Source organism: Streptomyces anthophorae (assembly GCF_049310305.1).
Classification (GTDB): domain Bacteria; phylum Actinomycetota; class Actinomycetes; order Streptomycetales; family Streptomycetaceae; genus Streptomyces.
In genome coordinates this window covers 165,759-219,279 of the sequence record NZ_JBLWQQ010000002.1, presented here as the reverse complement: position 1 = coordinate 219,279, position 53,521 = coordinate 165,759, and the positions used below count along the sequence as shown (strand labels likewise).

The following is a 53,521-nucleotide window of genomic DNA, read 5'->3' as shown; positions in this document are numbered from 1 at the left end:
TGGGGCAGCCGTCCCAGTTGCCGTCGTCGCGTGGGCAGGGGTAGCGGCCGGAGTCGCAGGTGAGGCACGCGGTCATCGCGTGGCCTCGGCCGGGGCCGGGATGGTCTCGTACACGTCGCGGTCGATGAGCGTGGCGGGCACGGGTCCGTCGAACGCGGCGAGGATCTGTCCGGTCTGGTCGAAGAACGTGGCGGGGGTCTCGTAGAGGGCCACGTCTGGGCAGTGTGCCAACACGGCTGTTGCGGCCGCGTGTTCGGCCTTCTTGCGGGTGTCGGCGTGGACCGTGACCACGAACGGCGCGCCGACGAGCATGTTGACCGGGCTCTTCCAGTCACACAGGAACGTGAAGGTGTGCATGGGTCGCTTCCTGTCTCCTCGGTGGCCGGGGCCCCTGTCTGGGGCCCCGGCGGGCGGCTCGGTCAGGCGGTGCGCTGGGCGGGGATGGTCCCGGCCGTCAGGTACATCTCGACGAGGCTGGCCGCCTCCAGCTCGGTGAGGCCGAGGGTGTTGCCCTGGGCGTCGGCGCCGCCGGTGAACAGGGCGTGCCCGTAGTAGCTCTGGTGGGAGGGGCGGTGGAGCGCGTGGAGGAGTGTGGCGCCCCAGTTGACGCCGGAGCCGTTGAGCGTGACTTCCTCGTCGACCCACATGGTCAGGTGGTCGGTGATCTGCACGGGCTCGATGTGGTCGCAGTCGCAGGCCGCGTAGAGGATCTTCTGGCGCTGGTCGATGTTGGCGGGCCAGTCGAGGAGCCGGAATTGTCCGTCGGTGCGGACGAGCAGCGCGAAGCCCGTGGTGGTTCGGGTGGGCATAGTTCTCCCTCAAATGCGGTGTGTGATCTTCGTGTTGGGGTCCTGGCCACAGGACCAACCAACAAGACAAGGTTACCGCACTTGAGTCCTTCGGGGTGGGGTTTTGCGGATCTTTCTCGCCGTGTTTTCCGAGGTCAGCGGGGTTTTTGCCGGGGTGGTGGGGGCACGGCGCGGGGTGTGTCGGGGTCCCATGGCGCGCAGCGCCGTGGGCAAGGAGTCCGGGAGCGCGTAGCGAGCGAGCAGGGCGCGGAGCGGCCTGGGAGCGGCTCCCGGTCTCCGCAGCGCGTGAGAGCGCGGAGCGCTCGGTCCGGGCGGGCGCGGAGCGTCCGGACGGCACGCGGCCAGGCTGGTGCAGCGCGGAGCGCTGCACCAGCCGTCCGGCACGGCCCGTGCTGCGCCCCCACCACCCCGGCAAAAGGGTGCTGCGCCCCTTCGGATCCGCCGCCGATCGGCGGTGCTGCGCCCGGGCATGGGTCGGCCCGCTGGTACGGGGGAATCCAGCGGGCCGAGGTCTTCATGCTTGCACGCCGTTGCGGTCTCGGGGCGGTGCTTGGCGCACGTAGCCGTGTTCCGTCCGTTCTCATACAGAGAGCCGCTGCGCCGTTCCCTGACCGTCGGGGCCGTTCAGGTGGCCGGCCTCTGGGGCGGTGCCTGTTCGGCCAGGTCCGAGATGAATCTCAGGGCGGCTTCGCCCCAGTCGGCGCGGGCTTCGTCGTAGGCCGGGAAGTGGGTGGGGTCGATGTCGGTGTCGTCCGGGTCCTGGCCGTCCTCGGCGGGCAGCCGGTAGGCGCGGATGTGTGCCCGGTATCCGGCGATCAACTCGGCTGCCTCACTGCTGATGCGCTCGCTGTGGAGCGGAGCCTGTGGGAGTGCCTGGTGCGCGCCGGTCGCGGCCGCGAGGCGTGCGGCGAAGGCTCGCAGTTTGTCGGGGGTGCCGATGACGGCGTGTGCCGCTGCGGCCGGGGATCCGATGATCAGGGCGTGGGTTCCTTGGGGAAGGTCCTCCAGGCCGTGTGTGTCCGGGTCCGTGTCCGGGGTGATGACGTCGATGGCCGTGTGGTCGGCGGCGGTTGTCTCGTAGCGCAGGCTCACCGCTCCTCCCCGGCCGGGCGGGGGCGTGTCGTGCACGTTGGTGTCGCCTGCTCGGTTCCGGTGCCGTCGGGGTCCAGGTCGACGAGGTGTACGTCGCGTTCGTCGGTGACGGTGACGACGGTCGCCCAGGAGGAGGGCTTGTGGTGCGGGTGCACGGCCAGGGCGCGGCGGGCGGCTTCGATGGGGTCGTCGGCTTCCACGTCGATCGTCCAGGTGATGTCGTACTCGGGCATGGGGGCCTCTCGCTGAAGGCGCGGCCGGGGGGCGGGCCGTTGAGCGCGCCCGCCCTGGTCGCGGCTGGCGGGGTGGTGATGGTCTTCGACAGAGCCCGGCGCCGGGCTCGGGCAGCCCGGGTCCAGGGCGGTGGGCGCCTGGTGGCGCTCGGCTGCGCGCGCCGAGCGCCACCGTGGGGCGCTAGTGCGGGTGGCTCAGGTGCCGGTGGCCTGGTCGGCGCAGTCGGGGCACTGGTGGTGGGCGTTGCCGCACTCGTCGTGCTCGGCGTGCTCGCTCAGGACGCACTCGGCCGTCTCCGCGTAGCCGTAAGTGCGGGTGAGTCCGGCGAGGGATTCGGCTTCCTCGCAGGTGAGGGTGCAGTTGTAGTGCGGCACCAGCTCGCTGGCCAGTCCGGTGCCGACCCACGTGCCGACGAACGCGTCGACGGCCTGGGCGAGCTCGTGCAGCTGGTCCAGCGCGGTCTGCATCGTGCCGATCAGCTGGACCGCGCGGTTCTCGTCGAAGAGGTTGCCGGGCTTGTTCATGCCGTGGCCTTCCGCCGCACGATCCGGGCGCCGGTGAGGGCCTGGTCGTTGACGAGGCCCGTGCCGCTCTCGATCACGGCGTCGAAGTCCGTCCATCGGTCGGCGAGATGGGCCAGCAGGGCGGCGTCATCGGCGGTCGCGGAGGCGGGAACGGAGAGCGTGAGGGTCTGCTCGTAGATGACCTCCTCGGTCACCTCGACACTGACGCGCACCTCGACCTCCGGGTCGGGAGCGGGCAGCTCGTCGGCGCGCAGCCCGTCGGCGGGGCGCACGGATAGGACGGTGTCGGACGCGATGAGGGCAGCGCCGTCGCCGGAGGCGTCGAGGAGGACCGACATCCACCCGTCCTCGGCCGGACGGGCGTCGAGGACGGTCGCGAGCGCGGCTCCGTCCAGGACGGGGATACGGTCGCCGGGCTTCAATTCCGCTGCGGTGCGGCAGGTTTCGCCGTTGTGGTGGTAGCCGGGGCGGTGGGTGCAGATGGACATAGGTGTCCCCTTCATGCGGTGGGGTTGGTCTTCGATGTCGGGGTCGGCCACGAACCCGAACAAGACAAGGTTACCGCATTTAGGACCCAATCGGAGTGGGGATCCGGCGTTTCGGAGCATCAATTCCCGCAGGTCACAGGCCGTTTGGTCGCGGTGCGGGGGGCACGACGATGGCGTCGCTGGGCCCCACTGCCGCGCTCTGCGCGGCAGTGGGCAAGGGGGCGTCGGCGCGTAGCGCGGGCACGGGCGCGCAGCGCCAGGGCCCGTCCGACGTCCCCGCAGCGCGTGAGGACGCGCAGCGTCCGTGCAGACCGGCGCGGAGCGCTGGTCTGACACGCGGCCAGGTGCTTGGCGGTGCGCAGCGCCGCCAAGCACCGCCGGCGGCGGGATCGTCGTGCCCCCCGCACCGCGACCAAATGCTGCGCCCCAGTCCAACCGCCACCGGGCGGACTCCCTGGCCGCGGTGAGCCAGCCGGTCGTCGGCGTTCGCATCGGCACGAGATGGTGCCCGGTCGGCTTTCACCTCGGGCCGCTTCCGTCGGCTTTGCTGGCCAATGCCACGCACAGGCGAAACCGAAGAAGGGCGGGCACCCGGATTTTCGGGTGCCCGCCCTTCTGGCCGTGCCGGTGGGTACTAGCCCTTGGCGGCTTCCTTGAGCTTGGAGCCGGCGGCCACCTTCACGCTGTACGCGGCGGGGATCACGATGGCGGCGCCGGTGGACGGGTTGCGGCCCGCGCGCTCGGCGCGGTGGGTGCGCTCGAAGGTCAGGAAGCCGGGCAGGGTGACCTTCTCGTCGCCCTTGGCGACGACGTCGCCGACCGCGGCGGCGAACGCCCCGAGAACAGCGTCGGCGTCCTTCTGGGTCACGTTGGCTCGGTTCGCCAGCTCGGCAACCAGCTCGCTGCGGTTCATCTTGCGCTCCGTATCACGTTCGGTGGCCCCGCGTTGTGCGGCGCAGGGATGATCAAGCGGCCCATGGTGCCACTCCTCACTGACAACGGACGCGATCCCCTTGGGGGCGTACTCCGAACGGCCCCCGCACAGCGATCAGTGACAGTCAGAGTCTTCATCATCGTGCGAACTGACACGTCGCCCACGGCTTCTAGCCGCGCTCCCCCGTGATTGCAGGGCCGGCGTCTGCCTCCCACATCTGCACGACGTGTCGGGCGGCTTGCGCGTACGCCTGGGCCGGCGACGCGGGATCCTCGAGGACGTCGTCGTCGCGTGTGCACTCCCACTCCACCTGGGCCGCCAGGTTGACCAGTTCACTCGCCTTGTGTGGCGGGAGCTGGTCGACGGAGGTTGTTCTCATCACCCACTCCAGATCGTCCCAGCGCTCAGGGGCGATCTGCCTGACCGCTTCGATGAACGCCATGGGGATTCTGCGCGGAGCACGGACCTCGGGGGTGTACAGCACGGTGCCGGAGTCCTGGTCGGTGACCGTGAATTGGCCTACAGGGCGAAGTAGTTGGGTGCGTCCGTCGTAGCGGGTCAGGGTCAGCTCGATCGCGCCGGCGCCACTGGTCTTGATGTCGCTGACTGCTCCCTGGTGACGAGTCGTGCGGCCGGGCCGGTCCTCCTCGCTCATCCATCCGTCGTCGAGGACGACCCGGCGGCCGCGCAGCGCGGCCCAGTCGATCGTGTCCGGGGCTTCGGGGGTGGTACGGCTCACGGGGCTCCCCACGGTGGTCGGTTTGCGCACACGGTGCACGCCAGCCTCGGCTCCGTCCAGTTCCGGCACGCCGTCATCACCCGCTCGCCCGATGGGTTGCAGACGGACGACGCGTCCCGCGTTGTCCGTCGTGGAGAACGGCAAGAAGGTCGCGAACGGGCGGCTGCTGCAGAGGGCTCAAATACCGGACGCCGTCCCCCTCTGGAGGCGCCCCTTCATTCAGGCCGATCGGGTGCCGACGGTTCGTCGCGGTGCGCCAGCCCCACCGCTCGTCCCACACCAGGGCCGGCACCGGGGCGCCGTCCGTGAGGACCACGACGGCGGCCACCACATCGCCGGCCAGATGCACCATCTCGACGTCCTGGTGCTCCGCCAGGCCCTCGGCGACGAGCGCGTCCGCAACGTCCTGGACGTACGCGCGCAGCTGGCGGCCGCGCAGCACGGTCCGCGCGTAGGCGACCGCGGCCTGGCGCACAGCGACCGGATACCCCAGGCGCTCTGCGGCCTGCTCCGGCGCCAGGTCCCCCTCGCCGCCACACAAGTCGGCGATCCGCTCTCCACGGACGCGGGGCAGGGCCCGGGTGGCCGTCGAGTTGGCGATGCCCAGCGTGGCGGTCAGCGTCGCAAGCGTCAGCGCGGGGTCGTCGTCCAGGAGCTCGGAGATCCGGGCGTGCAGCTGGTCGCGGGGCACCATGTCGCCGCTCCCCTTGGGCCGGTGCGCGGCCGGCTCCGAGGAGGCCGGCTTCTCCCGGTAGGCGCGCAGGACGACGCGCGGGCAGTGCTCGACCCCGCTGACCTTCTCCAGGTGCGGCGCGATCCGCGGGTCCTTCTTGTAGGAGTCCCAGGTCTTCGGAGACACGTTCAGGTACGCGGCCGCCTCGGTGCGCTCGAGGAGGTCCTCGTCGTCATCCGTTTCGGGGAGCTCCGGCACCGGGGCGCCGGCGAGGTAGGCCGCGGTCTGCTCGCCGTCCCACAGCTTCCCCTTCGCCTCCGGCGGGCTGATCGGGGCCGGGAACCCCTCGGCCTCGTACGGCTTCTGGTTGCGGAACGTCTTCAACCCGACGCCCACGGCTTCCGCCAGATCAGCACTGTTCTGCACAACGTCGCGCCGGCCCGCCCGGATCATCTCGAACTCCCCTTCAGCAGTCGCCCCGCAAGGAAGCTCTCCAGGGTTCCGCGCACGGCGGCAACGCCGGGGCAGGAGCATGGACTTCACAGCGGCCGGCGCCCGCGGCACCGCGAGACAAGGGTATGGGACTTACGTCACAGCGGGCAAGGATCCGATCCCGCACGCCTCCCCGCCGCTACACTCGTCAGCATCACGCCCTGCAGGTTCTCCCTTCAGGTGTGGTCTTCGAAGGCCGGCGCCCTGGCCACCCCGCTCCGGCGGGTTGGGCGCCGGCCACCTGCCTTCCCTCAGCGTCTGATTGAGGTTGTGCGCCGCGCCGTGCAGGTCCGCCCTTCTGGAGGGGACCGCGCGGTGAGCCTGCGCCCGCGCCGATTGCCCAGGACGCCCGCAGCCGGGCATGCTGCGCGTTCGAGAGAAGGGGGTGGGCGTGTCCGACCACAATGACGTCCCGGCGGCACCAGCATCGCTCAGGAAGGCCGTGGAGCGGCTGAGCGACAACAGGTCGGACGACGGCGGCAGGGACGTGCAAGAGGCCGTCCAGGCCCTTGCTGGCGGCACTGGACAGACGTGGACGTCCGCGCAGGAGACGCAGATCCAGGCCCTGGTAGAGCAGATCCGCAAGGTTCGGCATCTGAAACGGCCGGGCGGCGGCTGGTGGCGCCGGCGCCGGGAGTGGCGGGCCCGGGAGCGGCTGGTGGACCTGATGATGGCCGGCGGTCCGGAGCTCGTGAACGAGGCGGAGCTGCGGCACTGGAAGAGCCACGCCATGGTGGAGCTGCTGCTGGAGTTTTCCGGCAGCGCGATGACTCCGGACGACACCGCGAAGGCCCTCGCCCGGATGCAGACGCTGGATGCCGTGACGTACGAAGATTTCCAGCAGGCCAAGAAGGTGCTGGCCGGCCGGGAGGCCTCCGCCGGTTGATCCGGATCCGTCTCGGCGGACCTCCGCAGCCAGAGTCGTGCCGTGTGCAGTTTCTGCGCGGATCAGATCGTGTGACGCCTGGTCCTGCGTCAGGCAGTGGCTCCAGGCGTCGCGTTGCGGTTGTGAGTGGAGAGCCAGGAGCCATCTGACTTGGCTCCTGGCGGACTTTGAACTCGCTACTCGCCGCGCAGGCCGAGCCTGGCGACTGTCTGAGTGCCGCAGGCGGAGGGTGCCCTCAACCATCTGACTTGGTTTTCGTGGCGTACTTCAAAGGTCTTGCTGGAGTGCCGGGCAAGATGTGGCGCGGGCAGGAATCATCTGACTTGGCTTCGTGACTGACATTAAATATGTGGCCCAAGACGGAGACCGGTCGTAGTGGCTACCTTGAGGCTCCAGTAGCGCCGAGCTCCCTCAACCATCTGACTTGGCTTCACGGCGTACTTTAAAGAGTCGGCCCGCGGGTCTGGCTCTCCCCGGCAAAGCCCAGGAGCCCCTCAACCATCTGACTTGGCTTCGTGGCTTACTTTGAAGGCTGCGGCGTGTCTGAGTCCCCTGCTCGACCTGGTCCGGGATGATCTGCGGATGAGTACGCAGATGCCCCTGGTGCAGTGGGATGAGTTGTGGCTGCCGTTGCGGCCGTATGCGACGAACCGGCTGCAGGAGGGGATCCGGCGGGAGCGGCGGCCGGTGGCGATGACGCGTCGGTATGTGGAGGCGAACCCGTCCGCGGTCAGCAATCTCCTCGTCGTGGATGTGGACCACTCGGATGCGGTGCTGCGGGCAGTGTCGTCGGTGGACTCGCATCCGCTGCCGAACGCGGTCGTGGAAAACCCGGTGAACGGGCATGCGCATGCAGTGTGGGCTCTGGCGGAGGCGGTGACGCGGACTGAGTACGCCCGGCGCAAGCCACTGGCCTACGCCGCCGCCGTCACCGAAGGTCTGCGGCGGGCACTGGACGGGGACGCGGCGTACTCGGGGCTGATGACGAAGAACCCGCTGCATACGGACTGGAGCACTGAGTGGCTCCATGGCGGACTCCACACGCTCGGCGGGCTGGAGGAGGCGCTGGGCGGCCATATGCCGTCGGCGCGCTGGCGGGAGACCAAGCGTTTCCGCACCAACATTACGGGGCTGGGGCGCAACTGCTCGATCTTCGAGACGGCCCGGACCTGGGCGTATCGCGAGGTGCGACACCACTTCGGTAGCCCTGACACCCTGCACACGGCTATCCACGCGCAAGTGCACACCCGGAAAGCCGAGTTCACGGAGCCACTGCCGGCATCTGAGGCCCGTGCGATCGCCAACAGCATCCACCGGTGGATCACAACGCGATCGAGGATGTGGAAGGACGGCGCGGCCGTCTATGAGGCCACCTTCGTCGCCATCCAATCCGCCCGCGGCAAGAAGGGCGGGAGGGCTTCAGGGGCGGTGCGGGCAGAGCGCCGGGAGGAGCGCACCGCAGCAATGCTCGAATACATGAGGGGGAAGTCGTGACACAGGAGCCCAGGCGTGAGCGCCGCACCGTGACGGCCCGTGAGCTCGCGGACCAGTTCGGAGTTTCCCCTCGGACGGTGCTGCGGATGGTCGCCGAGGAACGCGCGGAGTACGAAGGCCGCTCCCGGCAGAGGCGGGACCAGATCGTCGAGCTGCACCGGCAGGGGCTGAAGGGATACGAGATCGCACGTGAGCTGTCTGTCTCCGCCGGCCTGGTGTCCATCCGGCTCAAGGAAGCCCGCTCGGCTGGTGTCGATCTCACCCCTTACGCCGCTGCCGGTGAAGGGGACGCGATACCCCGACGCAAGAGGGAAACCCGCAGGTAAAACAGCACCGTGGCCGCCATCGACTGGTGAAACCGCGCTGAGCGCACCCGGATGGCGCATCACCTCACCATGCCGGATCCCGTTGATGCACCTGAAGAGCAGGCCGCAGGCGAGGAGTTGGTGTTGGGCAGGAAGAAGGCGAAGAAGACGCGACGGCTCCGCATGCCGCGTCAGTACACCCTCCAGGACCTCCAGCCGCCGGGCGAGGGGTACGAAGAGTGGCTCCAGGTGACGGCCGGCATGAACCCGGATCAGATCCACGATCCACGGCTCGGCGAGGAGTCCCTCGCCCGGCGGAGGCGTCTGGCCCGTCTCGGCCCGCTGTACGACAACACGGTGCCGAGGGCCGCCTTGCACCTGGACGAGCTCATCGACACCGGCCACCTCCCGATCTTCGAAGACGGCAAGAGCGGCACACTTGTGCCCCTCGCCGAAGCAGCAGCGTGGTGCGGCTCCAGCGGCGACCTCCGCGAGTCGGTCCACCGCCTGCACGCCAACGGCATGCTGCTCGTGGAGACCGACAACGAGCACAACGTTCCCGTGATCCGTCTGGTGGCCCAGAAACCCGCGGAGCCGGGGCAGCCCTGGCGGTTCCAGGGGGATCCCGACGCGGTCACCGCGCAGACCTGCATCCCGGACAACATCTGGGAGGACCTGCCCATCGACGTCGCCGGTGCGGTGGCGTACATGCGGATGTGCCGGTCCCAACTCGAGGAACCCGACCCCGCAGCGTTCGGGCTGCACGAGGGCGTGAACGGCACCGCGCACGCCCGCAAGCTGTTCGCTGCGGCTCTGGCGTCCGGAGCCGTCGACGAGAAAGGGTGTGAAGCATGTCCAACCGGCCACCTGTGCACTCGAACGGAGAACTGATGATGGAACCCCGACCGCTCGTCGTACTGCGTGGCCGCCTGTGGATCAACCCCGGGGGCGACGCCCACATGCTGCAGTGCGTCGCGCGCACCAGGAAGGGAAGCCGCTGCCACAACCCGGTCGAGTACGGGCAGATGCTCGGGTTCCACGAGTTCCACCTCGGCGCGGCCGGATACGTCATGGCCTACGGCCGCCCCGGCGGTGGCGACAGCGTTGATGTCGACCGCTGGCTCGCGCAGCACTGCACACTCCACGACACCCCGGACGTCATCGACTGCGAATCACCGGAGCTGCGCCGCTTCGACATCGTCCGGGACGCCGCCCACGTCCAGGAGTACCCCGTGGACGTCACCTACGCCGGGCAGCCGGCCGATGTGCCCTACGCCCGGGAGGCCGCCGATGGCGCGATCGTCGCAGGAAGCCACGTCGCGGCTGGCCTGCCGAGCGTGCCTTAGCGGGGTGCCGGGCGGCACCGCACCGTGCTGGTGTGCATCCTGTCTTCGACGGGCCCGCGCCTACTTCTTCTCCGGGATTGTGTCGTCGATGACGACTTGAGGCTCCGGGTCGTCGGGCCCGGTCGCCGCCTTGATCCGGTCGATCGCTGGCGCGAGAGCGTCGTACACCCGCTTCGAGGCCGCCGTGTTGTCGAACTCGCCGTTCACCTTGGACGGATGGGCATTCGCATCCAGCTCCTTCAGGTAGGAGACCAGATTCGTGCCTGTCATGGAGATCCGCACCAGGCCGCGGCCGGCCTGCGGACCCGAAGAGATCTTCGACACCGTCGCCTTCACGGTGTTCGCCCCCTTCTGAGGCTTCGTCTCCTCCCACAAATCCTTCGAGCACACGAGCGTGACGCGGGCGACGCCGGCGGCCTTGGACAGACGCTCATCGTGTCCGGCGGGCGACTGGGTGGTGCATCCGGCCAGCGTGAGAGCGGCAAGGAGAGCGCAGACAGCGACGGTGCGTCGCCACGAGGACGTCGAAGGAATTTTCACGACGACATCCTTGAGCAGGCAACGGCGCCGATAAGCACGGTCGTTGAAGGTCGGCCGAAAATACGGTGCTCCGGCTGAGAGTCAGCCCAGCCAGACGATGCTGAGGACCGTGAGGCGGCGCAGGGGCCGGTTGATCCAGTACGTGAGCGAGAGCTGGCCGACGGCGGCGTAACGGACGTCCTCGCCCTCCTGGTCGCCGGTGTCGAACTGGCGGAACCCCCACGGGTCGGCGGCCGCGGCCGCCAGGATGTCCCACACGGTGTCTTCGGCGTGCTCGGGCAGCGCGTCGAGGGCCTTCGCGGCCGGCGCGGAGACGCGGACCGCGTAGGGCTGGTCGCTCACCTGCGCCGCCGGCGGAGCTCCGCCAGGTCGATGGCGTCGCTGTCGTCGTAGCCGGAGGCGACGAACGCGTCGACGGCCGGGGCGTGTGCGATGCGGCCCTGCCAGTCCTGTACGACCTCGTACAGCGCCGCGAGCGAGAACGTGCGGCGGGATTCCTCGAGGGCGGCCGCGTACTCGCGCTCGAAGGCCGGCACCCAGGTCTCGGCACGCCGGTCGGCGCGCAGCTTGGCGAGGAGTTCGGCCGGCGCCCCGGCAGCGGGGGCATGGACGGGGGCGGGTGCGTGGTCGGGCTGCGCGCTCATCAAGTCCTCCCGGCGGCTCGTACCACCACGGTACGCGCGCATCCCGGTGGTGAGGGCGGTCATAGCCCAACGCCCCAGATCTGCCCCATGTCTGTCAGCAGCGCCTCGGGCAACTCGCTGTTGTCCCAGGCGCTCTTGAGGGTGAACCGGGCGTTGGACAGCCTCTCGAAGACGATCAAGCCTTCCGGCTGGCTTGCGAGCCGATAGCGGCCGTGCTTGAGGTAGTGGACGGTGGTGGGCCCGTAGTCGGCCAGGTTCCGCTCAAGGCGCTTGTGGAAGCGGTCGGCGAAGGCCGCGAGCGTCTCGCCGTAGGCGTCGGTGTCGTCGATGAGCGGCGACAGAACGTCGAGGACCTCGTACGACAGGGCGCGGTCGTAAGCATGATCGGTGAGGGTGCGGAAGATGGGCTCGGCCGCCTCCAGGAGCTGCTGCTGGCGGGTGAGTTCGGGATGCGCGGTCATCGGCCGTCTCCTTGCCGGGGCGGTCAGGGTGCGGGGGCGTCTGCAGGGATCTCTGCGGTCGGCTGCTGGGCAAGGAACTGGCCGTAGGCCCGCTCCTCGAACCACCAGGTTTCCGGGGTGTGCTGCTTGGGCCGCCAGGGCCGCGGCCTGGCCAGCGTCTCCAACTCGCCGTCGGGGTACTGCAGGAAGACGCCGATACCGTAGACGCCGAAGTCCAGCAGCTGTTCAGGAAACGCCAGCCGATCCAGGGGCCTGGTGAAGACGACCTGGCGCGCGCAGAACGGCGAGAACTGTGAGGCCGCGTCCAGCGCCACCCTGGTCGGGATGCTGGGGCGGACCGTGGCCAGCGTCACCCGGCAGGGCCGGGTGACGTGGCGGGTGACGTGTCCGTCGTCGACTGTGCAGATCCCGGCCGGGGCGCGCCGTACGTAGGCGCGCTGGTGGTCGGTGAGGTCCGCGACGGGAACGGGCAGGCCGTGCGGGAGCGCCATCAGGACGTCCAGGCCGCCGAAACCGTAGCCGGTGGCGACACCCAGTCCTGCGGTACGACGGCGCTCGTGCTCGGTGTCGTCGATGTCGAGCTGCAGCTCGGCCTGCCCGAAGCCCGCGGAGGCGGGGACGATGGCTATCACCCCTCGCTCCTTCGCAGCATGACAACCCGGGTGAGGGCCGATGCGTTCTCGCGTACCTGGGCGTCCTGGAACTTCCAGGTCGCGGCCACGGAGTTGAGGAGTTCGGCGATCGCGCGGTCCTCAACGCGGGGGGTGCTGCTGAGGATCCGGTCCACGGCGGCGGGGATGTGCACGGGCGGCGCACCCTGCTCCTCCTGGCCCGCGTTTCCCTGTTCGGGGTCGACGCCCAGGACCAAGCGGTGCCGGAGACCGTCGCGGGTCTGGACGGTGAGGGCGTCGTCGTTCGGCGAGTCCGGGGTGGCTTCCACAAAGTGCTGGTGGTTGAGGATCGCCGCAGCGACGGCCTCGATCAGCAGCGGCTCGGGCAGCCGGTCGTCGTCGGTGGGCTCCGCCTCGTTCAGCGTCAGCGTGTACGCCGCGCCGGACGCGGTGGTGAAGTGCACGGTGTCGTAGCCGGCATCCCCGTCTGCGGAGTGGATGTGCGGGCTGCGGCGCAGCGCGTCGGCGCTCGGGGTCGTGGTCCGCATCGAGCAGCGGGCTCTTGTCGCGGTCGATGAGATTCACCGCGGCGGAAAGCGCGATGCCATTTGAGTCGACGGACGGGAATTCAGAGGTCATGATTTCTTGATCCTTCAGTAGTCGAGATCCAGATAATCGATGTTTTTGATTTCGACGTCCGACAGTCCCATAGCGCGGCTTCCACCGTCCTGGAAATAGACCTCTTTCAGTCCTTCGGCGATGATCCCACGCATCTGCTGGTCGTCCGCCCCGGCGTCGCGGGCGTCGAACAGGCGCTGCGCGTAGTCCTCGGGGAGGCGCACGGTGAGTCGCCGGAAGCGCCCGTCGTCAGTCGAGCCGGCCGAGGAGGTGTAGCCGAACTGGGCCCGGGTCTCGACCGTGATCCCGCCGCCAGTGGCGGCGGCCTGGCGCTGGCGGCGCTTGCGGACCTGGGGCTGCCACCGCTGCCGCACCACGTCGTCGATCTTCGCGGCGACGTCGTCACGGGCGTGCTTGCGCGCCCCGCGGCGGTAGCGGTTGACGGAGTCGGCGGTCACCCCGATCTCGGCAGCGACGGCCTTCGCGCTGCCCAGCTGCTTGAGCAGGTAGTTGATCCGGCCCTTGAGCGTCTTGGGCGGTTCACGGGTGAAGGCTTCCCGGTCGGCGCGCTCGATCGCGTCGTCGATCTCTCCCACGGCTCTACTCCCCGTCCTCGAGGACGACGTCGCCGCCCTTGATGTGGCGGGCCGGGTTGAGGCCCTGCTCCATCAGGTCGACCGCCCACAGCATCGACTGGACGCCCTCCAGCTTCGCCAGGCCCGGCGTGGGCCCGAGACGGAAGCCGCCGGGCTGCGGCTTGCCGGACGCCGCGTACGGCAGGAAGTCGAGCGGGCTCTCGCCGGGGCTGGGGTAGACGACGCAGTCGGACAGCACGGCGAGCGGGAACAGCCCGGTCATCTTCGCCATGTTGTTGAGTTTGCGGTGCATGTTGACGCGGGCCTTGGAGATGACGGCGGCGCGGATGTCGGGGCGCCAGGTCGGCCGCTCCAGGGCCGGCCACCGCTCCCCTTCCTTGTAGTGCCGTCCCTGGGGGCGCTCGCGGAGCTTGCCGATGCCACCCTTAACCGTGGCCTTGATCGCGGACAGCACCGCGGCCAGGGCCGGGTCGGTCTGCTTGTGCTGCTCCATCGCGGCCAGGAACTCGGGGTCGGTGAGGTCCTTGGTGACGCCGAGGTCGGCGAGCGTGTCGACGTAGGCGCTCTTGAGGCGGTCGTGCCACGGGTCCAGGTACGCGCCAGTCTCGCGGCGCAGGAACGCCTCGATCGGATGCACGTCGTAGCCGAGCTCCTGGGCGTAGGCGACGGTGTGCGTCTGGTACCAGGCCGGGCCCGTCGGGCGGGATCCGTCCGGGGTGAACGGGCTGGGCAGCCGCTCATCGAGCTCGATGTGGGAGAGGTCGACGAGCCAGCTGCCGGGGATCTTCGGATTGAACGCCGGGGCGTGGAAGTGGTCCGGGGCGCTGAGTCCGACGACCAGTCGGGCCGCGGCCGCCAGAAAGGCGGTGTTCAGGTCGAGGCCGACGGCGAAGGGCTTGTTGTCCTCATCGCCGAGGGTGTCCACGTCCCGCACCCACTGGTAGGCCTCCTCGTTGAGGAACCCGCCCGTCCAGCCGGAGTTCACCACGACGGGATGCTCGGCGGTGGCCTCCGGCGGCGCCGGGTCCATCGGCTGCGTGCCGAGCGAGCCCGGGTTGTGGCTGGAGATCCAGTTCCCGGTCGTCTCGTCGCGCTCGGGCTTCGTCGGCGGGCGCAGCGCCGTCATCAGTTCCAGGCCCGAGACGGCCGTGGAGCCGCGCGGGGTGATGACGCGCTGGGCGTACACGCCCAGGACGCGGGCGATGTCGGCCGGGTGCATCTCGGCGACGCCGGGCCAGGCCCGCTCATCGAGGGCGTCCCACGACAGGATCGCCAACTGCACGCACTGCCGCTCACGGCCCTGCGCCTTGCGGTAGATCCGCGCCCACGGTCCGAAGCCGCGCTGGGTGAGCTGCCACTTCGCCTTCGCCACCTGCTTCACGACCGGATGGTCCTCGGGCAGCCGCAGAGAGCGGCGCTGCTCGTGGCCCTCCAGGCGCTCGGGCAGCCCGAGCTTCACGGCGGCCGCGGCGGTGAGCACGATCAGCGGGTCGGAGTCCTTGCCGTAGCGGTTGAGCTTCGCCGCTCCCAGACCGGACTCGCGCAGCGTCCATTCCACGAGCTCCACCACCGTGGTGGCCGGGCAGTCCAGCACGATCCCGTCGACGCCGTACGCGCAGCCGTCACCGTCCAGGACGGCGAGCGGGCCGTGCGGGAACCGCGGGTCGAGGGCGGGCTTCGCCGCCTTCTTCGCCGCAGGCCGCCGTGACGACGAACCCGGGCGTGCGGCGCGTTCCGGGGCGGGCTGCTCAGCGGCCGGCACGCTGCTTTCCGGGGCGACGGCCGCGGGGGCAGCGGTGGGGCCGGTGAAGGCGGCCGGGGTCGCGGGCTGCGGCACTGCGCTCGGCGGCGGAGTGGGAGCGGCGGGGCCGGTGTGCGCGGGGTACTTCTCGGCCCAGCCCTTCAGCAGCCGCTGATAGGCCTCCAGGCGCGGGGACTTCGGCTCGGAGCGGCCGTTCTCGTAGTTCTTCACCGTCTGCGTCGACGTCTTCAGTGCCGTCGCGAGACGGGCCTGGGTGATGCCGGCGGCCTCGCGCAGCCGGGCACGTTCCGCCGGGGGCGGGAGCTGCGGCTCCTCCTCCAGCAGGGCGTCGATGTTCGCGAACAGCTCTTCCTCAGATGCCATGCGTCTCTACCTCCACCGCAGACACTAGCATCTCTTACCCTGACCTTTAACCCATTCCTTTAACCCGTACGAATTCATTGAGGGGTGCAGGGTGGACGCCCACATCGGGTCTGGAACTCGCGGGAACCCGCAGGTGTGACGCTCTTCCCTCGGCAACGCGGCGAGCGGTGAGCCGATTGGCCATTGGAGGAGCACCCATCCCGCTGTCTGTCCCTCGGAGCGACCGCCGGAAACCGGCACCGCATCCGAGCACGTCGTGACACGCTGGCCGTCACCACGCACTGAGCGCACGGCACCACCAGGGGGCAGGGTGTACCAATTTCCCGATGACATCACCGATCTCGGACCGGTCGATCCCCTGGAATGGGAGACCCTCCAGACCTTGAGCCTGACGTGCACCCTGTCCCAGGCTCAGTGGCAGGCCGCACAGGCAGCGACCCATGTCACCGACGTCCAGATCGAACTCCTCACCAGCCCCGCGGGCGAAGCCGTCCCTCCGCTGTACGCCCACACCGTCAAGGAGCTCGCAACCCTCGCCTCACGCCACGACGACCAGGTCAGCGCCGTCGCATGGCGCCACGCCAGCGCCCGCCTCGTGCTGGGCATCAGCCTCCTGGACCGGCTGCTGCGCGGCGCCCCGCCCCTGACCGTCAAGACCATTGGCGACCTCGCAGCCGGCGACCCCACCCTCGGCCTGCTCCAGGACCTCCTGGGCGAACCCCTCGAGCGGTGCTCCGCCATCCGCACCGACCTGCCGCCGTACGAAGAACGCGCGGAACTGCGCGACAGACTGGCAGCGATCTTTACCTTCGCCACCGAGGACCACGACAAGGTCCGCGAGCGCCGCCTGGGAGACAGGCCGCAGGACACTGCGTGGGATGGGCTGCTGGAGTCGGCCTTCAGCGTGGGCGAGCAGCTCCCGTACGACATCTCCTACTGGCTCGACCACCGCGACGAGTGACGCAGCGCCCATGGGCGTTGACGCCGGCCATGGAAAAGCTGAAGGCCCTCACCCGCTGGTTGAGCCGCCAGCCGGAGCTGTTGCGCAACCGGCCGTGACCAGCGCCCGCGAGCCCGGACGTACTCCTCTTGCTCATCATCAGCGACGGACCGACTCGTGCTCGGTGTCGCCCTCGTAGAGCCCGAGGGGCCCGGTCTCTGCAGGCCGGCTGGCGCCGAGGACGAGGGCTCCCCTCATCCGGTGCGGTGCATAGATCCCGTGTTCCCCCCGGTCGTCTGGGAGGGCAGGCCTGCGGGCGCGACCGGCCGGAACTTGGCCAGACACAGCCCGCACAGCAGCGGCCCCTGTTCGTAGAAGTGCGGGGTGACCTGGTGACGTCGGGGCACAGGGGTGCACTCGCAGACGATCGCGAAGCGGGAACCGGAGCGCCCGCCGCGCGGCGGCGCGACGGCCTGGACGGTGGCCTGGAGCTGGACGGCGGCCGCGCCGTCGAGGGTGGTGATCACCTCAGCCCACTTCTTGGCTTCGATGTCGGGCAGCGGGCAGCGGCCCATGCCGATGACCTTGGCGGCCCTAGCGGGTGGGGTCAGCCCGACCTCGAGGGCGAGGCGGCCGTACCGCTTGTTGTGCCAGCGCCGGTCCCCTCCGCTGACGTCGACGATGCCGCGGGTGAGGGCCAGGCCGTGCGCGGCGTGGTGCAGCAGCCCCTCCATCATGGGACGGCCGCCAAGCCCGAGGGTGCCGGAGGACACCTGCAGTTCCATGGTCAGATGCTCGTCGCGGACGAAGCGTCGACTGGTGCGCAGTGCCGTGCACTTGGTCGGGTCCTGCACGCCGGCGGTGGGCGGGGTGGTGACGGAGATATCCGGGACGCCGTCGAAGCGTCGCTGGATCTCCCGCCACGCGGTCTCGATGGCGCTGATGATGACCGCGCCGTGGACGACGGACGCTGTCGCCGACAGCGCCGGCTCTGCCGCAGGGGCGGCGGGGGCGCCGGCGAAGAGAGTCAGGTCGCTCACGAGTTGCTGCCTTCGAGCTGGGCGGACGCGGGAGGTCCGCAGTTTGAGGTCGGTGATGTGGTCGGCGCGGGCCGAGGCGCCGGGCAGGCCCGCGTGGGTCTGGATGTTGCTCTCTGGGCTGGGGCGCGTGTCGCGGGCAGCGCAGCAGCGTGTCCTTCAGCCTCCGGGATGAGCTTGAACTAGTTGGGGTCCTGGCGCGCAATCTGTTCGACGAGCGGGAGGAGCCGCCCCAGGGCTTGCTGGCAGTTCGCGGCGGTGCGGACGGCCGCCTCCCGCGCATCGATGGGGGCCTGTGCCGGAATCTGGGCGGAGGCGTAAAACCTGAGGTCGCGAAGCACCTCGTGCCGGGCCTGTGGGGGCAGGTCGAGGATGTCCCGCTCCTCGACGGTGAACTGGCCGTACTTCTGCGTCGTCAGGGCTTGGAGCATCTGCCAGGTCTGGTCTCCGTCGTGCATGATGCGGCTCAGCACGACGTTCTTCTTCATGTCCGCCGACACGTTCATCATGTCGACGATGCGCGGGGTCTTGCGCTTGTCGTTGGGCTTGCGGGGCTTGTGGGCCTTGTTGCGTCCCATCTCGCCTACCTTCAGTTGCTGGTCTGTGTCAGTCCAACGACGGAGCGAGGTCCAAGTGACAGGGCCGCCGATCGAGTTCCCCCCTCCCTTTCTGGCACCGACGTCCCGCTACCGGGGGCTCGTTCTCTGTGCGTAGCTTCGCCAGCACGGGCCGTGTAACGTCCCCGTCAGCAGTCGTGGTTCCGAAGTACCGCCCGTGGACCTCACGTTCACGGGCCGTTTGCTGTTCACAGTCTCTGAGGACCAGGACGACCACCTCCGGCTCCCGCACGGTGTGGGAGCCGACTTCGAGTCCCCTTGGAGGACGCATGGCCATCGGAACCGTCAAGTGGTTCAACGCGGAAAAGGGCTTCGGCTTCATCGAGCAGGAGGGTGGCGGCCCGGACGTCTTCGCCCACTACTCGAACATCAACGCCTCCGGCTTCCGTGAGCTCCTCGAAGGCCAGAAGGTGAACTTCGACGTCACCCAGGGCCAGAAGGGCCCGCAGGCGGAGAACATCACCCCCGCCTGAGCCACAGCACGTCGATGCCCGCTCCGGTAAGCCGGGGCGGGCATCTGCATGTGTACGGCGGCCTGCAGAGTCCCGGTGATCGGACCGAAGCAGCGATTCGCTGTGGCCGCTGGAGGTTCCGGAAAGATCGGCGGCGGCGCGTGGATGGGCGACACTGGTCAGGCCCGGCGGGGAAGGGGGACGAACCCGTGACGAGCCCCGCCGGGTCATCGACGCCGGCGGCCGCCGTGGCGGTCACAGGTCGAGGACAGCGCTCAGGGCTGAGCCGATCCGGGCCATCGCGTCGGGGCCGACGTCGCCGTGCAGCGTGGCGTCCTTGAATCGCGTCGCCACGGCGAGTTGCTGAAGATTCATGGCGACGGCCGTGCGGTGCACAGGCTCGGTGATCTCCACGGACATCACGGTGTCCGGGTAGCGGCCCGCCGGGTGCAGCACGATCGCCAGGACCGCGCCGTACGCCTCGTCGAGCCCGGTCAGGGAGACGACCAGGACGTCCCGGCCGTCACCGAGGGTCCACACCTGACCACGCTTGATCTCCTCACTCACAGGCTGTCGCCCTCGCCCGCGAGGTCCTGGCCCACGCCGAGCTCGGCGAGCTGCCGGGCGGCGTCGAGGGTCGCGGCGCGGCGGGCGGCGCGCACCACGTAGGCGTTCACGCTCATGCCGGCCGCGTCGGCGGCCTGCTTGATCGAGGGGGCCAGGTCGTCGGGGACTCGGAGCGTCATCGCGGTAATCGACATGCCACCAGATTAGACACCGCAATGTGGTGGCGTCACGGGCGAGGCGAGAAACGAGGGTCTTCGGCTCGATCTAGAAATCGAACATCTGATCCAATGGGGGTATGGGCACTCAGACGATTCCGGATGATCTCGTGCGTACTCAGGTCGACGCGCTGCGCACCTACGAAGCGCTCGCGCGCACAGCCAACGGGCGCTCGCGTACCGCGCTGCGCCGCCTCCTGGTCCAGCTCACCGCACGCGTGGACGCACACCCGCACTGGCAGGGCCGCACTCCCCCGCCGGGCGCCCGCTTCGAGGTACGGCGCCGCGCCCGCGACCGGATCGCGGGCGCGCGGGAAACGGCCCGGACATGACCTCTCAACAGCGGAAGCAGCGGACGCACGGCGAGGACCCGGCGACATGGCTGGAGGCTCAGGAGCCCACCCAAGCACCGCCGTGGCGGGCGGACATGGGGCCGCAGCCGCAGGTGTTCACGTGGCCGCACGGAGACCGGCCCGCGTTCTACGTCCAGGTCGGCACGGATTGGCGGTACGCGCCCGTGGGAGCGCGCTACGAGTGGCCCGACGGCAGGATCTCGTACGCGGTCGAGGTCTCGGTGGGTGAGCGCGGCAGCAGCCGCGTGTTCCGCACGTACTGGTGGCCGAGCCCGCGGCTGCGTCGCGCGCACGGCAGCCGGGTGCCGGCCTCCACCTCCGGGCGGGGCGGCGCGTACGGGACGATGCCCGCGCTGCACGACTCCCGACCCACACGCGGCCGGACACGGCAGAGGCCCGGTCCGCCGCAGCACGGGGGATGACCGCGACGGACCGAGGATCCGCACCGTACCGCCCGGCTCCGGGCCTCACACCCGGAATCGGGTGGTCCCCAGGGGGAGTTCAACCTGGTCTTGAAGCGCTGCTGTGCGTGGCCGCGCAGGCCTTCGGGGCAGGACTCACACGCCCTGCGCCATCAGGACAGCTCCTCGCGGCAGCGCTGCTTGGGTGCCTCGCGTCAGGACGTGCCGTGCCCGGGTCAGGTCACGACCTGGAGCAGTCGATTTCACGGATCGCCTCCGCCGCCCGGAGGTTGTGGCGAGCATGGACGCATGACGACTCCTGCATACGTACCGGTCATGGAGCTCATCCGCGCGGGCCTGGACCCCGCCAGTCATCAGGAGGGCGTCCACGCCCCCGTGGATCTGCCGACTGGCCGGGTCGTGGCGGCCGCCGCCCGCGCTGATGTGGACGACGATGGCATGCGGAACATCTCCCTGCTCGCGGCCGGCATCGCCATGGCGGCCATCGGGCTCACCGCGGAGCTGGCCGGGCGGCGCGGACAGGAGCCCGAGGAGTTCCTGGACTCGATGGAGGGCGCCGCCCGTTCCGACGACGGGTTCGACGGCAACGGCGAACTGGTCCAGGTGCTGCGCGGCATGCTCAGCGACCAGGGCGCGGCCGCCTCAGAGCTCATGGGGCAGATCTTTGCCCGCGACCAGGCGCAACTTTTTGACCTGTTGGTCGAGTTCGGCGCCTACTGCGGCACCTGCATCAAACTCCTGGAGCGCGTGTTCCAGGTCCCTGTCGACGAGGTCCTCCAGGACCTCGAGGACATGCTGAAAGAGACGAGCCCGTCATCGTAGGACCGGCCGGCGAACGGGCCGGGCCGGAAGTCGCTGATGGATCAACGGGAGGGAACGCAATGACCTACGAGGACCGCACCTACCACGGCATCAGGGTTGGCCCCGAGAGCGAACGGGGCGACGACGAAAAATGGGAACCGGCCCGAATCCTGGTCGAGAAGCCCGAGTTCGGCCCCACCCAGCGTCAGTCGGTGACGCTGCTGCGCGAGCTCGCCGAGCCGGAGGACCGCGGTTTCGGCTGGGGCTACAACGGCGGCGGCACCAGTGTCGCGGCCGCCGCGATCCTCGCCGACGCACTTGACCTCGGCGACCCCGACGTGAGCGGCATCGGCTTCCTGTCTCCCGCCGAGGACGACGTGCTGTCGCAACTGCGGGAGGACTTCTGCGACGACGTCCTGTCCCAGCTCTGCGACCAGTGGCGGCTGCGCCGCGGCGTCATCCTGCGCTGGTCGCGGGCCTGGTACCTGCAGCGCGGCATCACCGACCTGCCCGCCGCCCTGACGGAGCTCCCGCCGCTCCAGAGCCAGACCTCCTGATCATGGGATCGGTGAAAGCCGCGCGGACGCGCCGCTCCTGGTGGGGCCGCCTGGCCGACACCCTCCGCGGTCGGGACACCGCGGCGCCCGCCGCATCGGCTGTCCCGTTCAACAGCCCGGAGTGGAAGGTCGATCCCGACACAGAGGACTGGTGCTATCTGCCACCCAGCTCTCCGGCCGGGCAGCAGGAGATCCAGGTGTGCGCGCCCGACGGCTACGACTTCGCCCGCCTGGTCTGGCAGGCCTGCGAGCAATGCCGCCTCGGGCTGATCCTGAAGATCAGAGTCACCGGGCCGTGGCAGCGTCACGGATACGGCTCGCGCATGGTCTGCCTCGCCCTGCTCGGCTGTGACGGGTACCGGTGGACCACGACGCCGCAGTTCGAGGACGGCCGATCGTTCTTCCCCGCCCTCACCGAGACAACCGGTGTGGCCTTCTCCCCGCACTCCGAACTGTGCGAGCACATGAAGCTGCGAGAGCGACGGCATGCCCACCCCCAGCAGCAGATCGATCCGCCGCCCAGATAGCCGGATGGCTCGCAGAGCGGCTCGACGCGCGAGCCGCTCTGCGCTGGACGATACGAGTTAGACCTGCATATAGCGTCGTTATATGGAGGAAAAGGAAGTCGCGCAGGCGCAGTGGCATGCCCTCACCGAGAAGGTGCAGCAGGAGGGGCTCACACCCGAGAGCGAGACCGCGGTGCACGACACGATCGTGCGACTGGCTGCGGCCCACGGCATTGAGCTGGTCCCCGTCGACCCGATCACCGGCCAACCGCTGCTGGCTTCGTTCACTTCAATCGACAGCGTTTGTCTGTCAGTTCGGGAGTCGTCCGGTGCTCTTCCGTAGCGGAAATGTTCACGGGAATTGAAGTCGCTGCGTGGGGTGTCCCGCTCTCCTGGGGATCTGTTCCGGTAACAGCACTTGCGCGGCGATCTATGAGAACGCGATCCTGGCAAGCTGAGCAGACGCGTGGGTCGCCGGCTGCCGGGGTGGCTCGTTGGGGCTCACCGTGGCGGTCGCAGGCGTACGGTCGAGGAGTGGACTACAAAAGACGGGCGAGGCTGGCCTCTCAACAACGAGTCGATCATGCCGAGCAGTGCGCGACTCGATGCCTTGCTGAGTCCGAGAAGCACACGGCCGCCGCAGAAGTCGGCAATCCGGCCTTCCATACCCGTATGAGCACCCTGTACCTCGACATGGGTGAGGTGCATCGATCATCAGCGAAGCGGCAACGGGCCACCGCCGCTCTCCTGCACAGCCCTCAGGTCTTTGAACGCTACCCATGCCCCTGAGTGCCTGTTTGAGGAGAGGCCGCAGGAGTGGCCCTGCTGAGGGGGGCTCAACAGGGCCACTCCTGGGCTGTGCCCTTATTGCCAAAGGCACCGGAAGGGTGAGATCGCCGTCCTGAGGTCTTGGGACGTCTAGGTGCACGGCTATTGCGGCCAGCCCACGATCTCGTCCTTCTCTTCAACCATCGCATGGCTGCCGGGTGGTTGAGCGGGCGTTGGTGGAACCGGGTCCGCTCAACCGGTGGGCGTGCATACTTGGTCCAACACCCGGGTACACGTGAACAACGACTGGGCGGCCGAGACCCCGCTTGGCCTGGTGGCGGCCACCGCCCAGCCAGATCACTGACGGCAGGGCGGCGGCCGCGGGCGCGATCCCCCAAAGCTCCCCACTTCGGGCTTCGCGCGGGACATTCTCCCCGGGTGGCCGACGGAGTGCGGGAGTACTCCGTCGGCCTGGCCGTTTTCCGGGAGAACGCGGTCGATTGCTGTCCTGTTCGGAGCGTAAGCGCCGGGCTTCTTTACGGACAGAGGCCGGTTGGGCCGGGACGAACCGATCAGGGAGCTTCCAGGGCGGACAAGGGGCTGCAGTCACGCGGGGGGCCGCAAGGTCACCGTGGTACGACGGGCAGGAGTTCGTTGAGGCCGGTGCGGTGGAGAGCTTCACAAACGGGTGCGCTCACGGCGAGGAGAGAGAGGCTGCCGCCGACGTGGTTGGCGGCGTGCCTGATTCCCAGGAGGGTGAACAGGCTTCCATTGTCGCACCAGGTGACGGCGGAGAGGTCGAGACAGAGGTGCCGGCCGCCGCGTTCGAGAGTGCGGACGACGGTACTGATCAACTCGCCAATACTGCTGGTGTCCAGTTCACCGGCGAGGGCGAACACGCAGAAATGGGCGCCGTCGGGCGAGACCTGGTGGGTGGTCAAGCGGTCCATGCCGATGCGATGCCCTCCGCGAGCCCCGCCCAAAGCGGACGGGGAAAGTGTTGCCTTCGGTGTTCAGCGGCGGTCGGCGGGGGAGGCGGTCCGGCCGTCACCGGACGTCGTCAGCCGGACCGGGCGGGTTCCGCGGTCTTCGCCCGCGTGGATGCCAGGCGGTAGGAGTCGGTGCCCGTCTCGATGATCGTGCCGTTGAACGTGAGCCGGTCGACGATGGCCGCGCACAGCCGCGGGTCCGTGAACGTCTTCGTCCAGCCGCCGAAGGACTCGTTCGAGGCGATCGCGACGCTGTTCTTCTCCTCGCGCTCGGTCAGGACCTGGAACAGCAACTCCGCGCCGCGCCGGTCCAGTTCCATGTAGCCCAGCTCATCGATACAGAGCAGGTCGACACGGCCGTAGCGGGCGATGGTCTTGTTGAGCTGCTTCTCATCGGCTGCCTCGACCAGCTCGTTCACCAGCTTCGTGGCGAGCGTGTAGCGGACCCGGAAGCCCTTCATCGCGGCCTCGGTGCCCAGCGCGATCAGCATGTGCGACTTGCCGGTGCCGGAATCGCCGATCAGGCAGAGCGGCTGTCCCTTGTTGACCCACTCGCAGCTGGCGAGGGTGTGGATGGTGGCGGCGTCGATGTTCACGTTCGCGGCGAAGTCGAAGCTGCGCAGGGACTTCTCCCTGGGGAAGTTGGCGGCCTTGATCCGGCGTTCCGAGCGGCGGCGGGCCCGGTCGTCGCACTCGGCCATCAGCAGCTCGGCGAGGAAGCCGCGGTAGCTCATCTGCTCCTTGAGCGCCCGGTCGGCGATCTCGGAGAACTCCTTGCGGATCGAGGGCAGCCGCAGCATGCGGCAGGCGGTGTCGATGGCGGCGTCGGCGGCCTGCTCGGTCAGACCTCGCTGGCGGGGAACGGTCACTGGGCTTCTCCCTCTCGCTGGTCACCACCGCTGTCGCGACGGTGTCGGAGCAACTGGTCATAGGGCGTCACCGACGGCAACGGCCGGGTGTCCGGCGGCAGATGCGCCAGCCTCCACTCATGCAAGAACGTCACGTTCGCCGACGCCCGGCCCACCGATTCGGGCGCCAGGACGGCCGGTGCAGGCGGCTCGTCCTCGCTCTGGGCCGTCTTGCGTGTCTCCAGGGCGACCGCGTCCGCGGTCAGCGCGCCGGCCCGCAGGGCGGTGGCAAGCCCGGCGACCAGGTACTCGTGAGGAATGTGCCGCCCCAGCAGCAGCACCTCGATCAATGCCCGGGTGCCGTCGCGCTCGCCGTGGACCCTGACGGCCTGGGCCCACCAGGCGTCGTGGACCGGGGTGAACTTGCCCGCGGAGCGGGCCTGTTCCAGCGCCGTCGCGCCGGGAAGGGCACCCGGTTTACGGACCAGCGCCTCCAGGTAGTGGTCCAGCTCCAGGCGGCAGCCGCCCTTGGCGATCAGCCGTTCATGCCGGGCAACTTCCATATTCTGGTCGTAAACGACCAGGTGAGAAGCATGCAGCACCACGCGGACCCGCTTGCCGATCAGACGGACCGGAACCGAGTAGCGGTTCGTCCTGACCTCGATCTGGCTGTAGCGATCGACCCGGGGCGTGAACACCCGGCCCGTCTCGAACGGCTCCTCGGGCAGCGGCAGCAGCAGCGGCTGTTCGAGCGCGAAGCACTCATCGATCGTCCGCGGACGGGATCCGATCCGGCGCCGTCCGTCGTGCAGATCCCACTGATCGACCATCTCGTTCAGTTCCGCGAGCGAGGCCACCTCCGGCACCGGGGCGAAGTGATTGCGCCGGAAGTACCCGATCTGCCCCTCGACGCCGCCCTTCTCATGAGCCCCCTCGATGCCCGGGCGGCAATAGAAACTCTCGATGCCGAAGTGCGACTTGAAGGCGATCCACCGGTCGCTCTCCACCCGCGCCCGGCTCAGCCCCAGCACCTGCGCGACGGCCGCCTTGAGATTGTCGTAACGGATCTTGTCCCGCGGGACCCCGCCCAGCGCCCGCAGCGCGTGAACGTGCCCTTCGAAGAAGGCTTCCTGGCCGCAGGACGCGAACACCCGGTGGACGGCCTTGCCCGAATACGACAGGCGCAGGGAGAACAGATAGCAGATCACCAGCTCACCGGCGAGGCGCACGCTCACGTCGCCGAAGTCGACCTCGGCCTCCATACCCGGCTGATGGGTCTGCGGGATGAACGCCTCAAGAGGCGCCTTGCCGGAAGCAGCCAGGACCTCGGGTTTCCGCTCCGCGACGTAGCGCCGGACCATCGGATACGACACGTCAGCGCCGTGCTCCTCGATCAGCCGGTAGAAGATCCGGCTGACCGTGTGCCGCTGCTTACGCGGCGCATCCAGGTCCGCCTGCAAGATCCCGTCAATCACCCCGCGGTACGGATCGACGCCCTTCGCACGCGGCGGAAGCTGCTTGCGCGGCTGCGGCCACGCGGAGTCAACAGCCTTGCGCACCGTCCGCCACGACACGTTGTACTTACGCTCCAGCGCCCGGACCGACATGCCGCCACGGTGGTCACGCCGGATCGCCGCGTACAGCTCGACCTTCGACATCCGCGGCATGACCAGGCCCTTTCACCAGGAACACCTCGATACTGTCCCCGCAAGCACCCAACCGCCTTCAAAACTCGTGAACATCACCCGACCGTGGAACCAGGTGACTCCCAAACCGGTGTACAGCCGTCGCCGCTACTCGTGAACAAAGCCAGTGGCCCAGGTGCGTGGCCTGATTCCGACCAGTGCGGAGGTCTTCCTGCTGGTGGTCGTCTCCGGCCGGCCATTTGCGCTGGAAGCGGAGCGGGTGTCTGTGCCGCCGCTGAGCGACCGGTACGCGGTGCAGCTGGTGCGCAAGGTGGCAGGGCGGGAGAGGTACGCGCTCGCCAAGGAGCGGATGCCGCAGGTGTTGCAGGCGTGTGCGGGTAACGCCTTTGCGCTGAAGGCAGAGGCACTGCGCCTGCTGTCCGAAGGGGGAGAGACGGCAGGCCACGGGCACGCAACCGAGGACACGGCACCCGACCCGCTGCGAGGGGCGGTGCGCGGCGTGTGCGACTGGCTTCGGCCCGGGACGGCGCGGCTCGCGCGGCTGACGGCTCTGGGCGGATGGCCGCTCGTTGATGCCCGGTTGGCTGCTGCGGCGGCCGGCGTCACGCCGCAGGAGGCGGCGGAGATGCTGGCCGAGGCGGCGGAGGCCCAGCTTCTCGAATGCACGGCCGATGACCGGTTCCGGTTTCGGCCTGAAGTGCGGCGCATCCTGGCGGACGCGGCAGGGGCAGAGGACGGCATACCAGCCTGCACCGCAGCCGTGGAGGGCGTACTCGAGCATCTGCTGAACCGCGCCCTAAACGCCGCGCACGCAGCGCTGCCCAGCAGCTGGCGCACCGAACCCGCTCTGGAGAACGGGGAGTTGTGCGATGGCGAGGCACAAGGCATCGCCGTCCTGTCGGCAGAAGCCGCCAACCTGGTTCACGCCGTTGCCGTGGCCGACGAGTACCGGTACGTCGACACGGCGCTGCGTCTGGCCCGTGCCTTGTGGCCGCTCCAACTCAAGGCCGGCCACTGGGACGAGGTACTGCCTGCGCTACGCGTCGCGACCCGCTGCGCCGACCGGCATCGGCCGGACTCACCCATGGCGGGTGCGCTCCATTTCCAGCACGCACACTGCCTCGGAGAGCTGAGGCAGTGGAGCGGCGCCGAGCAGGCTGCGCGTGCCGCCGCTGCGTGCGAGCGAGCAGCCGGGCATCTGCGCGGTGAGGCGTCGGCCGTCGAGCTACTCGGCCTCCTGGAGCTCGCTCAGTGGCGCGATGAGCCTGCCTACGAACATTTCGTCGAGGCGGAAGGCATTCTGGGTCGGATCGGGGCAGGCGAGGAGGGCGCTCAGGACTTGCCGCGGGCGTTGGCCTTGACGGGGCGGCATCGCGGACGGGCATTGCGCGGTATGGGGCGCCTCACGGAATCGAAGGAGCTCCTTGAGGCGGCAGTGGAATTCTTCGCGACGCAGGGAGAGGGCTACAACCAGGCCCGCGCCCTCACGGACCTCGCCGAGACACTCCACTACATGGGCGACGACGACACAGCCCTGAGCCGGATCAGCGAGGCCGAGCGGCTGCTCACTCCTGCCGCGACCCCACACTTGCGCTATCTGGCAAGTCTGCGGCAGCGCTGTGCGGACGTGCAAGGCCCCCAGTGACGTCTACGGCGTGGACGGCCCCGGAGGTGTGAAGTCGAAGGGTGAGGCCATCGGGCGGAACGGAATGGCCTGAAGCCAGCCATGCGTGAAGAGCCGAGGCGCCTGCCGCGGGGTCCACGTCAGCGTCCGGCTGCGAGGCCAAAAGGAACTGCCCGTGCTTCCGAGTGTGCACGCGGCACACGTCATGCTCACTCACGTAGGCGGCGGCCGAACAGTGTGGGTAGAGGTGCAGCGCTTCTGCGGCCCAGGCCGCTGCGCCACCCAGGCGTGCATCGTCTGCGGGGCCGTCCCGAGTGATCACATCGGCCAGTTCCAAGGCGCTGGGGTCGCGGGTCTGTTCGTGCACGGCGAGATGCGTGCTGCCATCCGCGTCGTACGGACTGTACGGCTGAGCGGTCGACCGTGTGATCACGATGTCGGTGCCGCTGATCCGCGTATAGACGTGCAGGGGAACCGTACGGGTCGGCGGGTCGAATGGGGGCAGGGGCAGTGGCTCGAGGAGGGCCGGTGCGGGCGGTTCGGGGAGGTTGAGGAGCGAGTAGAAGTGGCGCCTCAACAGCGGTGCGGACCTGCCTGGGGCTGACGTGATGAACTCGGCGCTGTCCGGCTGCGGGCGATGCCCGGTGATCAGCTGGGTCAGTTGTGCCTCTAGCGGGGCATACGGGTCGAGACGAGGTGCCTGTTCGACGAACGTGGCGAGCGGTGCCTGGGGGTCCAGTCTCCCGTCCCCGGGCGCAGCGATGAGGACGGGTATATCGAGGGCGGAAGCGTAGTAGGACACGGCACCGAAGTCGCCGACGACAGCATCGGCAGCGAGGATGGCCTGCCGCCAGTGGTGCACGGGGTCGATCAGGGCCAGCCCGCTGCGCACGGCCCGGTCGAGCCAGGCGCGTATTTGGCCCGGACCGTGGCCGAACCAAATATTTGGGTGCAGTACGGCGGCGACGCGATAGTCGTCGGCCGGCAGCTCAGTGGCGAGGCGAGGCAGCAGGCTCGGCAGTACGTCGTGCTGCTGGTCGCCGAAGAGGCCCTCGGGGTTCCACGTGGAGTTGATGACGACGAGGCGCTGGCCACGGCGCACCCCAAGCGCGCGCCGGAAACGGGCGCGGTACCGACGAGCGGCGAGCATACGGTCGAAGCAGGGGTCCCCGGCGAGGACGGCGGCGTCTACCGTCGCCGGACACACGCGTCGCAGTCGGTCCAGCTGCTCGGGGTGGGACAGTACGAGTCCGTCCACGAATTGTTCCCCGTTGGGCAGCAGCCATTCCGGGGACAACCCGAAAGTCGGCTCCCGGCTCCCGGCCAGTTTCTTAGTATATCCGACCCCGTGCGAGAGAATGCTCAACTTTCCATTAATCGAGGGGAGTTGGCCGCCAAAGCTTGCAGAGATGGCAAGATCCACTGGGGTGGAGAGGGCTTGTTTCCAGGGCAGTACCGGTAGCCCCAGCGCTGTGAAGAGTTCGCCGATCCCGCCCTGGAAGGCGGAGGACTCGGTCGATGTGGCAAGGAGCTGGATGCGGAAGTCGTCGTGAAACAGCGGCAGGATATCCATCAGTCGGTTGGCAGAGGTGACGTTGTGGACGACGAGGAGGATCCGGTGTTGTGGTGTTCGGCAGGTCCATCGTTCGGCACCGGGCCCGACCGGCACACGTATCGGCGACGAATCGACGGTCCTCACGTGTACCCCTCCCAGGCCTGCGGTTTCGCCATCGAGCGATCACCCTAGCTGTACCGAGCCGCTATCGACGCCAGCTGGGTCCGACCCTGCAGAGGGGGTGGGTGGTGGTGGCTTCTGTTGGCGCTGAGAGAGCGAGCCAGATGAGTGTCTGAGGTTCGCCGAGGAGCCGGATGCGCCAGACCAGTGGCAGCCTGGATAGGTGTTGTCATTTCTGCGGTGCGGGGCAGGACGAAGATGCGGCTGATGTTGCTGAGGCTGACCGGTTGGGTGCAGCGGGTCAGGCCGATGCCAGGGGCGAGCCTATCCATGCTTCCAGCGTTTCTTAGAATGCGTATCTGCCCCCTTGGTCTGTGGGGTTACTGCGGCGTGTGGAGGCTCTGCTGTGGATTGCGGCTCTCCGCGGCGAAGGACTTTGCCCTTGCGGCCGCCGCCTGAAGTAGGGCTCGGCGCCGATGCCGTGCGCAGGAGTAGAGTGGAAGGACCAAGGGCACTTCGTACACCGGCATCCATGCGGGTCTCGTCCTCGGTGAGCAATGACATCGGGGACGGCCGCGCGTCGGCTCCGAAGACGGGTTCGCATCATGCCCGCGACCGCCCTTTCCTCCCTCGGCTCCACCCCGCCGACTCCTGCTGTCGCCGTCCGGATGGCGCTCAAGTCCCCGACGGGCCGGGGCCTGCTCGACGGCGCCTGGTGGCCCGCCTCCCGCGACCTGGCCGCTGAACTGCCGTCCCTGGCGCAAGCACTCGACCCGCTGTGGGGTCGAATCACCCGGGTCGCGGTCAACCCGATGCTGTGGCCCGTCGTGCCGCGCAAGGTGCCCGTCCAGGGCCGCGTACTGAAGGTCGGCTGGTTCACTCCCGAACTCGACCCGCACAAACTGCTGTTGCTGTCGTACGGAACCGGCCGCTTCGACCTCCTCGTGATTCCACCGGAGACCGCCCCCGCCTCCGCCGCCCGCCTGATGGCCGCGGCGAGCGATCCGGACGGGCCGCCGCTGACCGCCACTGACCTCATTGCCGCCGAGAACGCACGGCACGGAACCCACGATGTCGGCGCGGCGGACCGGCGGCAGAACGCCGAGGAGTCGTGGGAGTACGAGGGCGGCGCGACTTCCAGCCACGCCGTTTCCGGCCCCGTGGTGGCGGGGCGGTGACCGCCGTGGACGCCGCACTGACCGCAGCCGCCTTTCTCGTCCTGGTCAGCATCGCCGCGTACGTGATCCACCGCCTCAACAGCCAGCACGCCGAAAGGATCGCCTTGCGGACCTACAGCCGACCACTGCGCGGCCGCCGGACACCTGCCGAGCGGGCACACGCGGCCGCACCGCCCGCCCCTCCCACCGTCCCGCCCGTTGCTGCCGACCGAAACGACCACCGCGACGGCGGCCGCGGGCGACTGCCGGCACGCCGCCACCGTGACCGCACCACCCACAAGCGGGCCCGCTGAACCGGGCCGCCCTGAACGAACTCTGACCGGAAGTGGAGCTGCGCACGGGCCAGCCCTGCATACGTGCTCGATGAACTGCGCCGCAGGCTACGGCGCGTGCGCGCGGAACTGCGGTGAGCAGCCCTGCTCTCCGTCCACGAACGCAGCCCGGCGCCCGGCTCGCTACTGCATCTGTCAACGCCCCGGCACCAGGCCGGTCGACTTCGACCGCAGTCGGCCATCGACGCGCACCGGGAGGGCATGCTCGCGCCTTTGCCACCCGGGGAGGAGACTGAACAGGTTGGGACGCCACCGAGAGTGTCCCCAAAGCCCCTGGGGGTGAGCGGGGCATGCCTGAGCCGTCGCATGAGGACCGGATGGCATCGGCGTTCGTCGATCTTGCGGACACGCTGGTGCAGGATTTCGACGTCATCAATTTCCTGCATTCCTTGACCGAGCACTGCGTGGACCTGCTGGACATCGCCGCGGCCGGCGTATTGTTGGCGACCCCGCAGGGCCGGCTGGTGGACGCGGCCGCGTCGGACCAACGCACCCGCAAGCTGGAGCTGGCCGGCATCGAGTGGGACGAGGGCCCCAGCCGGGACTGCTTCCACTCCCGCGCCCCGGTGACCGTCGGCTGCCTGGACACTCCAGTGATGCAGACCCGGTGGCCGCACTTCGCCCCGGCCGCCCTGGAGTTGGGATTCACTTCCGTGACGGCGGCCCCGCTGCGGCTGCACGACCAAGTAATCGGTGCACTGAACCTGTTTCGCGACGCGCTCGACCCGCTGCCCGCTGCCCAGGTGCGACTGGGCCAGGCGCTGGCGGACACCGCCACCATCGGCGTCCTTCAACAGCGGGCGGTGAGCGAGCAGATGACCGTGAACGCGCAGCTGCAGGCCGCCCTGGACAGCCGGATCGTCATCGAACAGGCCAAGGGTTTCCTCGCCCACCGCCGCCAGGTCCCCCTGGATGAGGCCTTTCGGCTCATGCGCAGCCACGCCCGCGCCCACCGCACCCGGCTCACCGAGATCGCCCGCCAGGTCCTGGACGGCAGCGCGGATCCGTCGTTGCTGGACTCAGGACAGTGAAGCGCCGCCCGGGTCCGGCTGGGCCCAGTGGGGATTTTTTGTCTCCAGATCATCCACGGAGGGGGTGACAAGGATGGTGGCCCCGGAACGCGTGATGGTGTCCTACCTGCGGGCCATCACCTCGCATCACGGCCCCGGGCTGGGCCCGGTGCCACTTCAGGGGTGCGCCCGGGAACTCGGCCTGGACGGCCTGGCATTGCTGCTGGGGCCCGGTGGCAACCCTCCCGAGCTGGTGCAGTCCTTCGGCGAACACACCGCGGCCCTGGAGGACCTGCAGCGCGTCCAAGGGCAAGGCCCGAGCCTGGACGCGGCCGAGTACGGGCTGCTGATGCTGCTGCCGAAGGTGTCCGATCCCACCGCCTTCGCCCCCACCCGCTGGCCCGGCCTGCCCGTCGCCATCGAGGAGATGGGGGTGGGCGCCGTCTTCGCCTTCCCGCTGCGCATCGGAGTCATCGCCCTCGGCGCGCTCACCGGCCATCGCAACCGACCCGGCTCCCTCAGTCCCGACCAGCTGGCCGACGCCTTCACTCTCGCCGACACCCTCGCCCAGGCCATCATCGCCCAGGCCGCCGGGATGGATGGACCTGAGGCACGGCTGCTGGACGAGCCCGGCCTGCACTTCGCCGAGGTCCACCAGGCCACCGGGATGCTCTCCGCGCAACTGAACATCAGCTGTGCCCAGGCCCTCATCCGGCTGCGCAGCCATGCCTTCAGCCACAACCTCTCCTTGCTGACCACCGCCCGCGACGTCCTGAGCCACCGGCTCCGCCTGGACAACCCGGACAGCCCTTGGCCGTAAGCCTCTCAGCTCGTGACGCCGGACCCGCTGAGAACTCCGGTCTGCACGGGGTCGCTCGCCTGCCGGAAGCTCCTCTTGGCAGAGACGGGTGTCTCAACGCGGGAGGCGGACGTGGATGGTTTTTCCCCGTCCGGGGCCGGGGGTGACGGACACCCCGTCGGCCAGGTGGCGGATCAGGGGCCACCCGAACCCGCCGGTGTCGTCGTTGAGGTCGGCTTCCCGTTCGCGTGGGGGAGCGGGGTTGCGGTCGCTGACCGCGACGTGCACGGCGTCGGTGGTGGCGCTGAGGCGGAGCATGTAGTGGCCGCCGCCGTGCCGTAGGGCGTTGGTGGCCAGTTCGGAGACCACCAAGGCCAGGGTTTCCGCGGTTGCAGGGGCCGGAGCCGGGTCGAGCCCTTCGGCGAAGGCGTGGGCGACGCGGCGTGCTCGTGGGACGCCGGCCGGGCTGTCGTCTTCGAGAGCGACGGAGGGCCTGAGGGCTGCCGTGTCGGTTGTCGTCGTGTCGTTCATGCGTTCACACCTCCACGTGGGTCGGTTGTGCCGCTGAGCCGAGCTTGTGCCCGACGCGTCGGTCTTCAACCCCGACGCCACTCTTCCGTGCGCGCGCGAGACAGAAGTTCCAGCACCACCCATGAAGGAAATCTGTTGCGGCGGGAGTAGACATTGGCGTGTGCGGAGGTTAGTGTTTCTCCCGTAGCCAGGAAGTCCAAGAAGGTGCGGCAGAGACGAACTGCCGTGCAGGCAAAGTCAAGCAGTACGGAACGGCGGCGGAGCGGCAGGGCCGAAAGCGATGGGCCCCGTCACTGGCTGCCGGGCCGCGCGACCCCAGGGGTCGTAGGCAGTACCCGCGATATCCAGCACAACCGAGTAACCCGATGAAGTAAGGAGCAGACGCCATCAGGATCGCCCGGGCGAGGAAGAACGCAGCCCGGGTACCGCAGGCCCCGGATTGGAAGGTGGTCCCCGGTCACGCAACCGCGATCCCCGCAGCCCCGCCCTCCCAGGCGGGCCGACGGAACAAGAAGGCCGGCGCACTGAGCCGGTAGATGGTGTTGAAAGCTCGGGGCCCGGGTGCCAGTACGGCACCCGGGCCCCTCGATGCGGTCCCCGGAAGAAGAGGTCTATGCCCCCTCGCAGTACCCGCCCCGTCGACAAGTTCGACGACGACGACTACCCCGCCTACACCATGGGCCGGGCCGCCGAGATGCTCGGCACCACTCCCGCGTTTCTTCGCGCCCTGGGCGAGCACCGGCTGATCACGCCGCTGCGGTCCGAGGGCGGCCACCGCCGCTACTCCCGCTACCAGTTGCGCATCGCGGGCCGCGCCCGTGAACTCGTCGACGGCGGCACGCCCATCGAGGCCGCCTGCCGCATCATCATCCTCGAGGACCAGCTCGAAGAAGCACAGCGCATCAACGAAGAACTCCGCACCCAGCCCAAGCCCTCGGCCTGACCTCGCACAACCCGCCTCAGCGGTGATTCAGCTCAAGGGGCCCTCAGGTGCCGCGTTACCAACGCCGACGACAGTGTCGTCACGATGCTCATGGCCCGGCAGATGGGTAGATGGGTCACGAGCAGGTCGGGGCCGGGCTTGATGTATCAGTCCAGGCGGGCTGCTTGGCCGCGCGTCATGGCTCTCCCAGCGGCGGTAGCGGCAGGTCGGTCAGTTGCAGGTCGTCGTAGACGATGGCGTGGGCGAGGTCGGCGAGGGTGGTGTTGTGGGTGTGGGCGTGGGCGCGCAGGAGGGCCAGGGCCTGGTCGATGGTGACGGTGTGGCGGTGGCTGATCTTGCCGATGGCCTGGTGGATGACTGCGTCGGTGGGTGCGAACCAGGTGCTGTCGGTGTCGCCCTCGGTGGGGGCCAGGGCGGTTAGGAGGAGCAGGTCGGCGGCCTGGACGTGGGTGAGCGCGGTCTGTCGTTCGCTGCGGGACAGCGGCCCTGGCCGGTCGCGGTAGGCGCACAGCACGATGCCCACGCCTTCCGCCACAAACAGCCCCTGCTGCAGACGGCCGACCACGTCGTCACCAACCACACCCTCGACTGACCACACCGCCACGAGCGCAGTGGTGCCCTCGCGCCTCTCCCACGCCCGGCTGGGTATCGGGCGACCGCCCCCAGGCGCCGACTCGAGACGGCGGCCGCCCCTGCCTCATATGGGGCGGGTCCCGTCCCGCCGACTGGCCGGCGAGACGGGGCCATCGTGGAATGGGGCAACTCGTGGCTCTGCCCCGAACCACGAGACCCGATACAGGGTCCCGCTCCGAGGGAACCCTGCACCTCTGAATGCCACTCGGGCCGCGGTTCAAACCCCCGTCGACTGCAGCCCCGGCCCCGAGCGATTCGCCGGGCGCGATGGTGGAGCCGAGTCACAGTCGGGTGCGTCAGCAGTGAGGCTGCCGCGCTCGCAGAGCATGCGGCTGGTCTCGCGTACGTGCTGGCTCTTCTTGACGGTGGCCCGGGCGGCGCGCCGTATCTCGCGGGCGTGTTCAAGGATGTCCTGCTGCCGCTCCCAGCCCACCGGTCGCTGCTCGTCTCTCATGACGGTCGCGTTCCCGAGGGCCTGCCAGGAATGCGGAATCAACCTCGCCATTTTGTCGTCAACCGGATTCAAGCAGAGGGGAGTTGCGCGACGCCGGGTGTAGTTTCAGGTGGAGACCTGAGCAGGCTGGCGGCCCGCCGCCAGCGGGTCAGGCTGGCAGCGGACCGCCTGCGCGGGGATGAGCGGAGTGCTCCCCTTCAATGCCGCGCCTCCCCGCGCTTCCTGCCCTCGCCGGCACCGGGGGTGCGCGGGAGTCAGGCCCCGGGGTGGAACAGTCCGGGAGGGCGGCGCAGGGTCCGGGCTGCTTTTTGTCGGCGAGGCGGCCTGGACCACTAAACGTGGTGTGGGGCCCAGTTGACCCGGGGACTGGGGGCGTGTGGCGGAGTGCTGTCTGCCCGTGATGGCTCCCGCCATCGACCCACATTAGCGGTGCTGGCGGGTGTAGGACCCCCGTCGGTTCGGGGCTCTCTGGAATTTGCAAGCTGTCAGCACGGGGCGGCCGGGGCGAGACAGACCATGTGAGGCCGGGCGGGGCATATGAGGGCGGGCAGTCGGGTGCCCGGCGCGGACTCGATGAGGCGGGGCACGGCTGCAGGGCGAGGCCGAGGCCGGAAGGCCGTGACTGGCCGAGGTGAGCCCCGGCGGCGTTCGCTCACGGGATGTTGATTATGTCGTCCCTGCCATGCCGCCGTCTGCGGCACACCAGCGGCTCGCGTGAGGAAGCCGGGGCACGTGGACTTGGAACCGCGGCCCCTGTCCTCCCCCTGCAGAAGCCGTACGCACGTCGATGCCCGCCCCAGCGAGCCAGGGCGGGCATCGACGTGCGTACGGCTCAGGCGGGAGTGATGTTCTCCGCCTGCGGGCCCTTCTGGCCCTGGGTGACGTCGAAGTTCACCTTCTGGCCTTCCAGGAGCTCACGGAAGCCGGAAGCATTGATGTTCGAGTAGTGGGCGAAGACGTCCGGGCCGCCACCCTCCTGCTCGATGAAGCCGAAGCCCTTTTCCGCGTTGAACCACTTGACGGTTCCGATGGCCATGCGTCCTCCAAGGGGACTCGAAGTCGGCTCCCGCACCGTGCGGGAGCCGGAGGTGGTCGTCCTGGCCCTCAGAGACTGTGAACAGCAAGGCGCCCGTGAACCTGAGGTTCACGGGCGGTACTTCGGAACCACGACTGCTGACGTGGACGTTACACGGCCCGTACCCGTACCGCTACGGAAGAGAACGAGCCCTCTGGCTGACGCGTAGAGAGGCGGGTGCGTCACCGGCCTGACCTGCAATGAGAACGAACGCCAGCAGCCGTCGCGGCAGCAGGGTGGATCTTCGTGGTCGGTCCGCAGGGCGTCGCAGGCCGCGGCACCGCCCGGTTGACGATCAAGAATGGCGGGGATGAGAGTAGAACACGACCGGCCGCGCAGAGCCGCGGCCCCGGCGCCCGGAGGGGGGCCGGTTGTCCCCGGAGGGGAAGTGACCCGCCATGCGTGCCGCCCAGCACGCCACCCGCGCCGAATACACCCTGGCCCCGACCCCCACCGCGGCCGGCCGGGCTCGATATCTCACCCACAGCTTCCTCACCCGGTCACAGCGCCGACGCAGGGCCATCACCGCCGAAAACCTGGACGACGCAGGACTCATCGTCTCCGAACTCGTCGGAACACCGTCGTCGGCGTCCCGCTTCCTGACCACCTCCCGTCCCCGGGCGTCGGTGCGGATGATGTAGGTCTGCACCAGGAACTGCCGCAGCACGGCGACCGACTCGATCTCGCGGATCCATGCCGGGGCGGTGTCGGACCAGGCGGCCCGGCACAAGGCCAGCGCGTCCTGGCCGAAGACCTGGGCGAGCCGGTCCCGCCCGGTCTTCGAACGTGGCATCGTCCAGCCGTCGACGCGCGGCCCGTAGCGTTCGGCGAACTCGGCGATGTCGATCACCCCGGCCAGCCAGGACGGTGCCGCGACGGCCAGGGCCTCCAGGGCGGCCCGCACGCTCTCCCCGGCCAGCTCGGTACGGTTCAGATCCCGGACCGCGCTGATCACGTGGGTGGAATCGGTGCGCTGCTTGCCGCCGGCCTTGATCAGCCCGGTCGCGCGGCAGTGCTCGACGAGCCTGTCGAACAGGGTCCGTTCCAGGCCGTGCCCGGCCAGCCGGGTGCGGAACTTCGACAGCGCGGAGAAGTCGAAGCCGGTGTCGGACAGTTCCGTGCCCAGCGCGTACTTCCACGACAGACGGTCCCGCGACGCGTCCGCGGCCTGCCGGTCGGTGAGGTTCTCCGTGAACTGCAGCACCGTCACCAGCGCGAGCAGCGCCGGAGACTGGGCAGGAGCACCGCGGTCGGGGAACGCATCGGTGAACAACGCGTCGTCGAAGACCTCGGCCAGATGATCACGCAGGCGCATGGGCAGACTGCCACCAGGGAAGGCGGCGCGGGCCGTCCTGGCGGTCTGTTCAGGAACAGGCGGCAATCCCCCCGGTCGCATGGACACCACACCGACCCCCTGCGGCCGGGGCAGACATGACGACCGCACCAACGATCATGCCGAACTACCCCGCGCCCCTGCAGGCAATTCAGCAACAGAGTCATGCGGTGAGTTCGGTGGGCAGGACGGTCTCGTCGGATTCTGACTCGATCGGGTGGAGGCGAGCCTTGGCGAGGAGATCGAGTCCCATGTAGCGGCGGGCCTCGGTCCATTCGTCGTTCTGCTCGGCCAGCACCGCGCCGACCAGGCGGATCACGGCACTGCGGTCGGGGAAGATGCCGACCACGTCGGTGCGGCGGCGGATCTCCTTGTTCAGCCGTTCCTGTGGGTTGTTCGACCAGATCTGCCGCCAGATCTCACGCGGGAAGGCGGCGAAGGCCAGCAGGTCGTGCTGAGCGGTGTCCAAGTGGGCAGCTGCTTTGGGGAACTTGGCCTCCAACGCGTCAAGGACATGTCGCATCTGGGCCCGAACCGCGTCGGCGTCGGGCTGTTCGAAGACCGTCCGCAGCAGGGTGGCCACCCACGGCTGGGCCGATTTCGGGACCTGGCTCAGCAGATTTCGGGCGTAGTGGGTGCGGCACCGCTGCCACGAGGCTCCGGGCAGCACTGCGCCGATGGCGTCGACGAGGCCGGCGTGGGCGTCGGAGATGACGAGCTGGACGCCGGACAGGCCGCGGGCGATCAGGGAGCGCAGGAAGGCGAGCCAGCCGGCCCCGTCCTCGGCGGTGGCAACGTCCAGGCCGAGGATCTCGCGGTGGCCGTCGGCGTTCACGCCGACCGCGATCAGCGCGTGGACATTGATGATGCGGCCGCCCTCGCGGACCTTCTGGGTCAGCGCGTCGACCCAGATGAACGCGTAAGGGCCCTGGTCCAGGGGCCGGTTGCGGAACGCGATGACCTGCTCGTCCAGGTGCTTGGCCATCGCGGACACCTGGGACTTCGACAGCTGGGTGACGCCAAGGGATTCGGCGAGCTTCTCGACCCGGCGGGTGGAGACGCCGAGCAGGTAGGCGGTGGCGACCACCGAGATGAGGGCCTGTTCGGCCCGGCGGCGCCGCTCGAGCAGCCAGGACGGGAAGTAACTCCCCTGCCGGAGCTTGGGGATGGCGAGTTCGACGGTGCCGGCGCGGGTGTCCCACTCGCGTGGGCGGTAGCCGTTGCGGTGGTTGACGCGTTCGTCGCTGACCTGCCCGTACTCGGCGTTGCACAGGGCGTCGGCCTCGGAGGACATGAGCGCGTCGGCGAACGTCTTGACCATCGCGCGCAGCAGATCGGGACTCGTCGCGGCGAGGTTGTCTTCGGCGAGGGCGTGCAGGGGCACACTGTCTGGTGCGGTCATCGTGCTGATCTCCTTCGAGGCTTCGACACTTCGAAGATCAGCCGGTGGCCGTTCATCTATACGGGCACCATCCCGATGCCGGAGCAAACCCCCGGATCAGGTCGAACCCGTACACCGCTTCCCAGGACGCAACCCCCCAGGTCACCTGGATAGAGATCCCCACCGCGCGACGGAACAGGCAGACCTCACATCGGGGTTGACTCTCAACCCCGAGCGGAAGATCACCCAGTCAAACTGGGAAACCCCAGCTCACAGGAACCCCCACTACGCACAACCCCCAACCGGCAACACCACGAATCTCCCGGACTCGATCCCGCGCTGAGCAGCGATTCTGTACGCCGGGTGACGCAATACCAGACGGCGGCCGTGAACGCCCGGCTGTGCGTGTTCGCGCTCATGGAGGCGCAGGGCGTGCCCACGAGCGAGGCGGACGACCTGGTGGCCGCGCTGGAGGCCGGAGCGGTCGCCGGGGCGCAGTGCCAGGTGGTGGAGCTGGACGGCATGGCGCCGCGCCTTCGTGGCCCTGAGTTCGAGGAGGGCTGGGACAAGGGTGTGACGGCCGTGAGCGAGGCCCTGGTGGGCATCGCGGACCGGGAGTGGTCCCGGCGCGGCGGCCGGTCGGCCCGGGCTGCTGAACTGGCCGTACATATCGCGGACGTCAGGCAGCGTGAGCGGGCCGACCTGATGCGGCTGGAGAGGTATCTCCTCGGCCAGGGCGTCGGCCTGCTCGAATGCGCCCGCCGCCTGAAACTGGCCCTGAACACCGTCAAGCGTTACGCGCGCATGCCCGAACCCCAGGTTCTGCGGATCGCCCTCACCTACCGGCCCACCCTCGTCGACCCCCTACCGCGACCACCACCGCGAACGGCGCGTGGCCGACCCAGCGGTCCCGGTCACCCATCTGCTCCAAGAAGTCTGGGAGTTGGGATATACTGACAGCCCCAACCTGCTGGTCCGCTACGTCAATCAGCGCCGCGCTGAGGGCGAACGCCCGGTAACCACCCCACGCCGAGCCACCCGGGTCCTGCTCACCCGCCCGGGCAACCTGCGCCCGAAGGAAAAACCCCCTTGCTGGAGAAGATCGCCCCAGCCTGCCCGGAGATCGCATCCTCCTGCCCTGACGGCTACTCGGCGTCACCACCGACTACGGGTCAGACCCAGTGACCGTACAGTCCCCATCCAGGCCCGCTCCCCGGCTCCCTACTGACCGCCGACCTGTTCATTGAACTCGGCATGCGGCCCGACGACGCCGACGCGCCGGAGCTGATGATCTCGCCCCCACGACACCTACGACCCCGCTGCCTACCGCCTCCACGGCACCCCGTCAGTCAGACCCTCGACGACGGCGACGTCATCGACCTCGGCGACCGACGCTTCACAGTCCTGCACCTGCCCGGCCACGGCCCCTCGTTCGACGCCACCCGCCTCCGTGAGATCGCCAACACCTACATCACCGACCGAAGCTGATCCCGAGAGTCGCCCGAGTCGGCACGCGAGCGCAGGCGACAGCTAATGTCGCACAGTAGTCGGATTCGGGGGACGGCGCGGCGGAGGTCGGTGCAGCACCGGGTGCTCACTCCGGCGGATGCCGGGGAGGTTGCTTCAGACCGCCGGACGCCAGACCCAGTTCCGCTTCCGCGAGTGTGCGGGCCAGAGCGGCCAGCGGCTGCATGCGGCGGTCGGCACTGGTGTTGATGTAGGCGCCGGCTCCGTCGACCACGGCGAGGATCCGTACGGCGGCGCCCCACGGGTCGGCGCAGCGGAATGCCCCCTCCTGCACGCCTTGCGCGATGGTCCGTTCGATGCGGTGGCACCAGCGCAGCTCCTGGCCGACTACCTGGTCGTGGAGCACTGGGCGGTAGCGGGACAGATGCCGGGCATTGAGCCAGAGCTTGCTGATGTTGTCGAACTCGGTGCCCGAGAGCAGGGTGAAGAAGCGCTGGAAGATGCTCAGGGGGCTGTCGATACCGGGCTCGGCCACCGCCGCATCCGCCTCCGGGAGCAGGCCGTCCAGTTCCCCTGTGGTGGCACTGGTGAACGCCTCGGCCACGAGTTCCTCGATCACCGGGAAGTAGTGGTGGATCAGTCCGGACTGGACTCCGAGGCCGTCGGCGATCCGTTGCCGGGTGACGCATTCAAGGCCTTCCTCGAGCCCGATCCGCGCAGCTTCCGCCACGATCTCGCGGCGGCGCTCCACCGCCGATTTGCGCACTTGCTTCCCAGGACCCCTTGACGCCATGCGAAGGATGCTATTGGCTTTGCAGGCAAATACCAATTGGCTCAACGGCCAATTAATGGTCGCCCCCCCCCGCACGGCTGCCGTCGCGCCGGTCCCGTAGCCGACGGGAACGGCGGGCCTGCGACCGCCTCCACCGTGCGAGCGCCGCCACCGGACGCCCGCTGCACCCGCAGCACATGCTCAGGAGAAGAACGTGGACCACAACCGCGCCGATGCCGGCGAGCTGGCGGAATACGGCTACGAGCAAGAGCTCAGACGCACCCTGTCCGCGTGGGCCGTGTTCGCCCTCGGTTTCGCGACGATTTCGCCTGTGGTCGGTATCTACGCAGTCGTCCAGCTCGGGTTCGTCTTCGCCGGCCCCGCCTGGATCTGGGCGGTCGTCGTCGCCTTCCTGGGGCAGCTGCTCGTCGCCACGGTGTACGCCGAGCTGTCCTCGCAGTTTCCGATCACCGGCGGCGTCTACCAGTGGGTGCGCCGACTCGGCGGGCCGCGGCTCGGCTGGCTGGTGGGCTGGATCTACCTCGCCTCGGCCGTCGCCTCCCTGACCACGGTAGCGTATCTCGGCGCGAGCTGGCTGCATATGCTCGTCAGCGACTCGGAGCTGTCGCCGGCCACCCATGTGCTGCTCGGGGTGGTGTTCATCGCCGTGGCCCTGGGCATCAACTTGCTGGGCGTCAACCCGGTCAAGCACTTCCTCAACGCGGGCATCGTCGCCGAGGGCGTCGCCTCCATCGCCGTCAGTGTGTTCCTGCTGCTTTTCGCGCGACACCACGGCTTCAGCATCTTGTTCGACACCCTGGGCTCGGAGTCCGTGTCGGGCGGTTCCGTCGCGGCGGGGTTCGTGACATGTCTGGCCGTGGCCGGTTGGGCGTTTCTCGGGTTCGACGCGACCACGCAGGTCGCCGAGGAGACCGAGCAGCCGCGGCGTAGCGTACCCAGGGCGCTGCTGCGCTCGTACGTGTTCGTGGCATTCACGGTCATGCTGACGTCGATCGCCGTGACGTTCGCGCTGCGGCGCCCCGAGGACGCCGTGTCCGGGAAGACCGCGGACCCCGTCTTCGACGCGGTGACGCAGAGCCTGGGCGGCTGGAGCGAGAAGCCGTTCATCGTCGTCGTGCTGATCGCGTTCTTCGCCTGCGCGATCTCGATCCAGACCTACATCGGGCGGGCCGTCTACGCCTTCGCGCGGGACCGGCAGCTGCCTTGCTCCACCCAGCTCGCCAAGGTCGGCGAGCGCCAGATCCCCTGGGTCTCGCTCACCTTGACCGCCGTGCTCGCCGGCCTCGGTCTGCTGCTCGGGCTCAACGGCAACGCGGCCGCCACGTTGATCTCCTTCGGGTCCGGCGGCTTCTACTTCATCTTCCTCACCGTGGCCCTTGTCGCGCTCGTCGCACGCCTGCGCGGCCGCTGGAATCCCGCCGAGGGCGATTTCCGGCTCGGCCGGGCCGGTCTGGTGATCAATGTCCTCGCCGTCGCGTGGCTGTTGCTCGAGGCGGTCAACATCGCCTGGCCGCGCACCGAGCTCGCCCCGCCCTCGGGAAGCTGGATCCAGGTCTGGGCGGTGGTCCTGGTCTTCTCCGCGCTGCTCGTCCTCGGCCTGGCCTACGTCGTCGTCGCCAGGCCCCACACCCGCCTCTCCCCCGACCTGCCGACCGTCCCCTCGACCGAAGAAGTTAAGGCTCACTGATGTCCGCGCACCTGTCCCCCGCCATCGCCTACGACCCCGTCGTGGGGCTGCACACCCGCCTGATCTCGCACCGGCCCGCCGGGCCGGGCGAGGTGGAGATCGATGTCCGCGCGGCCGGGGTGTGTCACTCCGATCTGCACATCCTGACGGGCGACTGGCCCAGCGACCGCCCCCTCGTCCTGGGGCACGAGGCCGCCGGCGTGGTCACGCACGCGGGCGAGGGCGTCAGCGCGGTGAAGCCGGGCGACCACGTCGTCCTCTCCTGGTTCGCGCCCTGCCGCCGCTGCCGCAAGTGTCTGGCCGGCATGGCCTGGCTGTGCACCGGCACCCAGGCCGTCGCGAACACCCTGCCCGACGGTACGACGCCCATCACGGACGCTGAGGGCAAGGAGGTCTGGCCGTATCTGGGACTCGGCGCGTTCACCAGCCGTGTCGTCGTCCCCGAGTCGGCCACGGTCAAGGTGCCCGACGAGCTGCCGTTCGGGATCGGAGCGCTGCTGGGCTGCTCCATCTCCACCGGCATCGGCGCGGTCATGAACACCGCCGGCGTCCGGCCCGGTGAGTCCGCGGTCGTCGTCGGCGTCGGCGGGGTCGGCCTGTCTGTGGTGATGGGGCTGCGCCTGGTGGGCGCCGACCCCGTCATCGCCGTCGACCTGTCGGCGGAGCGCCTCGCCGCCGCCGCGCGCTTCGGGGCGACCCGCACGCTCGACGCCGCCACGACCGACGTGGCCGCCTGGTGCCAGGAGGAGCTTGGCGGAGTCGACTTTACCTTCGAGGCCATCGGCAGCACCAAGGTCATCGAGACCCTCCCGGGCATGCTCACCTCGGGCGGGGCGGCCGTCCTGGTCGGTATGGCCGCGGCCGATGCCACGGGAGCGTTCAACCTCTTCGACCTCGCCGATCAGGGCAAGCGCATCCTCGGCTGCAACTACGGCTCCAGCGTCGGCGCGATCGACATCCCCAAACTGGCCCGCCTCTACCTGGCCGGCCGGCTGCCGCTGGACGAGCTGATCGGCAACGTCCGCCCGCTGCACGAGGCAGCCGCCGCCTTTGCAGACCTCAAGTCGGCCGTCGGGGCCCGCACCATCCTCGAGCCGTAGCACCACCGCCTGGACCCGCCCGCACGTGCGCGGCCTGCCCGAAGAGCCCCCTACCCCTGCCCGCACTGCCTGGAGAATTCGATGTACGCCGTCACCGACCCGGCCACCGGACAGACCGTCCAGACCTATCCGACCGCCACCGACGCCGAGGTGACGGCGGCGGTTGACGCCGCTCACGCCGCCACCGCATGGGGACGCAGTAGTTTCCGTGTCCGAGCGTGCCGCGCTGCTGCACCGACTGGGGGATCTGCACGCCGAGCACCGTGCCGAACTGGCGGCCAGCATCGTGCGCGAGATGGGCAAGCCGCTCGACGAGGCGGAGGCAGAGATCGACTTCTGCATCGACATCTACCACTACTACGCCGACCACGCCGAGGAGTTCCTCGCCGACGAGGAACTGCCCGTGGCCTCCGGTCCGGGCCGCGCCGCCATCCGGCGCAGCCCCGTGGGGGGCCTGCTCGGCATCATGCCCTGGAACTTCCCCGCCTACCAGGTTGCCCGGTTCACCGCCCCGAACCTCGCCCTGGGCAACACCATCGTCCTCAAGCACGCCCCGCAGTGCCCGGCCACCGCGGCGCTGCTCGAGCGGCTGATCGCCGAGGCCGGCTTCCCCGTCGGCGCATACGTCAACGTATACGCCACCAACGAGCAGGTTGCCGAGGTCATCGCCGACCCGCGCGTCCACGGCGTGTCCCTAACCGGCTCGGAGCGGGCCGGTGCCGCGGTGGCCGAGATCGCCGGACGGCACCTGAAGAAGGTCGTCCTCGAGCTCGGCGGCTCCGACCCGTTCATCGTGCTGTCCACCGACGACCTCGACTCCGTCGTCGACGCCGCCGTCTCCGCCCGCCTCGACAACACCGGACAGGCCTGCAACGCCGCCAAGCGGTTCATCGTCGCCGACGGGTTCTACGACAGCTTCGTGGAAAAGTTCACCACCGCGCTCCTCGAGCGACAGTCCGGGGCGCCGCTGTCCTCGCTCGCCGCCGCCGACACCCTCGAGCGTCAGGTGGCCGCCGCCGTCGCGGAGGGCGCGACGCTGCACACCGAGGGCGAACGCCGCGGCGCCCACTTCCCTGCCGGAATCCTCACCGGCCTCACCACCGAGCACGCCACGGCACACCAGGAGCTGTTCGGCCCGGTCGCCATGGTTTTCCGCGCGGCCGACGAGGCAGACGCACTGCGGATCGCCAACGACACTCCGTACGGCCTCGGTTCGTACGTCTTCACCACGGACCCCGCCCAGGCCGCGCGCGTCGCCGACGGCATCGAAGCGGGCATGGCCTTCGTCAACGGTGTCGGTGCCGAGGGTGCCGAGCTGCCCTTCGGCGGCATCAAGCGCTCCGGCTTCGGCCGGGAACTGGGCCGCCTGGGCATCGAGGAGTTCGTCAACAAGAAGCTCGTCCGCACCGTCGCGTAGGCGGCGACAGGCCTGGTGCCGCGGGCCGGACAGCATTCACACCTGCGCCTTCCGGCCCTTCCCCCATCTCGATCGTCACGATGGACCTGGCCATCGCGGCGAACAGGCTGCGCAAGTCCTACAGCGGACGTGTCGGTTGGAAGACCCCCGCCGAGGTCTTCGAGGAGCAGCTACGCTCACAACAGCAGCCCGGTGGCTTCGTTCACTTCAATCGGCATCACTCAACGGCTGACGAAGCCTCGTTCACCGACCACGACCGGCAAGATCGAACGCTTCCACAAGACTCTTCGGCGCGAGATGCTCGACCACTCCGGCCCCTTCGCCGATCCGGTGGCCGCGCAGTCGGCGATCGACGCCTGGGTCCACGCCTACAACCACACCCGGCCGCACCAGTCGCTCGAGATGGCCACACCGTGGGGAGTTCGGGTTCACGGGCGGATGAGGGCCTTGAGTACCTGGCGGTCGGCCATGGCCTGGTAGGCGTCCGGCGTCTGGTCGAGGGTGTAGGTGCGGTCGAAGACGCGGCCGGGGGCGATGGTGCCGTCCAGGACGTCGGGCAGCAGCTGCTCGATGTAGGCGCGGGCTGGGCTGGCGCCGCCGGTCAGCGTGATGTTCCGCATGAACGCGGAGGGCCCGATCGGTCCCTGTTCGTATTGCGGCACGCCCAGGCGGCTGATGGTGCCGCCGTCGAGGACGGCGCCGAGCGCGGTGTCGAGGGCGGGGCGGGTGCCGACGGCCTCGATGACCTTGTCCACGCCGCCGGTCAGCTCACGGATGCGGGCGATGCCCTCGTCGCCGCGCGCGGCGACGACATCGGTGGCACCGAAGTATCGGCCCAGGTCGGTGCGGGCTTCGTGGCGGCCGGCGAGCACGATTCGTTCGGCGCCGAGCCGTTTGGCGGCGATGACCGCGCACAGGCCGACCGCTCCGTCGCCCACCACGAGAACTGCGTTGCCGCGGGTGACGCCGGCAGTGACGGCGCCGTGGTGGCCGGTGGTCATCACATCGGACAGTGCCAGCAAGGAGGGGACCAGTGCGGAGTCCGCGGCCACGGGCAGCTTCACGAGGGTGCCGTCTGCATACGGGACGCGGACGGCTTCGCCCTGTCCGCCGTCGACTCCGTCGAAGCCGTACCGGCCGCCGTTGCGGCATGAGATGTGCAGGCCCTTGGCGCAGTAGTCGCAGGTGTTGTCGCTGTACGTGAACGGCGCCACGACCAGGTATCCCGCCTGGAGGCCGGTCACGTCCGCGCCGGTCTCCTCCACGACGCCGAGGAACTCATGTCCCATGGGCCGTCCGGTGTCGGTGGCGGGCATGGAGGCGTAGGGCCACAGGTCGCTGCCACAGACACAGGAGGCGGCCACCCGGACGACGGCGTCGGTGGGCTGGACGATCTTGAGGTCGGGCCGGTCCTCGACGCGGACGTCTCCGGCTCCGTACATCACTGCTGCACGCATGAGGGGTGCTACTCCAAACGGGGGTCGTGCTGAGTTCTCGGGACGTCCGGTGTCAGCGTTCGAGCATCCGGGCCTGGGCCTCGGTGTGCGTGGCGCCCGCGGCGGGCGGCAGGCTGGAGAGCCGCTGCAGCTGCTCGGCGGTCAGCCGGATGGCGTCGGCGGCGGTGTTCTCCTCGACGCTGGCCACGCGCTTGGTGCCGGGGATCGGGGCGATGTCGTCGCCCTGCGCGAGCAGCCAGGCCAGCGCGACCTGACCGGGTGTGGCACCGGCCTCGTCGGCCAGGGCCTTGACCTCGTCGGCCAGTGCCAGGTTGCGCTGGAAGTTCTCCCCGGTGAAACGCGGGTTGTCGCGCCGGAAGTCGTTCTCGTCGAATTGGTCGGTGGAACGCACCGTGCCGGTGAGGAAGCCGCGACCGAGCGGGGAGAACGGCACCAGGCCGATGTTCAGCTCCCGCAGCACGGGCAGGATCCGCTCCTCGATACCGCGGGTGAACAGGGAGTACTCGGACTGGACCGCGGTGACCGGCTGCACGGGGTGGGCGCGGCGGATCGTGTCCGGGCCCGCCTCCGAGAGCCCGAAGGCGCGCACCTTGCCCTCGCTGATCAGCTCGCCCACGGCGTCGGCGGTCTCCTCGATCGGCGTGTTCGGGTCGACGCGGTGCTGGTAGTACAGGTCGATGTGGTCGGTGCCCAGACGCTTGAGGGAGCCCTCGACCGCGGTACGGATGTTGGCCGGACTGGAGTCGAGATTCCAGGCACCGTCGCCGCCGTGCGAGACCAGCCCGAACTTCGTGGCCAGCACCACCTGGTCCCGGCGGCCCTTCAGCGCACGCCCCAGCAGCACCTCGTTGGTGTAGGGGCCGTAGATCTCGGCGGTGTCGATGAGCGTGACGCCCAGCTCCAGGGCCCGGTGCACGCTCCGGATCGACTCCGCGTCATCAGTGCCGGAGCCGGTGTAGCCATGGGACATGCCCATGGCGCCCAGCCCGATCCGGGATACCTCCAGCTCACGCAGCTTGATGTAGCGCATCTCGCCCTCTTCGATGGTGGCGTCACCCGACCCCCTGAGCGTCACCCGGGGTGCCGGCGTCTTGCTCATTCAGCTTCGCCCGGATTGCAGCGATGTGGCAGGGCGGGCTCTTCGGGGGTAATGACAGGGCCCCTCTCCAGGCTGCCCAGCAGTTGCGCGACGCGTGAGACTGGAGTCATGGCAGCGACGAGCGCACACAGCGAGGGCGACGAGCTGGGCCGCTACCTGCGCGCCCGCCGCACCCAGACCAGCCCCGAACACGTCGGCCTGACCGTCGGCGCCGGCGTCCGCCGCACCCCCGGCCTGCGCCGCGAGGAGCTCGCCACCCTCGCCGGCATCAGCATCGACTACTACGTACGCCTGGAACGCGGCAAGGAGACCCGCCCCAGCCCCGCCGTCCTCGACGCGCTCGCCCGCGCCCTGCGCATGGACGACCAGGAACACCAGCGCCTGCGCGAGCTCGCCGCCCGCGCCGCCCGCTACGTCGGCGAACCACCACCCGCGCCCAGCCGCACCGTACGACCCCACCTCAAACTGCTGCTCGAGTCACTGCGCCCCAACCCGGCCTACGTCATCAGCCGCAGCATGGACATGCTCGCCTGGAACCCCGGCGGCCTCGCCCTGTACGCCGGCCTGGACGACTGGCCGGTCAAACACCGCAACCTCGCCCGGTACCTCTTCCTCCACCCCGCAGCCCGCGACCTCTTCCCCGACTGGGACCGCCAGATCAACGCATGCGTCGCCCGCCTGCGCGCCACCGCCGGCACCGCACCCGACGCCCCCGACCTCACCAACCTCGTCGGCGAACTCCTCCTGAAGAGTCCACACTTCGCGGGACTGTGGGAGCGCTACGAGGTCACCGGGCGCAAACCGGCCCACAAAACGTTCCAGCACCCGCAGGTCGGCACTATCACCCTCACCTCTCAGTCCCTGCACGTCGAAGGCACCCCAGGCCAGCGCATCGGCGTCTACACCGCCGAGCCAGGCACGCCTGACCACGACGCGCTGCTCCTCCTCGACATGACCGCGCCCCAGCCGTCCCCCAGTAACACCGGAACACAGCCACACTCCTCCAGCAGCTGAGGGAAAGGCCACGCTCCTGAGACATCGCGGCCAGGCCACAACGTGAGACGGGTAAAAGAAGTACTGATCAGGGGCATGACGGCTGACACACGCCACGAGATCCCACAGGGATTGTGGGATCTCAGATCCCGTGGCCGAATCTCGGGGGAAGTGGCCAGGCCGTGTCCGAACGGCCATGGATGTGAGACTGCCTGGTCAAGCCTGTTCACTCTTTGGAGTGAGACAGACGTGACCGAGAGCTCTTATGGACAGTCTCCTGGCTGGGAGGTCGGTCGGCATCCGGCCCGCGCTGGGGGACGCCATGGACAGCGCGGCGATCACTCTCAGTATTCGCCGTATCGATGGTGCCGTCGACGAGGTCCGGGACCGGTCGTCAGCTTTGCTCGATCTGCGGTCGGCCGCACCGTGGCGGACCTTTCGCTGGCACCTCGGACAGAGGCACTACGCGGGAACGTACTGGTCAGCAACGACAAAGAGCCATGTGCTCTACGAATCACGTCTCGAACTTGCACGCCTGCTCTTCGCCGACTTCGACCCCTCCGTACACGGCATCGTGGCGCAGCCGTTTCTCCTGACGGCCGTGGTCGATGGGAGAGTCCGTAAGCACGTTCCAGACTACTTCCTGGACACGGAGCGTGGACCTGTGGTGGTGGACGTCAAACCCCGTCGTCGGCTGGCGGACCCGGAGGTCGCTTCGACCTTCACGTGGACTCGGCAGGTGCTGACGGAGCTCCAATGGCACTACGAGGTATGGAGCGAGCCCCCTGCGGTCGAACTGGAGAACATCCGCTTCCTTGCCGGGTTCCGCCGCGAGCGGCTATTTGCACCTGACCTTCTGGACGAGCTCCGTGGCATCGATCTTGAAGGTGTACCGATCGGCACCACTGCTGTTCGCCTCCCCGAACGCGCGGAGCCGTGCGTACGTGCCGCAGTTCATCACCTGCTGTGGAGGCGCGAGTTGGCAACGGACCTCACTGATCGGCTGCGTCCTTCGTCGGTGTTGAGGAGGACGGCGTGAGCAGCTCCCATGGCCGGATCGGGGTTGGCACGCGTTTCCAGTACGACCGAGATGCCGTCGAGGTCGTCGAGATGTCGGCTACGGCGGCGGGCAACGAGGTGATCCTCCGGAACGATCGGGGGCAGGTGCTGCGCCTGGCGCTGAAGGAGCTGTTGTTCTCCGACCAAGCGCAGCTGATCCCGGAGCAGTCCGGGCCGACGGCTACCTACGTTGAGCGGATCACTTCCGTATGTACTGCGGGGTGGCCGCCCCGGCCAGCGGCCAAAGACCGGCGAGTGGGCCCGGGGCGGGATAAGACAGGAAATCGGGATCAAACAGCCCTCTGTCGCCTCACGGCGAACCGGTGGCCCGCCTCTCACTTCAGTGCCGCCCTGCCAGCCTCCGAGAACCGTCATGTAACGGCATCAGGCTGGGCGAAATGCCCAGTAAGGCAATTGCATCGGCTTGGGCAGCCCCCGTCGAACAGCGTTCCGGGCCCTTCCCAGAACGCTGTTCGACGGCTTGACACGCTCAAGGAGAGCACTCAGGAATACACCTGCGTACGCAACAGCCTCATCAAGACAATCGACTGAGTCACCAGCTCCGCGTGCGCCTACCGCACCAGATACATCCTGATGGTCACCGCCCTTGTATCCTCGGATCGGGCCAGCCCCACGAAGACCGAAGCGGCGAGCCAGCGGTGGGGTGGGGCGTCGGTACGGAACACGGGGGATGTGCGGTAGTAAATGCCGGCGTGTGAGATCTGGAGGCCGGCGTCATACTGGTCTGGGCTGTCGGTGTCTTCGTGGTAGTAGCCGCGGTTGACGATGTCGATGATGGCGCCGTCCTGCGCCTCGATGAGATATCGCGCGTCCAACTGGCAGACCGTACCGCGTGTGCTGCTCCAGTCACCGCCCCCGGGCAGCACCTTCCCGCGGAGCAGCGGTCCGTCCACCGTGCCGCCGGTGATCGGGGTGAATTCGGTGACTTCGCCGTCGCCGTGGCCGATGTGCATGGAGGGGGCGAGTTCGGCTCGGATCTCGAAGGCGAATGTGAGGGCAGGGGTGGATGTCATGGGTGGATCTCTCCTCAGGTCGCGGTCTGCTGGGACTCGGGACCACCTGCTCGGCGGGTAGGGCGCCAGCCTCTTCTGGGGATGGAGTCGACCAGGCGTCTGGTGTAGGACATTTGAGGTGCTGTCAGGAGAGCGTGCACCGGGCCGCGTTCGACGACCCGGCCGTGGTGCATGACCAGTACGTCGTCGCAGACATGGCGAACGATCCCCAAGTCGTGGGTGATGAACAGGTAGGAGATGGCCGTGCGTTCGCGGATCTGGCGCAGGAGGGTGACGATCTGCGCCTGGACGGACACATCGAGCGCAGCGACCGCCTCGTCGAGGATTAGCACCCGTGGACGTACCGCCAACGCACGTGCGATGGCTACGCGTTGGCGCTGACCGCCGGAGAGGGAGCGGGGTAGGTAGCTCGCCTGTCGGGTGTCGAGGCCGACCTGGTCGAGGAGTTCGGTGACCCGTCGCTCGAGTGCGCTGCCGCGCAGGTCGGTGTGGAGGGTCAGGGCCTCCGCGACGCAGTCGCCCACGCGTTGCCGCCGGTCCAGGGAGGAGTAGGGGTCCTGGAACACCATCTGCACGGTGCGGGCGAGGGTGCGACGCTTCGGCGCGGATTTCCTCCGGCCGCTCAGCGCGTCGGTTCCGTGCCAGCGGACGGTGCCCGATGTGGGGCGTTCCAGTCCGGCGATCATGCGGGCCGTCGTGGTCTTGCCCGAGCCGGACTCGCCGACCACGGCCAGCGAGGCGCCTTCCCGCAGTGTCAGGGTGACATCGTCGACTGCGCTGAAGGCACCGAAGGACTTGCACAGACTGGCGGCTTCCAGCACGGGGTCGGCGGATTCAGGCATCGCCCTCGTTCCTTTCCGCGGCGTTGGCCGCCGCCTGGGTGTGGTGGGGGAAGTGGCAGGCCACGTGTGCGTCCCGCGAGGCTTTGGGGGCAGGGCGGTCGGTGGTGCAACGGTCCTGGGTGGCGGGGCAGCGCGGCGCGAAGGAGCAGCCGGGGCCGGATTCGTACGCCGACTGGGGGGTGCCGGGGATGGAGCGCAGGGGCGCGTCGTCGTCGGCCGGGTCGGGCCGTGATGCCATGAGGGCTCGGGTGTATGGGTGTTGGGCGTCGTGCAGGCTCTCGGCAGGCAGTTCCTCGACGGTGGAGCCGGCGTACATGACGGCGATGCGGTCGCACACAGCGGCGGCGAGGGCGAGGTCGTGGGTGATGAACAGCATGGCGAGGCCACGCTGTGCACGGGCCTCGTCGATGATCGTCATGACCTCGGCCTGGGTGGTGACGTCGAGGGCCGTGGTGGGCTCGTCGGCAAGCAGCAGGCGGGGGTCCGCGAGCAGCGCCGAGGCGATCATCACGCGTTGCAGCTGGCCGCCGGAGAGTTCGGCGGGGCGTTGGCGCAGGCGGCGGGCCGCGTCGGCGATGCCTACTTCCTCCAGCAGGGCTGTGGCCTTGGCCTCGGCGGTGTTCCGGGCCATTTCGCGTACCGCGATCAGTCCTTCGGTGAGGAAGTCGCCGATGGTACGCAGGGGGTTGATGTGGGCGCGCGGGTCCTGGAAGACCATGGCGATGTCATGGCTGCGCAGGGTGCGCAGGGCGGCCGGGCCCATGGCGGGGATCGAGGCGCCGTCGAAGGTGATGTCCCCGGTGACATGAGCCCGCGGCGGCAGGAGGCGTAGGACCGAGCGGGCCGTGAGGGACTTGCCCGACCCGGACTCCCCCACGAGGCCGACCGCGCTTCCGGCTGGGATGCCGAGGTCCACGCGGTGGATGACCGTACGGTGTGCGTCGTTCATCGGCAGCGTGACATGCAGGCCGTCGAAGCGGAGCAGGGGGTTCTCGGGGTGTGCCGTCGTGGGTGTCATCGGCCCTCTCCCAGGAGCCGTCGGGACAGGCCGCTGCCCAGGATGTTGCAGGCGACGACGAAGACGACGATCACCAGCCCCGCGTACAGCGACTGCTCGGGGCGTCCTGCGAGGATGCCGGTGGCGCCGGACGCCACCATCAACCCCCATTCCGCAGTGGGTGGTTGGGTGCCCAGACCGATGAACGAGAAGGCAGCGACATCGAGCAGGGTGTAGCCGAAGGCGGTGGTTGCCTGCACGAGCACGAGCGGCAGCAGA

Annotated in this window: 63 protein-coding genes and 3 pseudogenes (2 of these 66 only partly in view); 28 read left to right on the top strand and 38 right to left on the bottom strand. The window is 69.2% G+C overall.

The window, feature by feature from the left end:
* The 10 genes from ACNYS0_RS44070 to ACNYS0_RS44025 all read right to left on the bottom strand — a co-directional run.
* Positions 1-76, bottom strand: the 5' portion of a protein-coding gene (locus ACNYS0_RS44070) for a hypothetical protein (RefSeq protein WP_422405057.1). 68 nt of this gene lie to the left of the window's left edge; only the first 76 of its 144 coding nucleotides appear in the window; it begins with the start codon at positions 74-76; its stop codon lies off the left edge, out of view.
* Complete coding sequence (locus ACNYS0_RS44065; protein ID WP_422405056.1) at positions 73-357, bottom strand: hypothetical protein; 285 nt, start codon at positions 355-357, stop codon at positions 73-75. The genes ACNYS0_RS44070 and ACNYS0_RS44065 overlap by 4 nt, the downstream gene beginning before the upstream one ends.
* A 62-nt stretch (positions 358-419) precedes the next feature.
* On the bottom strand, positions 420-809 hold the full coding sequence (locus ACNYS0_RS44060; protein ID WP_422405055.1) for a DUF3846 domain-containing protein: 390 nt from the start codon (positions 807-809) through the stop codon (positions 420-422).
* 624 nt (positions 810-1,433) lie between these two features.
* A complete protein-coding gene (locus tag ACNYS0_RS44055; RefSeq protein WP_422405054.1) occupies positions 1,434-1,901 on the bottom strand; it encodes a hypothetical protein in 468 nt (155 codons plus the stop codon).
* On the bottom strand, positions 1,898-2,134 hold the full coding sequence (locus ACNYS0_RS44050; RefSeq protein WP_422405053.1) for a hypothetical protein: 237 nt from the start codon (positions 2,132-2,134) through the stop codon (positions 1,898-1,900). Before ACNYS0_RS44050 ends, ACNYS0_RS44055 begins: the two co-directional genes overlap by 4 nt.
* Before the next feature lie 195 nt (positions 2,135-2,329).
* Positions 2,330-2,659, bottom strand: a complete 330-nt coding sequence (locus tag ACNYS0_RS44045) for a hypothetical protein (RefSeq protein ID WP_422405052.1) — start codon at positions 2,657-2,659, stop codon at positions 2,330-2,332.
* Entirely contained in the window at positions 2,656-3,147 is a 492-nt protein-coding gene (locus ACNYS0_RS44040; protein WP_422405051.1) for a hypothetical protein, read from the bottom strand. The genes ACNYS0_RS44045 and ACNYS0_RS44040 overlap by 4 nt, the downstream gene beginning before the upstream one ends.
* Positions 3,148-3,781: 634 nt before the next feature.
* Positions 3,782-4,060, bottom strand: a complete 279-nt coding sequence (locus ACNYS0_RS44035; protein ID WP_422405050.1) for an HU family DNA-binding protein — start codon at positions 4,058-4,060, stop codon at positions 3,782-3,784.
* A gap of 190 nt (positions 4,061-4,250) precedes the next feature.
* The gene (locus tag ACNYS0_RS44030) at positions 4,251-4,820 is read right to left on the bottom strand and encodes a hypothetical protein (protein ID WP_422405049.1); all 570 of its coding nucleotides are present in this window, start codon (positions 4,818-4,820) and stop codon (positions 4,251-4,253) included.
* Between the two features lie 76 nt (positions 4,821-4,896).
* Entirely contained in the window at positions 4,897-5,946 is a 1,050-nt protein-coding gene (locus ACNYS0_RS44025) for a hypothetical protein (RefSeq protein ID WP_422482951.1), read from the bottom strand.
* Positions 5,947-6,376: 430 nt separating this feature from the next.
* Here ACNYS0_RS44025 and ACNYS0_RS44020 point away from each other — a divergent pair, with 430 nt between their 5' ends.
* The 5 genes from ACNYS0_RS44020 to ACNYS0_RS44000 all read left to right on the top strand — a co-directional run bounded on the left by ACNYS0_RS44020 (position 6,377) and on the right by ACNYS0_RS44000 (position 10,016).
* Positions 6,377-6,871 carry a hypothetical protein gene (locus ACNYS0_RS44020; protein ID WP_422405047.1) on the top strand — a complete coding sequence of 165 codons (495 nt, stop codon included), beginning with the start codon at positions 6,377-6,379 and terminating at the stop codon, positions 6,869-6,871.
* A gap of 582 nt (positions 6,872-7,453) precedes the next feature.
* Positions 7,454-8,365, top strand: coding sequence for a replication initiation protein (locus tag ACNYS0_RS44015; RefSeq protein ID WP_422482950.1), 912 nt, complete (start codon positions 7,454-7,456; stop codon positions 8,363-8,365).
* The gene (locus tag ACNYS0_RS44010; RefSeq protein ID WP_422405045.1) at positions 8,362-8,691 is read left to right on the top strand and encodes a hypothetical protein; all 330 of its coding nucleotides are present in this window, start codon (positions 8,362-8,364) and stop codon (positions 8,689-8,691) included. The genes ACNYS0_RS44015 and ACNYS0_RS44010 overlap by 4 nt, the downstream gene beginning before the upstream one ends.
* Before the next feature lie 69 nt (positions 8,692-8,760).
* Entirely contained in the window at positions 8,761-9,561 is an 801-nt protein-coding gene (locus ACNYS0_RS44005) for a hypothetical protein (protein WP_422405044.1), read from the top strand.
* A complete protein-coding gene (locus tag ACNYS0_RS44000) occupies positions 9,561-10,016 on the top strand; it encodes a hypothetical protein (RefSeq protein WP_422405043.1) in 456 nt (151 codons plus the stop codon). The genes ACNYS0_RS44005 and ACNYS0_RS44000 overlap by 1 nt, the downstream gene beginning before the upstream one ends.
* 60 nt (positions 10,017-10,076) lie before the next feature.
* Here ACNYS0_RS44000 and ACNYS0_RS43995 read toward each other — a convergent pair whose 3' ends face one another.
* The 8 genes from ACNYS0_RS43995 to tap all read right to left on the bottom strand — a co-directional run bounded on the left by ACNYS0_RS43995 (position 10,077) and on the right by tap (position 15,611).
* Entirely contained in the window at positions 10,077-10,556 is a 480-nt protein-coding gene (locus tag ACNYS0_RS43995) for a hypothetical protein (RefSeq protein ID WP_422405042.1), read from the bottom strand.
* 81 nt (positions 10,557-10,637) lie between these two features.
* Positions 10,638-10,898 carry a hypothetical protein gene (locus ACNYS0_RS43990; RefSeq protein WP_422405041.1) on the bottom strand — a complete coding sequence of 87 codons (261 nt, stop codon included), beginning with the start codon at positions 10,896-10,898 and terminating at the stop codon, positions 10,638-10,640.
* On the bottom strand, positions 10,895-11,200 hold the full coding sequence (locus ACNYS0_RS43985; protein ID WP_422405040.1) for a DUF6247 family protein: 306 nt from the start codon (positions 11,198-11,200) through the stop codon (positions 10,895-10,897). The genes ACNYS0_RS43990 and ACNYS0_RS43985 overlap by 4 nt, the downstream gene beginning before the upstream one ends.
* A 59-nt stretch (positions 11,201-11,259) precedes the next feature.
* The gene (locus tag ACNYS0_RS43980) at positions 11,260-11,661 is read right to left on the bottom strand and encodes a hypothetical protein (RefSeq protein ID WP_422405039.1); all 402 of its coding nucleotides are present in this window, start codon (positions 11,659-11,661) and stop codon (positions 11,260-11,262) included.
* 23 nt (positions 11,662-11,684) lie between these two features.
* The gene (locus ACNYS0_RS43975) at positions 11,685-12,293 is read right to left on the bottom strand and encodes a hypothetical protein (protein ID WP_422482949.1); all 609 of its coding nucleotides are present in this window, start codon (positions 12,291-12,293) and stop codon (positions 11,685-11,687) included.
* Positions 12,290-12,820, bottom strand: coding sequence for a hypothetical protein (locus ACNYS0_RS43970; RefSeq protein ID WP_422404971.1), 531 nt, complete (start codon positions 12,818-12,820; stop codon positions 12,290-12,292). Before ACNYS0_RS43970 ends, ACNYS0_RS43975 begins: the two co-directional genes overlap by 4 nt.
* A 105-nt stretch (positions 12,821-12,925) precedes the next feature.
* Entirely contained in the window at positions 12,926-13,486 is a 561-nt protein-coding gene (tpg, locus tag ACNYS0_RS43965; RefSeq protein WP_422404970.1) for a telomere-protecting terminal protein Tpg, read from the bottom strand.
* Between the two features lie 4 nt (positions 13,487-13,490).
* Positions 13,491-15,611: a telomere-associated protein Tap gene (gene tap, locus ACNYS0_RS43960; protein ID WP_422404969.1), complete on the bottom strand. Its 2,121-nt coding sequence runs from the start codon at positions 15,609-15,611 to the stop codon at positions 13,491-13,493.
* Positions 15,612-15,993: 382 nt separating this feature from the next.
* Between tap and ACNYS0_RS43955 the strand changes: the two genes are divergently transcribed.
* Positions 15,994-16,572 (top strand): hypothetical protein, encoded by a 579-nt coding sequence (locus tag ACNYS0_RS43955; RefSeq protein ID WP_422405037.1) that lies wholly within the window; start codon positions 15,994-15,996, stop codon positions 16,570-16,572.
* Between the two features lie 233 nt (positions 16,573-16,805).
* Here ACNYS0_RS43955 and ACNYS0_RS43950 read toward each other — a convergent pair whose 3' ends face one another.
* Complete coding sequence (locus ACNYS0_RS43950; RefSeq protein ID WP_422405036.1) at positions 16,806-17,591, bottom strand: hypothetical protein; 786 nt, start codon at positions 17,589-17,591, stop codon at positions 16,806-16,808.
* A 179-nt stretch (positions 17,592-17,770) separates the two neighbouring features.
* Positions 17,771-18,166, bottom strand: coding sequence for a hypothetical protein (locus ACNYS0_RS43945; RefSeq protein WP_422405035.1), 396 nt, complete (start codon positions 18,164-18,166; stop codon positions 17,771-17,773).
* Between the two features lie 308 nt (positions 18,167-18,474).
* On the opposite strand from ACNYS0_RS43945, the gene ACNYS0_RS43940 reads away from it, so the two are divergent.
* Positions 18,475-18,678, top strand: a complete 204-nt coding sequence (locus ACNYS0_RS43940) for a cold-shock protein (RefSeq protein ID WP_422405014.1) — start codon at positions 18,475-18,477, stop codon at positions 18,676-18,678.
* A gap of 234 nt (positions 18,679-18,912) precedes the next feature.
* On the opposite strand, the gene ACNYS0_RS43935 is transcribed toward ACNYS0_RS43940, so the two are convergent.
* On the bottom strand, positions 18,913-19,224 hold the full coding sequence (locus tag ACNYS0_RS43935) for a hypothetical protein (RefSeq protein WP_422405034.1): 312 nt from the start codon (positions 19,222-19,224) through the stop codon (positions 18,913-18,915).
* Positions 19,221-19,418 (bottom strand): type II toxin -antitoxin system TacA 1-like antitoxin, encoded by a 198-nt coding sequence (locus ACNYS0_RS43930; protein ID WP_422405033.1) that lies wholly within the window; start codon positions 19,416-19,418, stop codon positions 19,221-19,223. The genes ACNYS0_RS43935 and ACNYS0_RS43930 overlap by 4 nt, the downstream gene beginning before the upstream one ends.
* Before the next feature lie 101 nt (positions 19,419-19,519).
* On the opposite strand from ACNYS0_RS43930, the gene ACNYS0_RS43925 reads away from it, so the two are divergent.
* The 6 genes from ACNYS0_RS43925 (at position 19,520) to ACNYS0_RS43900 (ending at position 22,421) form a co-directional block, all read left to right on the top strand.
* Complete coding sequence (locus tag ACNYS0_RS43925; RefSeq protein ID WP_422405032.1) at positions 19,520-19,771, top strand: hypothetical protein; 252 nt, start codon at positions 19,520-19,522, stop codon at positions 19,769-19,771.
* Positions 19,768-20,214, top strand: coding sequence for a hypothetical protein (locus ACNYS0_RS43920; RefSeq protein WP_422405031.1), 447 nt, complete (start codon positions 19,768-19,770; stop codon positions 20,212-20,214). Before ACNYS0_RS43925 ends, ACNYS0_RS43920 begins: the two co-directional genes overlap by 4 nt.
* 288 nt (positions 20,215-20,502) lie before the next feature.
* Positions 20,503-21,036, top strand: coding sequence for a hypothetical protein (locus tag ACNYS0_RS43915; RefSeq protein ID WP_422405030.1), 534 nt, complete (start codon positions 20,503-20,505; stop codon positions 21,034-21,036).
* A 59-nt stretch (positions 21,037-21,095) separates the two neighbouring features.
* Positions 21,096-21,572, top strand: coding sequence for a hypothetical protein (locus ACNYS0_RS43910; protein WP_422405029.1), 477 nt, complete (start codon positions 21,096-21,098; stop codon positions 21,570-21,572).
* 11 nt (positions 21,573-21,583) lie between these two features.
* Positions 21,584-22,099: a hypothetical protein gene (locus tag ACNYS0_RS43905; RefSeq protein ID WP_422482948.1), complete on the top strand. Its 516-nt coding sequence runs from the start codon at positions 21,584-21,586 to the stop codon at positions 22,097-22,099.
* Between the two features lie 82 nt (positions 22,100-22,181).
* Positions 22,182-22,421 carry a hypothetical protein gene (locus tag ACNYS0_RS43900; RefSeq protein WP_422405027.1) on the top strand — a complete coding sequence of 80 codons (240 nt, stop codon included), beginning with the start codon at positions 22,182-22,184 and terminating at the stop codon, positions 22,419-22,421.
* A gap of 1,051 nt (positions 22,422-23,472) precedes the next feature.
* Here the strand turns inward: ACNYS0_RS43900 and ACNYS0_RS43895 are convergent.
* The 3 genes from ACNYS0_RS43895 to istA all read right to left on the bottom strand — a co-directional run bounded on the left by ACNYS0_RS43895 (position 23,473) and on the right by istA (position 26,341).
* Entirely contained in the window at positions 23,473-23,796 is a 324-nt protein-coding gene (locus ACNYS0_RS43895) for an STAS domain-containing protein (protein ID WP_422482947.1), read from the bottom strand.
* Between the two features lie 110 nt (positions 23,797-23,906).
* On the bottom strand, positions 23,907-24,704 hold the full coding sequence (gene istB / locus ACNYS0_RS43890) for an IS21-like element helper ATPase IstB (protein WP_422405025.1): 798 nt from the start codon (positions 24,702-24,704) through the stop codon (positions 23,907-23,909).
* On the bottom strand, positions 24,701-26,341 hold the full coding sequence (istA, locus tag ACNYS0_RS43885; RefSeq protein ID WP_422482946.1) for an IS21 family transposase: 1,641 nt from the start codon (positions 26,339-26,341) through the stop codon (positions 24,701-24,703). The genes istB and istA overlap by 4 nt, the downstream gene beginning before the upstream one ends.
* Positions 26,342-26,495: 154 nt before the next feature.
* On the opposite strand from istA, the gene ACNYS0_RS43880 reads away from it, so the two are divergent.
* Positions 26,496-27,974, top strand: a complete 1,479-nt coding sequence (locus ACNYS0_RS43880; protein WP_422405023.1) for a tetratricopeptide repeat protein — start codon at positions 26,496-26,498, stop codon at positions 27,972-27,974.
* Here the strand turns inward: ACNYS0_RS43880 and ACNYS0_RS43875 are convergent.
* A complete protein-coding gene (locus ACNYS0_RS43875) occupies positions 27,895-29,652 on the bottom strand; it encodes a hypothetical protein (RefSeq protein WP_422482945.1) in 1,758 nt (585 codons plus the stop codon). The genes ACNYS0_RS43880 and ACNYS0_RS43875 overlap by 80 nt on opposite strands.
* A 581-nt stretch (positions 29,653-30,233) precedes the next feature.
* On the opposite strand from ACNYS0_RS43875, the gene ACNYS0_RS43870 reads away from it, so the two are divergent.
* The 4 genes from ACNYS0_RS43870 to ACNYS0_RS43855 all read left to right on the top strand — a co-directional run bounded on the left by ACNYS0_RS43870 (position 30,234) and on the right by ACNYS0_RS43855 (position 32,968).
* Complete coding sequence (locus tag ACNYS0_RS43870) at positions 30,234-30,806, top strand: DUF5994 family protein (RefSeq protein ID WP_422405021.1); 573 nt, start codon at positions 30,234-30,236, stop codon at positions 30,804-30,806.
* Positions 30,803-31,099 (top strand): hypothetical protein, encoded by a 297-nt coding sequence (locus ACNYS0_RS43865; RefSeq protein WP_422405020.1) that lies wholly within the window; start codon positions 30,803-30,805, stop codon positions 31,097-31,099. The genes ACNYS0_RS43870 and ACNYS0_RS43865 overlap by 4 nt, the downstream gene beginning before the upstream one ends.
* A gap of 329 nt (positions 31,100-31,428) precedes the next feature.
* Complete coding sequence (locus ACNYS0_RS43860; RefSeq protein WP_422405019.1) at positions 31,429-32,169, top strand: ANTAR domain-containing protein; 741 nt, start codon at positions 31,429-31,431, stop codon at positions 32,167-32,169.
* 73 nt (positions 32,170-32,242) lie between these two features.
* Complete coding sequence (locus ACNYS0_RS43855) at positions 32,243-32,968, top strand: ANTAR domain-containing protein (protein ID WP_422405018.1); 726 nt, start codon at positions 32,243-32,245, stop codon at positions 32,966-32,968.
* Between the two features lie 93 nt (positions 32,969-33,061).
* Here ACNYS0_RS43855 and ACNYS0_RS43850 read toward each other — a convergent pair whose 3' ends face one another.
* Positions 33,062-33,478, bottom strand: coding sequence for an ATP-binding protein (locus tag ACNYS0_RS43850; RefSeq protein WP_422405017.1), 417 nt, complete (start codon positions 33,476-33,478; stop codon positions 33,062-33,064).
* Between the two features lie 613 nt (positions 33,479-34,091).
* On the opposite strand from ACNYS0_RS43850, the gene ACNYS0_RS43845 reads away from it, so the two are divergent.
* The gene (locus ACNYS0_RS43845) at positions 34,092-34,421 is read left to right on the top strand and encodes a MerR family transcriptional regulator (RefSeq protein WP_422405016.1); all 330 of its coding nucleotides are present in this window, start codon (positions 34,092-34,094) and stop codon (positions 34,419-34,421) included.
* Positions 34,422-34,596: 175 nt separating this feature from the next.
* Here ACNYS0_RS43845 and ACNYS0_RS43840 read toward each other — a convergent pair whose 3' ends face one another.
* From ACNYS0_RS43840 to ACNYS0_RS43825, 4 genes are all read right to left on the bottom strand, one after another.
* On the bottom strand, positions 34,597-34,956 hold the full coding sequence (locus ACNYS0_RS43840) for an ANTAR domain-containing protein (RefSeq protein ID WP_422405015.1): 360 nt from the start codon (positions 34,954-34,956) through the stop codon (positions 34,597-34,599).
* Between the two features lie 1,384 nt (positions 34,957-36,340).
* The gene (locus tag ACNYS0_RS43835) at positions 36,341-36,544 is read right to left on the bottom strand and encodes a cold-shock protein (RefSeq protein ID WP_422405014.1); all 204 of its coding nucleotides are present in this window, start codon (positions 36,542-36,544) and stop codon (positions 36,341-36,343) included.
* Positions 36,545-36,878: 334 nt separating this feature from the next.
* Positions 36,879-37,898, bottom strand: coding sequence for a transposase (locus ACNYS0_RS43830; RefSeq protein ID WP_422405013.1), 1,020 nt, complete (start codon positions 37,896-37,898; stop codon positions 36,879-36,881).
* Between the two features lie 181 nt (positions 37,899-38,079).
* A complete protein-coding gene (locus tag ACNYS0_RS43825; protein WP_422405012.1) occupies positions 38,080-39,318 on the bottom strand; it encodes an IS256 family transposase in 1,239 nt (412 codons plus the stop codon).
* Positions 39,319-40,020: 702 nt separating this feature from the next.
* Here ACNYS0_RS43825 and ACNYS0_RS43820 point away from each other — a divergent pair.
* Positions 40,021-40,425 (top strand): annotated as a pseudogene (locus tag ACNYS0_RS43820) (ISL3 family transposase); the annotation flags it as partial.
* A 126-nt stretch (positions 40,426-40,551) separates the two neighbouring features.
* The gene (locus ACNYS0_RS43815) at positions 40,552-40,785 is read left to right on the top strand and encodes a hypothetical protein (protein WP_422405011.1); all 234 of its coding nucleotides are present in this window, start codon (positions 40,552-40,554) and stop codon (positions 40,783-40,785) included.
* A 106-nt stretch (positions 40,786-40,891) separates the two neighbouring features.
* Here the strand turns inward: ACNYS0_RS43815 and ACNYS0_RS43810 are convergent, their stop codons facing one another.
* Positions 40,892-41,530, bottom strand: coding sequence for a TetR/AcrR family transcriptional regulator (locus ACNYS0_RS43810; RefSeq protein WP_422405010.1), 639 nt, complete (start codon positions 41,528-41,530; stop codon positions 40,892-40,894).
* A 220-nt stretch (positions 41,531-41,750) separates the two neighbouring features.
* On the opposite strand from ACNYS0_RS43810, the gene ACNYS0_RS43805 reads away from it, so the two are divergent.
* The 4 genes and pseudogenes from ACNYS0_RS43805 to ACNYS0_RS43790 all read left to right on the top strand — a co-directional run.
* On the top strand, positions 41,751-43,244 hold the full coding sequence (locus tag ACNYS0_RS43805) for an APC family permease (protein WP_422405009.1): 1,494 nt from the start codon (positions 41,751-41,753) through the stop codon (positions 43,242-43,244).
* A complete protein-coding gene (locus ACNYS0_RS43800; protein WP_422405008.1) occupies positions 43,244-44,344 on the top strand; it encodes an alcohol dehydrogenase catalytic domain-containing protein in 1,101 nt (366 codons plus the stop codon). The genes ACNYS0_RS43805 and ACNYS0_RS43800 overlap by 1 nt, the downstream gene beginning before the upstream one ends.
* 81 nt (positions 44,345-44,425) lie before the next feature.
* A pseudogene (locus ACNYS0_RS43795) lies at positions 44,426-45,761 on the top strand (NAD-dependent succinate-semialdehyde dehydrogenase).
* 213 nt (positions 45,762-45,974) lie between these two features.
* Positions 45,975-46,175: pseudogene (locus ACNYS0_RS43790) on the top strand (integrase core domain-containing protein); the annotation flags it as partial.
* A gap of 14 nt (positions 46,176-46,189) precedes the next feature.
* Here ACNYS0_RS43790 and ACNYS0_RS43785 read toward each other — a convergent pair.
* Complete coding sequence (locus tag ACNYS0_RS43785) at positions 46,190-47,218, bottom strand: zinc-binding dehydrogenase (protein WP_422405007.1); 1,029 nt, start codon at positions 47,216-47,218, stop codon at positions 46,190-46,192.
* A gap of 52 nt (positions 47,219-47,270) precedes the next feature.
* On the bottom strand, positions 47,271-48,248 hold the full coding sequence (locus ACNYS0_RS43780) for an aldo/keto reductase (RefSeq protein WP_422405066.1): 978 nt from the start codon (positions 48,246-48,248) through the stop codon (positions 47,271-47,273).
* 177 nt (positions 48,249-48,425) lie between these two features.
* Here ACNYS0_RS43780 and ACNYS0_RS43775 point away from each other — a divergent pair, with 177 nt between their 5' ends.
* The 3 genes from ACNYS0_RS43775 to ACNYS0_RS43765 all read left to right on the top strand — a co-directional run bounded on the left by ACNYS0_RS43775 (position 48,426) and on the right by ACNYS0_RS43765 (position 50,921).
* On the top strand, positions 48,426-49,331 hold the full coding sequence (locus ACNYS0_RS43775) for a helix-turn-helix transcriptional regulator (protein ID WP_422405006.1): 906 nt from the start codon (positions 48,426-48,428) through the stop codon (positions 49,329-49,331).
* A gap of 301 nt (positions 49,332-49,632) precedes the next feature.
* On the top strand, positions 49,633-50,349 hold the full coding sequence (locus ACNYS0_RS43770; RefSeq protein WP_422482944.1) for a TnsA-like heteromeric transposase endonuclease subunit: 717 nt from the start codon (positions 49,633-49,635) through the stop codon (positions 50,347-50,349).
* Positions 50,346-50,921 carry a hypothetical protein gene (locus ACNYS0_RS43765; protein WP_422405004.1) on the top strand — a complete coding sequence of 192 codons (576 nt, stop codon included), beginning with the start codon at positions 50,346-50,348 and terminating at the stop codon, positions 50,919-50,921. The genes ACNYS0_RS43770 and ACNYS0_RS43765 overlap by 4 nt, the downstream gene beginning before the upstream one ends.
* 20 nt (positions 50,922-50,941) lie before the next feature.
* Here the strand turns inward: ACNYS0_RS43765 and ACNYS0_RS43760 are convergent, their stop codons facing one another.
* The 4 genes in view from ACNYS0_RS43760 to ACNYS0_RS43745 are tightly spaced (at most 14 nt apart) and all read right to left on the bottom strand, a layout consistent with a single transcriptional unit that may run on beyond the window.
* Positions 50,942-51,403 carry a DUF3237 domain-containing protein gene (locus ACNYS0_RS43760; RefSeq protein ID WP_422405003.1) on the bottom strand — a complete coding sequence of 154 codons (462 nt, stop codon included), beginning with the start codon at positions 51,401-51,403 and terminating at the stop codon, positions 50,942-50,944.
* A 14-nt stretch (positions 51,404-51,417) separates the two neighbouring features.
* On the bottom strand, positions 51,418-52,245 hold the full coding sequence (locus tag ACNYS0_RS43755) for an ABC transporter ATP-binding protein (protein ID WP_422405002.1): 828 nt from the start codon (positions 52,243-52,245) through the stop codon (positions 51,418-51,420).
* Positions 52,238-53,263, bottom strand: a complete 1,026-nt coding sequence (locus ACNYS0_RS43750; protein ID WP_422405001.1) for an ABC transporter ATP-binding protein — start codon at positions 53,261-53,263, stop codon at positions 52,238-52,240. Before ACNYS0_RS43750 ends, ACNYS0_RS43755 begins: the two co-directional genes overlap by 8 nt.
* Positions 53,260-53,521, bottom strand: partial view of an ABC transporter permease gene (locus tag ACNYS0_RS43745; protein WP_422405000.1) — the 3' end only. It continues 614 nt past the right edge of the window; the window shows 262 of its 876 coding nt (coding positions 615-876); its start codon lies beyond the right edge, outside the window; the stop codon is at positions 53,260-53,262. Before ACNYS0_RS43745 ends, ACNYS0_RS43750 begins: the two co-directional genes overlap by 4 nt.

Coding starts and splice junctions, on each gene's coding strand:
- ACNYS0_RS43940 (WP_422405014.1), top strand. CDS start 18,475: ATGGCCATCGGAACCGTCAAGTGGTTCAACGCGGAAAAGGGCTTCGGC.
- ACNYS0_RS43800 (WP_422405008.1), top strand. CDS start 43,244: ATGTCCGCGCACCTGTCCCCCGCCATCGCCTACGACCCCGTCGTGGGG.
- ACNYS0_RS43855 (WP_422405018.1), top strand. CDS start 32,243: ATGGTGGCCCCGGAACGCGTGATGGTGTCCTACCTGCGGGCCATCACC.
- ACNYS0_RS43870 (WP_422405021.1), top strand. CDS start 30,234: ATGCCCGCGACCGCCCTTTCCTCCCTCGGCTCCACCCCGCCGACTCCT.
- ACNYS0_RS44025 (WP_422482951.1), bottom strand. CDS start 5,946: ATGATCCGGGCGGGCCGGCGCGACGTTGTGCAGAACAGTGCTGATCTG.
- ACNYS0_RS43815 (WP_422405011.1), top strand. CDS start 40,552: ATGCGGCCCGACGACGCCGACGCGCCGGAGCTGATGATCTCGCCCCCA.
- ACNYS0_RS44000 (WP_422405043.1), top strand. CDS start 9,561: ATGATGGAACCCCGACCGCTCGTCGTACTGCGTGGCCGCCTGTGGATC.
- ACNYS0_RS43860 (WP_422405019.1), top strand. CDS start 31,429: ATGCCTGAGCCGTCGCATGAGGACCGGATGGCATCGGCGTTCGTCGAT.
- ACNYS0_RS43755 (WP_422405002.1), bottom strand. CDS start 52,245: ATGCCTGAATCCGCCGACCCCGTGCTGGAAGCCGCCAGTCTGTGCAAG.
- ACNYS0_RS43925 (WP_422405032.1), top strand. CDS start 19,520: ATGGGCACTCAGACGATTCCGGATGATCTCGTGCGTACTCAGGTCGAC.
- istA (WP_422482946.1), bottom strand. CDS start 26,341: ATGTCGAAGGTCGAGCTGTACGCGGCGATCCGGCGTGACCACCGTGGC.
- ACNYS0_RS44040 (WP_422405051.1), bottom strand. CDS start 3,147: ATGTCCATCTGCACCCACCGCCCCGGCTACCACCACAACGGCGAAACC.
- ACNYS0_RS43985 (WP_422405040.1), bottom strand. CDS start 11,200: ATGAGCGCGCAGCCCGACCACGCACCCGCCCCCGTCCATGCCCCCGCT.
- ACNYS0_RS43845 (WP_422405016.1), top strand. CDS start 34,092: ATGCCCCCTCGCAGTACCCGCCCCGTCGACAAGTTCGACGACGACGAC.
- ACNYS0_RS44045 (WP_422405052.1), bottom strand. CDS start 2,659: ATGAACAAGCCCGGCAACCTCTTCGACGAGAACCGCGCGGTCCAGCTG.
- ACNYS0_RS43770 (WP_422482944.1), top strand. CDS start 49,633: ATGGACAGCGCGGCGATCACTCTCAGTATTCGCCGTATCGATGGTGCC.
- ACNYS0_RS43900 (WP_422405027.1), top strand. CDS start 22,182: ATGGAGGAAAAGGAAGTCGCGCAGGCGCAGTGGCATGCCCTCACCGAG.
- ACNYS0_RS43910 (WP_422405029.1), top strand. CDS start 21,096: ATGACCTACGAGGACCGCACCTACCACGGCATCAGGGTTGGCCCCGAG.
- ACNYS0_RS43775 (WP_422405006.1), top strand. CDS start 48,426: ATGGCAGCGACGAGCGCACACAGCGAGGGCGACGAGCTGGGCCGCTAC.
- ACNYS0_RS43760 (WP_422405003.1), bottom strand. CDS start 51,403: ATGACATCCACCCCTGCCCTCACATTCGCCTTCGAGATCCGAGCCGAA.
- ACNYS0_RS43915 (WP_422405030.1), top strand. CDS start 20,503: ATGACGACTCCTGCATACGTACCGGTCATGGAGCTCATCCGCGCGGGC.
- ACNYS0_RS44060 (WP_422405055.1), bottom strand. CDS start 809: ATGCCCACCCGAACCACCACGGGCTTCGCGCTGCTCGTCCGCACCGAC.
- ACNYS0_RS43970 (WP_422404971.1), bottom strand. CDS start 12,820: ATGCGGACCACGACCCCGAGCGCCGACGCGCTGCGCCGCAGCCCGCAC.
- ACNYS0_RS43750 (WP_422405001.1), bottom strand. CDS start 53,263: ATGACACCCACGACGGCACACCCCGAGAACCCCCTGCTCCGCTTCGAC.
- tap (WP_422404969.1), bottom strand. CDS start 15,611: ATGGCATCTGAGGAAGAGCTGTTCGCGAACATCGACGCCCTGCTGGAG.
- ACNYS0_RS44015 (WP_422482950.1), top strand. CDS start 7,454: ATGAGTACGCAGATGCCCCTGGTGCAGTGGGATGAGTTGTGGCTGCCG.
- ACNYS0_RS43835 (WP_422405014.1), bottom strand. CDS start 36,544: ATGGCCATCGGAACCGTCAAGTGGTTCAACGCGGAAAAGGGCTTCGGC.
- ACNYS0_RS43850 (WP_422405017.1), bottom strand. CDS start 33,478: ATGAACGACACGACGACAACCGACACGGCAGCCCTCAGGCCCTCCGTC.
- ACNYS0_RS43920 (WP_422405031.1), top strand. CDS start 19,768: ATGACCTCTCAACAGCGGAAGCAGCGGACGCACGGCGAGGACCCGGCG.
- ACNYS0_RS43785 (WP_422405007.1), bottom strand. CDS start 47,218: ATGCGTGCAGCAGTGATGTACGGAGCCGGAGACGTCCGCGTCGAGGAC.
- ACNYS0_RS43830 (WP_422405013.1), bottom strand. CDS start 37,898: ATGCGCCTGCGTGATCATCTGGCCGAGGTCTTCGACGACGCGTTGTTC.
- ACNYS0_RS44050 (WP_422405053.1), bottom strand. CDS start 2,134: ATGCCCGAGTACGACATCACCTGGACGATCGACGTGGAAGCCGACGAC.
- ACNYS0_RS43895 (WP_422482947.1), bottom strand. CDS start 23,796: ATGGACCGCTTGACCACCCACCAGGTCTCGCCCGACGGCGCCCATTTC.
- ACNYS0_RS43825 (WP_422405012.1), bottom strand. CDS start 39,318: ATGACCGCACCAGACAGTGTGCCCCTGCACGCCCTCGCCGAAGACAAC.
- ACNYS0_RS44065 (WP_422405056.1), bottom strand. CDS start 357: ATGCACACCTTCACGTTCCTGTGTGACTGGAAGAGCCCGGTCAACATG.
- ACNYS0_RS43930 (WP_422405033.1), bottom strand. CDS start 19,418: ATGTCGATTACCGCGATGACGCTCCGAGTCCCCGACGACCTGGCCCCC.
- ACNYS0_RS43980 (WP_422405039.1), bottom strand. CDS start 11,661: ATGACCGCGCATCCCGAACTCACCCGCCAGCAGCAGCTCCTGGAGGCG.
- ACNYS0_RS44035 (WP_422405050.1), bottom strand. CDS start 4,060: ATGAACCGCAGCGAGCTGGTTGCCGAGCTGGCGAACCGAGCCAACGTG.
- ACNYS0_RS43780 (WP_422405066.1), bottom strand. CDS start 48,248: ATGCGCTACATCAAGCTGCGTGAGCTGGAGGTATCCCGGATCGGGCTG.
- ACNYS0_RS44005 (WP_422405044.1), top strand. CDS start 8,761: ATGCCGGATCCCGTTGATGCACCTGAAGAGCAGGCCGCAGGCGAGGAG.
- ACNYS0_RS43945 (WP_422405035.1), bottom strand. CDS start 18,166: ATGGGACGCAACAAGGCCCACAAGCCCCGCAAGCCCAACGACAAGCGC.